General features: G+C 58.0%; 44 protein-coding genes (1 of these 44 running past the window's edge). 26 read left to right on the top strand and 18 right to left on the bottom strand.

Features of this window, described 5'->3' with window-relative positions:
- The 13 genes from VNM72_07755 to VNM72_07695 form a co-directional block, all read left to right on the top strand.
- Nucleotides 1–706 (top strand): RNA polymerase sigma-54 factor (locus VNM72_07755; protein ID HXF05295.1); only part of this gene is annotated, 706 nt, incomplete at its 5' end.
- The gene (gene raiA, locus VNM72_07750; protein ID HXF05294.1) at nucleotides 703–1,218 is read left to right on the top strand and encodes a ribosome-associated translation inhibitor RaiA; all 516 of its coding nucleotides are present in this window, start codon (nucleotides 703–705) and stop codon (nucleotides 1,216–1,218) included. The genes VNM72_07755 and raiA, both read left to right, overlap by 4 nt.
- A 23-nt stretch (nucleotides 1,219–1,241) precedes the next feature.
- Entirely contained in the window at nucleotides 1,242–2,243 is a 1,002-nt protein-coding gene (gene hprK, locus VNM72_07745; GenBank protein HXF05293.1) for an HPr(Ser) kinase/phosphatase, read from the top strand.
- Complete coding sequence (rapZ, locus tag VNM72_07740) at nucleotides 2,240–3,115, top strand: RNase adapter RapZ (GenBank protein HXF05292.1); 876 nt, start codon at nucleotides 2,240–2,242, stop codon at nucleotides 3,113–3,115. Before hprK ends, rapZ begins: the two co-directional genes overlap by 4 nt.
- 85 nt (nucleotides 3,116–3,200) lie before the next feature.
- A complete protein-coding gene (locus tag VNM72_07735) occupies nucleotides 3,201–3,614 on the top strand; it encodes a PTS sugar transporter subunit IIA (GenBank protein ID HXF05291.1) in 414 nt (137 codons plus the stop codon).
- A 5-nt stretch (nucleotides 3,615–3,619) separates the two neighbouring features.
- Nucleotides 3,620–3,892: an HPr family phosphocarrier protein gene (locus VNM72_07730; protein HXF05290.1), complete on the top strand. Its 273-nt coding sequence runs from the start codon at nucleotides 3,620–3,622 to the stop codon at nucleotides 3,890–3,892.
- Between the two features lie 209 nt (nucleotides 3,893–4,101).
- Nucleotides 4,102–5,886 carry a phosphoenolpyruvate--protein phosphotransferase gene (ptsP, locus tag VNM72_07725; GenBank protein HXF05289.1) on the top strand — a complete coding sequence of 595 codons (1,785 nt, stop codon included), beginning with the start codon at nucleotides 4,102–4,104 and terminating at the stop codon, nucleotides 5,884–5,886.
- 18 nt (nucleotides 5,887–5,904) lie between these two features.
- Nucleotides 5,905–7,107 (top strand): glycosyltransferase family 4 protein, encoded by a 1,203-nt coding sequence (locus tag VNM72_07720; protein ID HXF05288.1) that lies wholly within the window; start codon nucleotides 5,905–5,907, stop codon nucleotides 7,105–7,107.
- A 99-nt stretch (nucleotides 7,108–7,206) separates the two neighbouring features.
- Entirely contained in the window at nucleotides 7,207–7,776 is a 570-nt protein-coding gene (gene thpR, locus VNM72_07715; GenBank protein ID HXF05287.1) for an RNA 2',3'-cyclic phosphodiesterase, read from the top strand.
- Between the two features lie 262 nt (nucleotides 7,777–8,038).
- Nucleotides 8,039–9,055 carry a radical SAM protein gene (locus VNM72_07710; GenBank protein HXF05286.1) on the top strand — a complete coding sequence of 339 codons (1,017 nt, stop codon included), beginning with the start codon at nucleotides 8,039–8,041 and terminating at the stop codon, nucleotides 9,053–9,055.
- A complete protein-coding gene (locus VNM72_07705; protein ID HXF05285.1) occupies nucleotides 9,052–11,013 on the top strand; it encodes a hypothetical protein in 1,962 nt (653 codons plus the stop codon). The genes VNM72_07710 and VNM72_07705 overlap by 4 nt, the downstream gene beginning before the upstream one ends.
- Before the next feature lie 51 nt (nucleotides 11,014–11,064).
- A complete protein-coding gene (locus VNM72_07700; GenBank protein HXF05284.1) occupies nucleotides 11,065–12,156 on the top strand; it encodes a radical SAM protein in 1,092 nt (363 codons plus the stop codon).
- A 48-nt stretch (nucleotides 12,157–12,204) separates the two neighbouring features.
- Complete coding sequence (locus tag VNM72_07695) at nucleotides 12,205–13,401, top strand: glycosyltransferase family 4 protein (protein HXF05283.1); 1,197 nt, start codon at nucleotides 12,205–12,207, stop codon at nucleotides 13,399–13,401.
- Nucleotides 13,402–13,461: 60 nt separating this feature from the next.
- Here the strand turns inward: VNM72_07695 and VNM72_07690 are convergent, their stop codons facing one another.
- Nucleotides 13,462–14,211, bottom strand: coding sequence for a uracil-DNA glycosylase (locus VNM72_07690; GenBank protein ID HXF05282.1), 750 nt, complete (start codon nucleotides 14,209–14,211; stop codon nucleotides 13,462–13,464).
- A 189-nt stretch (nucleotides 14,212–14,400) separates the two neighbouring features.
- Nucleotides 14,401–15,786 (bottom strand): acetylxylan esterase, encoded by a 1,386-nt coding sequence (locus VNM72_07685; protein ID HXF05281.1) that lies wholly within the window; start codon nucleotides 15,784–15,786, stop codon nucleotides 14,401–14,403.
- Nucleotides 15,787–16,096: 310 nt separating this feature from the next.
- On the opposite strand from VNM72_07685, the gene VNM72_07680 reads away from it, so the two are divergent.
- The 9 genes from VNM72_07680 (at nucleotide 16,097) to VNM72_07640 (ending at nucleotide 24,499) form a co-directional block, all read left to right on the top strand.
- Nucleotides 16,097–17,080 carry a ketoacyl-ACP synthase III gene (locus VNM72_07680; GenBank protein HXF05280.1) on the top strand — a complete coding sequence of 328 codons (984 nt, stop codon included), beginning with the start codon at nucleotides 16,097–16,099 and terminating at the stop codon, nucleotides 17,078–17,080.
- Nucleotides 17,081–17,158: 78 nt separating this feature from the next.
- A complete protein-coding gene (locus VNM72_07675; GenBank protein HXF05279.1) occupies nucleotides 17,159–18,451 on the top strand; it encodes a nucleotide disphospho-sugar-binding domain-containing protein in 1,293 nt (430 codons plus the stop codon).
- A 55-nt stretch (nucleotides 18,452–18,506) separates the two neighbouring features.
- Nucleotides 18,507–19,835, top strand: coding sequence for a glycosyltransferase family 2 protein (locus VNM72_07670; GenBank protein HXF05278.1), 1,329 nt, complete (start codon nucleotides 18,507–18,509; stop codon nucleotides 19,833–19,835).
- 56 nt (nucleotides 19,836–19,891) lie between these two features.
- Nucleotides 19,892–20,566 carry a class I SAM-dependent methyltransferase gene (locus VNM72_07665; GenBank protein HXF05277.1) on the top strand — a complete coding sequence of 225 codons (675 nt, stop codon included), beginning with the start codon at nucleotides 19,892–19,894 and terminating at the stop codon, nucleotides 20,564–20,566.
- Nucleotides 20,567–21,400, top strand: coding sequence for a sulfotransferase (locus VNM72_07660; GenBank protein ID HXF05276.1), 834 nt, complete (start codon nucleotides 20,567–20,569; stop codon nucleotides 21,398–21,400).
- Between the two features lie 8 nt (nucleotides 21,401–21,408).
- A complete protein-coding gene (locus VNM72_07655; GenBank protein HXF05275.1) occupies nucleotides 21,409–22,326 on the top strand; it encodes a glycosyltransferase family 2 protein in 918 nt (305 codons plus the stop codon).
- Nucleotides 22,319–23,164 (top strand): hypothetical protein, encoded by an 846-nt coding sequence (locus VNM72_07650; protein ID HXF05274.1) that lies wholly within the window; start codon nucleotides 22,319–22,321, stop codon nucleotides 23,162–23,164. Before VNM72_07655 ends, VNM72_07650 begins: the two co-directional genes overlap by 8 nt.
- Complete coding sequence (locus tag VNM72_07645) at nucleotides 23,164–24,195, top strand: glycosyltransferase family 1 protein (GenBank protein HXF05273.1); 1,032 nt, start codon at nucleotides 23,164–23,166, stop codon at nucleotides 24,193–24,195. Before VNM72_07650 ends, VNM72_07645 begins: the two co-directional genes overlap by 1 nt.
- A gap of 58 nt (nucleotides 24,196–24,253) precedes the next feature.
- The gene (locus tag VNM72_07640) at nucleotides 24,254–24,499 is read left to right on the top strand and encodes a hypothetical protein (GenBank protein ID HXF05272.1); all 246 of its coding nucleotides are present in this window, start codon (nucleotides 24,254–24,256) and stop codon (nucleotides 24,497–24,499) included.
- 356 nt (nucleotides 24,500–24,855) lie between these two features.
- Here VNM72_07640 and VNM72_07635 read toward each other — a convergent pair whose 3' ends face one another.
- Together VNM72_07635 and VNM72_07630 are read right to left on the bottom strand one after the other, a co-directional pair.
- Nucleotides 24,856–25,230, bottom strand: coding sequence for a DUF5615 family PIN-like protein (locus VNM72_07635; protein HXF05271.1), 375 nt, complete (start codon nucleotides 25,228–25,230; stop codon nucleotides 24,856–24,858).
- Nucleotides 25,227–25,451, bottom strand: a complete 225-nt coding sequence (locus VNM72_07630; GenBank protein HXF05270.1) for a DUF433 domain-containing protein — start codon at nucleotides 25,449–25,451, stop codon at nucleotides 25,227–25,229. Before VNM72_07630 ends, VNM72_07635 begins: the two co-directional genes overlap by 4 nt.
- A gap of 628 nt (nucleotides 25,452–26,079) precedes the next feature.
- Here VNM72_07630 and ychF point away from each other — a divergent pair.
- Nucleotides 26,080–27,171: a redox-regulated ATPase YchF gene (ychF, locus tag VNM72_07625; protein HXF05269.1), complete on the top strand. Its 1,092-nt coding sequence runs from the start codon at nucleotides 26,080–26,082 to the stop codon at nucleotides 27,169–27,171.
- A gap of 62 nt (nucleotides 27,172–27,233) precedes the next feature.
- On the opposite strand, the gene VNM72_07620 is transcribed toward ychF, so the two are convergent.
- The 5 genes from VNM72_07620 to VNM72_07600 all read right to left on the bottom strand — a co-directional run bounded on the left by VNM72_07620 (nucleotide 27,234) and on the right by VNM72_07600 (nucleotide 32,195).
- Complete coding sequence (locus tag VNM72_07620; protein ID HXF05268.1) at nucleotides 27,234–28,025, bottom strand: SDR family oxidoreductase; 792 nt, start codon at nucleotides 28,023–28,025, stop codon at nucleotides 27,234–27,236.
- Between the two features lie 65 nt (nucleotides 28,026–28,090).
- Complete coding sequence (locus VNM72_07615; GenBank protein ID HXF05267.1) at nucleotides 28,091–29,485, bottom strand: MBL fold metallo-hydrolase; 1,395 nt, start codon at nucleotides 29,483–29,485, stop codon at nucleotides 28,091–28,093.
- The gene (locus tag VNM72_07610; GenBank protein HXF05266.1) at nucleotides 29,485–30,246 is read right to left on the bottom strand and encodes a 16S rRNA (uracil(1498)-N(3))-methyltransferase; all 762 of its coding nucleotides are present in this window, start codon (nucleotides 30,244–30,246) and stop codon (nucleotides 29,485–29,487) included. Before VNM72_07610 ends, VNM72_07615 begins: the two co-directional genes overlap by 1 nt.
- 5 nt (nucleotides 30,247–30,251) lie before the next feature.
- Nucleotides 30,252–31,391: an NAD-binding protein gene (locus VNM72_07605; GenBank protein HXF05265.1), complete on the bottom strand. Its 1,140-nt coding sequence runs from the start codon at nucleotides 31,389–31,391 to the stop codon at nucleotides 30,252–30,254.
- Nucleotides 31,392–31,640: 249 nt separating this feature from the next.
- The gene (locus VNM72_07600; GenBank protein HXF05264.1) at nucleotides 31,641–32,195 is read right to left on the bottom strand and encodes a CoA pyrophosphatase; all 555 of its coding nucleotides are present in this window, start codon (nucleotides 32,193–32,195) and stop codon (nucleotides 31,641–31,643) included.
- Between the two features lie 209 nt (nucleotides 32,196–32,404).
- Between VNM72_07600 and VNM72_07595 the strand changes: the two genes are divergently transcribed.
- Nucleotides 32,405–33,889 (top strand): methyltransferase domain-containing protein, encoded by a 1,485-nt coding sequence (locus tag VNM72_07595; GenBank protein HXF05263.1) that lies wholly within the window; start codon nucleotides 32,405–32,407, stop codon nucleotides 33,887–33,889.
- Between the two features lie 121 nt (nucleotides 33,890–34,010).
- Here VNM72_07595 and VNM72_07590 read toward each other — a convergent pair whose 3' ends face one another.
- The 9 genes from VNM72_07590 to VNM72_07550 all read right to left on the bottom strand — a co-directional run bounded on the left by VNM72_07590 (nucleotide 34,011) and on the right by VNM72_07550 (nucleotide 45,202).
- On the bottom strand, nucleotides 34,011–37,424 hold the full coding sequence (locus VNM72_07590; protein HXF05262.1) for a TonB-dependent receptor: 3,414 nt from the start codon (nucleotides 37,422–37,424) through the stop codon (nucleotides 34,011–34,013).
- Between the two features lie 378 nt (nucleotides 37,425–37,802).
- Complete coding sequence (gene asd, locus VNM72_07585) at nucleotides 37,803–38,861, bottom strand: aspartate-semialdehyde dehydrogenase (GenBank protein ID HXF05261.1); 1,059 nt, start codon at nucleotides 38,859–38,861, stop codon at nucleotides 37,803–37,805.
- Nucleotides 38,858–40,249 carry an aspartate kinase gene (locus VNM72_07580; protein ID HXF05260.1) on the bottom strand — a complete coding sequence of 464 codons (1,392 nt, stop codon included), beginning with the start codon at nucleotides 40,247–40,249 and terminating at the stop codon, nucleotides 38,858–38,860. The genes asd and VNM72_07580 overlap by 4 nt, the downstream gene beginning before the upstream one ends.
- Nucleotides 40,250–40,832: 583 nt before the next feature.
- Entirely contained in the window at nucleotides 40,833–41,423 is a 591-nt protein-coding gene (locus VNM72_07575; protein HXF05259.1) for an FmdE family protein, read from the bottom strand.
- A gap of 78 nt (nucleotides 41,424–41,501) precedes the next feature.
- Complete coding sequence (locus tag VNM72_07570; GenBank protein HXF05258.1) at nucleotides 41,502–41,666, bottom strand: hypothetical protein; 165 nt, start codon at nucleotides 41,664–41,666, stop codon at nucleotides 41,502–41,504.
- Nucleotides 41,667–42,209, bottom strand: a complete 543-nt coding sequence (locus tag VNM72_07565; protein HXF05257.1) for a DUF6677 family protein — start codon at nucleotides 42,207–42,209, stop codon at nucleotides 41,667–41,669.
- A gap of 51 nt (nucleotides 42,210–42,260) precedes the next feature.
- The gene (locus VNM72_07560; protein HXF05256.1) at nucleotides 42,261–43,223 is read right to left on the bottom strand and encodes a dihydroorotate dehydrogenase; all 963 of its coding nucleotides are present in this window, start codon (nucleotides 43,221–43,223) and stop codon (nucleotides 42,261–42,263) included.
- A gap of 13 nt (nucleotides 43,224–43,236) precedes the next feature.
- Nucleotides 43,237–44,082, bottom strand: coding sequence for a dihydroorotate dehydrogenase electron transfer subunit (locus VNM72_07555; protein HXF05255.1), 846 nt, complete (start codon nucleotides 44,080–44,082; stop codon nucleotides 43,237–43,239).
- Nucleotides 44,083–44,119: 37 nt separating this feature from the next.
- On the bottom strand, nucleotides 44,120–45,202 hold the full coding sequence (locus tag VNM72_07550) for a peptidylprolyl isomerase (GenBank protein ID HXF05254.1): 1,083 nt from the start codon (nucleotides 45,200–45,202) through the stop codon (nucleotides 44,120–44,122).
- A gap of 464 nt (nucleotides 45,203–45,666) precedes the next feature.
- On the opposite strand from VNM72_07550, the gene VNM72_07545 reads away from it, so the two are divergent.
- Complete coding sequence (locus VNM72_07545; GenBank protein ID HXF05253.1) at nucleotides 45,667–46,119, top strand: MerR family DNA-binding protein; 453 nt, start codon at nucleotides 45,667–45,669, stop codon at nucleotides 46,117–46,119.
- A gap of 188 nt (nucleotides 46,120–46,307) precedes the next feature.
- Nucleotides 46,308–46,555, top strand: the start of a protein-coding gene (locus tag VNM72_07540; protein ID HXF05252.1) for a copper ion binding protein. It continues 562 nt past the right edge of the window; the window shows 248 of its 810 coding nt (coding positions 1–248); its start codon is at nucleotides 46,308–46,310; its stop codon lies beyond the right edge, outside the window.

The raw sequence follows: 46,555 nt of genomic DNA, 5'->3' as shown, positions 1-46,555 counted from the left end.
CGAGGTGGAAATCATTCGTCAGCTTGATCCTCGACCCGGACGGCACCTTGGTGATCCCCGGCCGCAGTATATCGTGCCGGAGGTCAGGATCACCAAAGTGGGAGGCGAGTATCGCATCGAGCTGGACGACGACGGGCTGCCGCATCTGCGCATCAATCCGCTTTACCGACGCATGCTTAAAGCGGATAATGTGTCCAAAGAAACCCGCGAGTTTGTGCGCGAACGCCTACGGGCCGCCGTCGAGCTGCTCAAAAGCCTGGAACATCGCCACCGAGCCATTTATCGCGTCTGCGAGGCCATCATTCGCCGTCAGCGGGATTTCCTCGATCATGGCGTCGAGTACCTTCGTCCCATGCTGCTCAAAGACATCGCGGAAGAGCTGAAACTGTCGCTCTCAACCATCAGTCGTGTGGTCAACAACAAATACATCGAAACCCCTCAGGGGATCATCGAGCTGCGCCGATTCTTCACCGAAGGCGTGATGACCCGAAATGGTGAGGAGGTCTCCACGCGCGTGATCAAACTTCGCATTCAAAAGATGATCGAGAACGAGGATCCGGCAGCACCTTTGACCGACGATGATCTCGTTCAAATCCTGGCTCGGGACGGCATTCATCTCAGCCGGCGAACGGTCACCAAATACCGGAAGCAACTGGGTATCCCGAGTTCGCGTGATCGTCACGCCGCTGTAGGGAGGGGAGCATGACAGTCGAAGTCACCGCACGCAATATTGACGTTACGCCTCGTATCGAGAATCGAGTGACCACGGCGTTACGCAAGCTCATGCGCGTTCTTGACGATTCCGCATCCGCTCATGTGATCCTGTCGGCGGAAAAGCATCGGTACAAGACGGAGATCATTTTGACCTGGCGTGATCATCAATTCACGGGGACGGCGGAAACGACGGATCTCACCCGTTCCGTCCGTCAGGCGCTGGCTCGGCTGGAACGTCAAACGCTCAAGCAAAAGGAGAAGTTCGCCACCCGCCGGCGACTCAACAAAAAGACGGCCAAGACGATTACCGTGGAGCCGATTGCGAGTGAGCCCCGGATCATCAAGACGTCGCGCTACGAAGTCAAGCCTCTGACGCCGGAGGAAGCCGCCCAGCTCTTGATGATGAGCACAGATGACTTCCTCGTCTTTCGTGATGCCGAGAAAGGGCGCGTGGCGGTGATCTATAAACGGCAGGATGGCCACTTTGGCCTGATCGAACCCTGATGACCTCTCCCGTCAGCCCAGAAATGACCGTCTCGGAATTGATGGCCCGTGTGCCGCGTGAACTGGGCCTCCGGTTGATCGCGGGAGAGGCGGGACTGGAAAGGAAAATCACGATCCCCCGTATTCAGAAGCTGGGATTGGCCCTGGCGGGATTTGTCCATTACGTGCATCCGGGGCGCGTGCAGATCATCGGGCAGAGCGAGATTCAATTTCTTCAACAACTTGACCCGGCCCGCCGACGTCAGGCTATCGAGAACCTTCCGCTTAAGGACATCAGTTGCGTCCTGGTGACGAAGGGGTTGATCCCCCCGGCGGAGTTTCTCGACATTGCCGAGCGGGAGGGGATCCCTGTTCTGGTTTCGACGCTGGTCAGCTCTCAAGCCATCCTCAAGCTCACGGAGTTCCTGCAGCGGCAGCTCGCTCCTCGCCAGTGGGTTCACGGCGTGATGGTCGAACTCTTCGGCGTCGGTGTCATTTTGCTGGGAGAATCGGGATTGGGAAAGAGCGAGTGCGCCCTGGACCTTGTTTTGCGCGGGCATCGCCTGGTGGCCGACGACATCATCGAAGTCCGGGCCGTGGCCTCCGATCGCCTCATCGGATTTGCTCCCGAACGAGTGCGTCAGCATATCGAGATCCGGGGATTGGGAATTCTCAACCTCAGGGACATTTTCGGCATCGCGGCCATTGCCGAGGAAGCACCGGTGGACCTGGCCATCGAGTTTGAACGGTGGGATCACACCAAAGAATATGACCGCCTGGGCATGACGGATGAATCGGTGGAGTGGCTGGGCGTTCGGGTGCCTCTGCTGCGCATACCGGTCTCGGCCGGGCGCAACCTGACGACGCTGGTGGAAGTGGCTGTGCGAATGCATTTGCTCAAAACTCAGGGAGTGGATGCCCAACGAGAGTTGATACGACGGCATGACGAACTCGTTCGGCAAGCACGCCCGCCGGGCCCCGTGGAAGGGCATCCTCGGAGCGCGCCATCAGCGGAATCGGCTGCTCCATTGACCAGTCAACGATGACCGCACTGTCGCCCCAGATCATCATTATCACCGGGCTGAGCGGCTCGGGAAAGACCTCCGCCGTGAAAGCCTTCGAGGACCTGGGCTATTTTTGTGTGGATAATCTGCCCATTCAGCTCATCCCGACCTTTGTCGAACTCTGTCATCGCTCGGCGGAAACACTTCAGCGGGCGGTCATCGTCGTTGATATTCGGGAACGGGAATTTCTTCCGGAATTTCCCCGGATTTATCGGGAGTTGAAAGAGAAAGGGACGAGCTTGAAGATCGTCTTCTTCGAGGCCGGGACGGACGTGCTCATGCGACGGTTCTCCGAGACGCGGCGACCGCATCCGCTGGCCGGAAATGATGCATCGCTCGAACGGGCGATTTCCCGCGAACGCGAAGCGCTGGCGGAGATTCGCGCTCTCGCCGATCTCATCGTGGATACATCCTCTCACACCGTTCATAGTTTGCGGCGCACGCTGCTCGACCAGTTCAGCGAGATCGGCCATCCCCTGGAGATGATCGTGACGCTCATCAGCTTTGGCTTCAAGCATGGCGTTCCCGCTGGAATTGACCTCTTGTTCGATGTTCGATTCCTTCCGAATCCTCATTTCGTCCCGGAACTTCGTGCCCTCACCGGACGGGATGGCCCGGTGGTCGAATACTTGAACGCCTCCGATGAGACGAAGGAGACCATCACTCACATCGAGCGGTTGCTGGCCTTCCTGCTTCCTCGGTACCAGCGAGACGGACGCGCCTATGTGACGATCGGGATCGGGTGCACAGGGGGCCGCCATCGGTCGGTGATGGTCGTCGAAGAGATCGGCCGATCTCTCAGCCGACAGGACTACAAGGTGAGGGTCCTCCATCGGGATGTGGACAAACTCTAACGATCCCTTGCGCCATGAACGCCGGAGCCCCTACCCTGAGAGTGTGGGCTCTCATTGACAATAAGGGGCACACAAGGAGAACGCTATGGCTCTGATCGGAGGCGTCATCATCAGTCACGGACTGGTGGCCGCTGAATTGGTGAAGGCAGCGGAAATGATCGTCGGCTCGCTCGATCACATCACGGCCGTCTCTCTCGGCTGGCATGATGATGTGGAGCAGGCGCGGCGAACCATCAAGCAAGCCATAGATCGGGTGAACCAGGGGCGTGGTGTGCTCCTTCTCACCGACATGTTCGGGGGAACGCCGACCAATATCGCGGCGACGTTCCTCGGGGTGGAGCCCGTGGAGGTCGTGACCGGCGTCAATCTCCCCATGATCATCAAGCTGGCGAACCAATCTCCCGAGGATGATCTGGCGACGGTCGCCCGGAAGGTGAAGGAGCAGGGACAAAAAAACATCTACATCGCCAGCGAAATCCTCACGCCCAAAAAGAAATGACGTCCATGCGACAGGCCACCGTCACCGTCGCTAATCGTTTAGGGCTTCATGCGCGGGCTGCAGCCCGGCTCGTCGGTCTGGCCAGTCGCTATCAGAGCAAAATCACCCTGGCACGCCTGGACACGGGACATCAGGTTGATGCCAAGAGCATCTTCGGTGTCCTGCTCCTGGCAGCGACCGAGGGAACGGAACTGATGGTAACTGCTTCCGGCGTGGACGAAGATGATGCTGTGGAGGCCATCCGTTGTTTTATTCAATCGCGTCTCGGAGAAGAATGAGCGTCACTCGTGCCGGAGCGCGTCGTCCTGCCATATCCGCTGGCAGTGAAAGCGACCAGCGTGGTCACGTCATCATGATGTGGGAGAGCTTATCAGTGACTCAACTCTGGCGCTGTCGCCGTGCGGCGATCACCGTTGGGCATTTCTTCATGAAGCCAGTCACGAGGGAAGGTTGACCGATGACGAGTACACCTCAGTCAGGAGGTTCGTTGACTCTTAAAGGACTTGGGGTTTCCCCGGGGATTGCTCGAGGCACCGCCGTCCATTTTCACTGGCGAGGCCGTCATGTGTTTCGCGTGGATCTGACCGAGGGCGAGGTGGACCGAGAAATCAAGCGACTTCACCGTGCGCTGCGGGTCGCGCGACGCCAGTTGCAGACCATCAAGAGGCGAGCGGAACGGGCATTGGGGAAAGAGCACGCCTACATTCTCGATGCGCATCTCCTCATGCTGGAGGATCAAGCCGTTATCGGTGAGATCGAAGCTCTGATCCGCGCCTCTCGGGTCAATGCCGAATGGGCCGTGAAAGTGGTGACGGATCGCTTGGTGGACATCTATTCGGAGATTTCCGATGACTATTTGCGGGCGCGGGTGAGCGACATCGAGGATGTCGGTCGTCGCCTGATCAGCGTCTTGCTGGGAACGCAGAGGTCGCGCTATCACAACCTCCCTCCAGCGACCGTGCTCGTAACCGAGGAGTTGTTACCGAGCGCCCTGGTGGAACTCGATCTCCGTTCCGTCGTGGGTTTCATCACCGGGATCGGCGGCTCGACCTCACATACGGCGATCATCGCCCGCAGTCTGGGGATCCCCGCGGTCGTGGGATTACACGAAGCCATCCACAGGATCGAGAATGATGTGCCGGTCATCGTTGACGGGACAACCGGATCGGTCATCGTTTCGCCGACACCGGAGGAGATTGCTCGCTCAGAAGCTGAGCAGAAAGAGCGCGAGCGACGGTGGTCATGGTTGGGCGAGCGGCTGGCGCTTCCGGCGGAGACGCTCGACGGCGTCAGAGTCACGTTGCGGGCGAATATTGAGCTTCCGTCGGAACTGGACGACGTGGCGCGATATGGCGCCAGCGGGATTGGTCTTTTTCGGTCGGAATTCCTCTATCTGCAAGCCGCGCCGGACGTACCGTCGGAGGAGACTCAGTTTGAGATTTACAAGCGGGTGGCGGAAGCAGCGGGTCCCTCGGGTGCCGTCATCCGCACGGTGGACTGGGACGAGACTCGGCTGCCGCTCGGGACGGGCAGTGCTACCCCCGTCTCACGAATCGGCGACGTCGGTCTTGAGCGGAACCCCGCCCTGGGACTGCGGGGGATCCGTTTCTCGCTTGCGGTGCCGGACCTGTTTCGGACTCAACTGCGGGCCATCGTTCGAGCTAGTGCTTATGGCACGCTTCGCATCGTCCTTCCCCTGATCACGGGCGTGGAGGAATTCCGCCAGGCGCGTCGGATTCTGACCGATATTATTCGGGAACTGCGGAATGAGGGTCAGAGGGTGGCCGATACAGTTGCCCTCGGCGCGATGATCGAAGTTCCGGCAGCCGTCTTGCTCGCCGACCACCTGGCCAGGGAATGCGACTTTTTCAGTCTGGGAACGAACGATCTGACACAGTACCTGCTGGCGGTGGATCGGGATAACGATCGCGTCGCCCATCTGTACGATCCGTTGCATCCGGCCATCCTTCGTGCTCTCCACCATACCATCCGCGCCGCCGAGGGCACAGGCATTCCCGTCGAGGTCTGCGGGGAAATGGCCGCCGATCCGCTTCAAGCGCTCGTTCTCCTCGGTCTCGGCGTGCGCATCTTCAGCATGAGACCGAGAGCCATCCCGGTGATCAAGGAGGTCTTTCGTTCGGTCAGCATCGCTGAAGTGACCGACGCTGTCAGTTCGGCCCGCGAGTGCGCCTCGGCCGATGAGGTGCGAGCTTGCCTGCGCCAGAAATTGGCGGATGTCGTGCCCGATGCCTTTCCTTTGTCCGAACCCTGAACGCATCTTCCCGGAACTGTGAAGGGAAACGAGCGGACGACAAGATCTCATCCATCATCGCCGATTCGCATCGTGCGCATCTTCTCTCGCCTGAACATCGGCGGCCCGTCCCGGCATGTCATTCTGCTGACGGCCGGGCTCAATGACGATACATTCCAGACAACCCTGATCGTCGGGCGAGAAGGCGCCACCGAGGGCAATATGTATGCCGATGCGGTGACTCATGGAGTCCAGCCGCTGATCATCCCGGAACTCCGACGTGAAATTCATCCGCTGAACGATCTCGTGGCACTCTGGAAACTCTATCGGACGATAGATCGTCTGAAGCCCCACATCGTTCACACTCATGCGTCCAAAGCCGGCGCACTTGGCCGTGTGGCGGCTCGCGCTGCCCGCGTTCCCATCGTCGTCCATACTTTTCACGGACATACGTTCCACTCTTACTTTCATCCTCTCGCGGCGCGATTCTTTCGCTTCATCGAAGCGCAGCTCGCTCGCCGGACAACCCGAATTGTTGCTGTGAGCGAATCGGTGAAGCGCGACCTGATCGCCTATGGTATCGCCGATGAGAATCGAATCGTGGTCATTCCCCTGGGCCTGGAACTCGATCGCTTTGTGACGGCCTCCCGGTTCCGTGGGGACCTTCGGCGCGAATTGGGGCTTGGGCCGAACGCGCGGGTGATTTGCTCGGTCGGTCGTCTGGTCGCTGTCAAGAATCATCGGCTGTTGTTTCAGGCCATGAAGTATGTCGTCGAGCAGATGTCGGATGCGGTCCTGGTCGTTGTGGGGGATGGCGAGCTTCGTCGGGAACTGGAACGTGCGGCGGCCTCGCTATCGCTCGGGCAGCGAACGTATTTCCTCGGCTGGCGCGATGATCTGGAGCGGATTTATGCCGATGCCGATGTCGTCGTCAATCATTCATTGAACGAAGGGACACCTGTCGCACTCATCGAAGCGATGGCGTCAGCACGACCGGTCATAGCGACACGCGTTGGGGGCAATGGCGATGTCGTACGGCCTGGGGAAACGGGATGGCTCGTCGAGGGAAACAATCCGCGAGATCTTGCCGATGCAATCGTTCATGTCCTCACGCATGAGGAAGAAGCCCAACGCATCGCCCACCAAGCCCAACAATTCGCTCTGGGCCATTATGGCGTCAAGCGGCTCATTGAGCGGATGAAGGAATTTTACCTGTCGCTTCTCGAAACTGACGCCGGATGAGCCGGGGGGACTCTCCAGGGATGACACGCAGGGAAGCATGATCTGGCATGCGCGAGCAAGTTGAGTCGTGTGTGTCAAACTGCTCGAGGGGAGGGGATCATGGCAAAAATTCGCTCCTTCATCTGCATAGAGCTACCTGACGAAGTGAAGACGGAAATCGGTCGGTTTCAGGCGCAATTCACGAACGAGCCGGTCTCTGTGAGCTGGACAAAAGCGGAGAATATCCATCTCACCCTTAAGTTTCTTGGCGATGTGGAGGAGTCGCGGCTCGCCGACGTCCGCCGTGTCCTTACGGATGTGGCCGGTCGGTTCGGTCCCTTTGAACTTGTCGCCCGAGGTTGTGGCGTTTTCCCCAGCGAGCGCGCTCCCCGGGTTCTCTGGATTGGGGTTACTGAGGAGGGGGGACATCTCCCGCGTCTGGCCGGAGCAATCGAGGAAGCGATGGCGGGACTGGGCTTCGCGCGAGAGGGCCGCCCTTTCCAGGCGCATCTCACCATTGGCCGTATTCGGGCGGCGACGGGCGCACGCGAGCTGGCGCGAAAGTTCCTCGCCCTTCATTTTTCGACCGGGCCGTTCCGGGCCGACCGAATCACGCTCATGCGAAGCGACCTCCGGCCGAGTGGCGCCATTTACACCCCTCTTCAAATTATCCCTCTTGGTTCATCCTGATGCCGCCGATGACGCTCACCCCAAATCGAGGAACGTTCCGGACGATGGGCCCTCGGCGACCTTTCGTGGCGATGGTGTCGTTGATGAGCTTCTGGTGGGAGGAATCTCGGTCCATCGTGGGAGAAGGCGAGCTTGACAGGCTGCGGGACGTTTGTTACCGTGCTGGAGCTGAAATACGAGGACCGATCGAGCAGGGCAACGGTAGCCGTACGACGGTGATCGCAGGCCCTCGGCCCTATCTGAGACAACGAGGGGGAACGGTGTGAATTTTCCGGGACGTGCTCTCTCGCGATTCTTCCTCTGGTGGCACCGGCGCGAACTGGCCGAGTTGTTGCCGTTTCCTCGGCGCATTAACATCGAGACGACCAGCATCTGCAATCTCGACTGCATCATGTGTCCCACGCAATCGAAAGCCCGCGCCGAGGGCACGATGACCATGGAGATGTTCCGCCGGCTCGCCGATGAGATCGGCAGCCATGGTGCCGACATCGTGTGGCTTCATGCCTGGGGGGAGCCGCTCGTGGATAAGTGGTTGTTTGATCGGATCGCTTACATCAAACAGTTCTCGGCCATTCGGAGTGTCGTCATCAGCACTAACGCCACGCTCCTGCGGGGTGAGAAGGTCGTTCGATTGGCTCACTCTGCTCTGGACACGGTCGTTTTCAGCCTCGACGGCGTGAGGCCGGAGACCTATGAAGCAATTCGACGGGGGGCGCGGTTTCACCAGGTGATGGACAATGTGCGGGCGTTCCTTGAGGCGCGGCGCACGGCCAACGGGCGCGGCCCGCGCGCCGTCTTCCAGATCATCGCCATGCAAGAAACGCGGGAAGAAATCGAAGCCTTCAAGCGTCAGTGGCACCCCTTCCTTGAACCGGGCGATTACATTCACGTCAAAAGCTTCAATACCTGGGCGGGGAAAACCAAAGACCGCGGATTCCCCACACGTGGTATAGACTTTCGCGTCCCCTGCACGGCGTTCCTGTGGGACGCCCTCACCGTTTTGTGGGACGGGACGGTTGTTCCGTGTTGTTTTGATGTGGACGGTCAGATGGTTGTCGGTCGCTTTGGCGAGCAAACGCTGGAAGAGATTTGGCGGGGTGAGCCGTTGGCGGTTGTCAGAGAGCGGCATCGCGCTCTGGACTTCTCGCGCTTGCCATTATGCGCCGCCTGCCAGCACACCCACGCCCAGCTCAACCAGGAGCGCGTGTGGAACTTCCTCGTGGCGCGATTTCGATCGCGTCGGCCCGATTCCACCTCCGAAGGGAAGCCTGCCTTTTGAGAATTGCTCTTCTGGTCGCCATCGTTGTTGGTTCGATTCTTCTGGTGAATCCACTCTACAACTATCCCGTCGGCGATGACTGGACCTATGCGCTTTCCGTCAAACACCTGTACGAGACGGGTCATCTTCGACTCGCCGACGAATCGGCTGCCAGCATTATTTTCCAGGTCGTTTGGGGATACCTCTTTTGTCTTCCCTTTGGATTCTCTTTCGGCGCATTGCACCTCTCAACGCTCGCGCTCAGTCTCGGAGGGCTCATCGGGTTCTACAAGCTGTGCGAGCAGCTCACCGAGATGAATGCTCCCCAGGACCGGGTATCGCGCTGGCTTCCTCTTCTTGTGACGCTGACGCTGTGGTTCAACCCCATCTATTTCACGCTGAGCTTTACATTCTACACGGACGTTCCTTTTTACGGGTTGATGATCCTCGCGCTCGCCTCGTTCGTGCTGAGCCAGACCAACCGCCCGCGTGAGATCTTTTTCTTTGCGCTAGGCTGCCTGTTCTCGAGCTGCGCCGTACTGGTTCGTCAGTACGCCATTATATTGCCGCTGGCGGTTGCCCTCCTTCTCCTGGCTCGGGTGTGGAAGGTGCGGTCGGGAAGGATCGCAGCACTTCTGCTGATGGCTCCTGTAGCGACCCTCGCCGCCTTCTACTACTGGTTGACGGTGCACCACGGGATCCCCACGCAGTTTCGCTTCGCTCAACTGGAGATGCTGAAAACCTATCGCATCGCCCGGGATGTCTACCGTGTGCCCATCGTGGCCGTTTTCTATAGTGGACTTTTCTTCCTCCCGCTTTCGCTCGCTGTGCTCAGCCGGGAGGGCCTTGACCGGTATCGCGCGTGGGTCAAATACCGGAACACCGGGGGGAGGCAAGGTGAAACGGCTGGTGGGTATTTCACTGTGCGGCGTGGCGTTGCGGTCCTCCTCGGCGTGACGGCTGTCATCCTCTATGTCGCGTCGCATCGGCTCATGCCCTATCTCACCGATTCGCCAATTTTCCCTCAAGGAGGAAGGACACTCTCGCTCGGTCTCACGATGGGCTCCGTTGTGAGTGCGGCAGTTCTGGTCGAACTGATCGGAAGAGAATCCTGGCCCTGGCTGGGCGATACGCTTCGGCGGCGAGTCAGACTGATATTTCCGGCGACGGCCTGCATCGTCGTCGTTAGCCTTATCCTGGCATCGGGCATCCTTGATCGAACGATCGAGCAGCTTGTGGATCGTGCCCTGGTCGCCTACTATGTGCGATACTCGTCTGAGATTCCGACAAATCAGAGCCTCGAGTACTGGCGAAGTCGCGTAGGGGAATTCTCCGGGGGAGCGAAACAGATTCTTTACAGCATGGGCATCGTGGGAGTGATTCTCAGCCTCCTCGCCGGGTCCCTTCGAGGTCGCCTGGGCCAGACCGGTGACCGACAGGGAGCGACGCCATCTCCGGAAGCCACTCTGAGCCTCGCAACGATGCTTCTCCTTGCGGGGACGTTCGTTCTGATCTCTTGCCGATTTGATCGCTACATCTTCATTGTGTTCCCATTCGCTCTGGTGGCGAGTTATCGCTCGCTAATGGTCAAAAAAATCTCTCCGTGGGTGGCGGCTGGAGGAATCTTCGTGCTCGCCCTTGTTTCCGTGGCTTCGACTAAGACGATGATCAGCGGGTACGCGGCGCTGTTTCGAGCGGGAGAGGAACTTTTGCGTCGTGGCGTACCGCTTGAGCAGATCAATCTCACCTACACGTTCAATGCCTGGATGCTGTATCAGCAGGGATACCGAACGATTGAACGAGTCGGCCAGCCGAGCTACTGGGTCTATGCGGCCCGTCCGGACTTCGTCTATTTTGGCGGGAAGCCAGACGGACCCGCCCGTGTCGTCATCGAGGTCCCCTTCACGAACTACCTTCGATTACGCCGTGACCGGGTTCAGGTCTGGGAGAAGCTTTCGGCGTCGCCTGTGGTAAAATGACCCTGTGCTAACGGCTCAGGTGCTGGGGAAGGTCCTCGCCGGGAGATGAGCGTGACGACCTGGAAGACGCAGCTTGAGCGAGTAAGTCAGCGCCTGCGGGAGAGGATTCTCGCGCCCACCCCTTATGACATCCATTATGTCAATTTCGCCGTCACCTTCCTCTGTAATTCACGCTGCCGCATGTGCGACATCTGGGAGATTTATCGCGGCAGGGGAGCGGCAGCTCGAACAGAACTGAGCCTGGCGGAAATCGAAAGGGTTTTCACTTCTCCCCTGTTCGGTCGGCTTCGGTCAGTCTCGCTCACGGGCGGAGAGGTATTCCTTCGTCGGGATTTCGCGGAGATCGTCGGGTTTTTCCTGGGTCAGTTTCCCCGGGCAACGATCACGATCCCGACGGGTTCGATCAATCCTGAATTGAACGCTCAGACGCTGCGGCGGATCATGCGTGACTATCGTCCGGAAAAGGGACGTATCTTTCTGTCAGTCTCTCTCGATGGCATCGGTGCGACCCACGACCATCAGCGAGGCATCCGGGTCTTCGACAAAGCGATGCGCGTGATCGAGGATGCACTGTCTCTGGACGGGCTTCGGGTGGGAGTGAGCTTCACCATCACGCGCGATAACTGGCGGGACCTGCTCGGTGTTTATCGCTTCGCCCGGGAGAAGGGGATCGAATTCAGCGCCCAGTTTGTGCACAGCAGCGAGACCTACTATGCCATGACACACTCTCCAACGGGGTGGAGGCGCGAGGATTTGCAGATGATCGAGCACGCTCTCAAACAGATCACGGCCGACATGATGGCTCGGATGTCGCTCCGTCAGAGGGTGACCGATGTGCGCGCCTACTATTTCCATCGTATGGTGGATTACCAGTCGCATCCCCGACGGATTTTCACCTGTTATTCAGGAACGCACTCGTTCTATCTCGATCCTTACGGGAACGTCTATCCGTGCATCACGCTCAATAAGAAACTGGGCAACGTACGGGAACGCCGATTTGAAGATATCTGGCTGAGTTCCGAGGCGCAGGCGATTCGTCAGCAGATCGCCGCCCGGCGGTGCGAGTGCTGGACGCCGTGCGAAGCGTTACCGAGCCTCGGGCGGAGTCCCAAGCCGCTGCTTTTTAATCTCACGCGCCGGTGATGCGTCCCAGGGGCTCACAGCGTCGCGGGTTATCCCGTCATCGTCGGAATGAAGATCGCTCTTTACAATCCCGGCTGGCACGTCATGGGGGGAGGGGAGAAGTACTTTGCCACGATCGCGGAGATTCTCAGCGCGGATCATCAGGTGGATCTCATCATCGCTCGCCCCTTTGATTTTTCCCTGCTGGGAGATCGCCTGGGCGTTGGCTTGTCGAGCGCGGGGCGCGTCGAGATTCAGGGGAATGCCGTTGTGGAACCCGGAACTCCGTTCCAGTGGTTGAGGAATCGCGCCCGTGTCCAACGTCTGCGACGGGAAATTCGGCAGGTGACGTCGCGCTATGACCTCGCCTTCATGCTCGAATCCGATCAGCCGTTCGCTCTTTCGGCTCGACGAAACATTCTCCACATTCAAATCCCACATCGGCGATGGGCCCCCGGTGAGTTCCTGCTGGCGATTTCCGAACGGCGGTACGGGGAAGCCCGGCGGGCACTGGCGCGTCAGGTGATTTTTCGGCGGGCACTTCGCTCGTTCGATTTCATCCTCTATAACTCGCATTTCACGGCTCAGGTCGTGGACGCAAACTGGTCCCCCGGTATTCCCTCTGCTGTTCTCCACCCGCCGATTGATGTTCCCGCGACAGGCCCTCGATGGGAGGAGAAAAGCAATCTCATTCTGAGCGTTGGACGATTCTTCGTCGGCGGTCACGAGAAACGACACGCCGTTCTGATTCATGCATTTCGACGGTTTTGTGAGCGCGCGCCGGGTCATTGGGAACTTCATCTTGTCGGGGGGGCCGGGAGTGACCCGGAAACGACACGTATGATCGCCGAATTGAGGGAGAGTGCTCGGGATCTTCCCGTCGTGTTTCACATCAACGCGCCACGAGCTGAACTCATTCGTTTATACCGGGCCGCGAAAATGCTCTGGCACGCAAGCGGCTTCGGAGTGGATGAATCGAAACATCCCGACCGGGTGGAGCATTTCGGAATGGCAGTGGCCGAAGCGATGGCTTATGGTGTGATTCCGCTCGTCGTGAATCGCGGGGGACTTCGCGAGATCGTGCAGCACGGCCTGAGTGGGTATGTTTGGGAGACGGTTGATGAGTTAGTCCAGCAAGCCCATCATCTCACTCGGAATGAAACATCTGCTGCTCTCAGCCGCGCGGCCTATGAGCGCAGCCGCCATTTTTCCCGTGCGCGGTTTGCCGAAAAACTGCAAGAGATCCTGCGGTCTTTGTCGGTTTGAGAACGGCGTGGTCAGCCTCCGCACCTCCGGCGACAGAAGCGCCGTGGTCCACGTACAAGATTATTCGCTGTCGAGCAGTTCGCGCGCCCGGCGAAAAACGGCATGGAACATTGGCCGGGTTAGCTTCCCCGTGAAGGTGTTTTGCTGGCTGGGATGATAGGAGGTGAGCAGCGTGATGCGGGGGGTGAGGGCAATTTCAACTCCGTGTGCAAAACGGGGAAGCCTCATGTCGGCAGGGCGATTGGTCTTTTTTCCGGGGACGGGCGTGGACGGCACGGAGGGTCCGCTCAATCCTGGAGCGGGAGTTGAAGAAATCGAGAGAACATCCTCTTTGGTTTCAGGACGCGACGAAACGATGAGCTGTTGTCGTTCGCGGAAGGCTTTGATCACGCCCTCATAAGCGATGCCTCCAAGAGCAATCACAACCCGAAGCCGGTGGAGAAGCTCAAGCTCGCCGAGGAGAAATGGACGACATTGAAGAAGTTCCGATGGGAGAGGTTTGTTACCGGGTGGAGCGCACCGCAGGACGGCGGTGATGTAGCAGTCACGAAGGCGCAATCCATCATCTCGGTGGCGAGAAGTTGGCTGACTGGCGAAGCCGAATTCGTACAATGCGCCATAGAGCCAGTCGCCGCTACGGTCTCCGGTAAACATTCTCCCGGTGCGATTGGCTCCGTGGGCAGCCGGTGCCAGCCCGACGATGAGCAGACGGGCCTGCGGATCGCCGAAGCCGGGAACAGGCTTTGCCCAATACTCCCAGTCGCCGTATCTTCGAGGCTTCCGAAGGGCTGCTTCCTTACGCCATGACACTAACCGTGGGCAGCGCGCACACCGAATAATCTCCTGCGCCAGAGCTTCAAGGGAGGAATGAGCCATCACGGACTTTCGCCTCATGGGATTTTACGTGGGCTGAGAGTCCCCGATGAAGCGCGGGCGGCTTGCTTGGGACATGCCGAGCCATGAGGATCTCGGATAAACCGGAGTCGTCCGAGCACGGTCTTACTGAGGATAAGGGCGGAGGCGAGGAACGAACCCCGTGGGAATAACCGGCACGGACGTGAGAAAGACGGAGTTTGGGTACTGGACTTCGACGAAGTAGACAACTGTGCTCCAGTCGAGCATGCCGACGAGGGTGACCACAAAGGAGCCGTCGCGCTGACGGCTCATGGGGATTCGGCGGAAGGTGTAGGCCCGATCGGTCGAATATATCAAGAGCGCCCTGGATGCTCCGGGAGCTGTCTCTGCAGGGATGACGAAGGTTGTTCCGAATTGCGTCTGGTTCATTTGAACTTCCGGCAGGGGCGGCAAGGGTTTCCCAGTTCCCCAGTGGGCAGCGAACCATGCTGCCAGATCTCCGAACATGCGTTCAAGGGCGCGATGGGTGTTGTTATAAGTACCGAGCAAGATGGACGTCGTGGCAAAGTAGCCGTGATCCCAATCGAAGATGACCTCCAGCCGCTTGTCAGGAGCTTCGACAGCCTCGAAGGTTGATCGTGTGGTATCAATGGGGAAGAATTCATCCTGTGCGCCGTTGATGAGCATGACGGGAGCATTCTGGCGGTGGGCATATTGCAGGGGATCGAGGTAACGGGCGAAGGCCAGCGCCTGAGGGCTATCAGGTGCGACGCGAGCTTCTCCCAGAGGGAAGTGAATGAACCAGGATCCCGAAGCGAGCGCGCGTGGCCAATCTCCCGTCGCCATGATCGGGCAGGCAGCGACCAGACGATCATCCACACCATTGGCGATCCAGGTCATTAGTCCGCCGGCCGACACGCCCGTCATCGCTATTCGATTCGGATCTACCTCCGTGAGCGTGGTTAAGTAGGTCACCGCCCGCATGGCCGAGTAGGCATACTGGTAGAGCCAGCTCTGCTGAATGGGATTGGTGCGGAGCCAGTTCTCCGCCGTCGAGGGGCGACCCGTCGAGCGCCCTTGACCTGGACCGCTAAAGGAAATAACAGCGGCCGACAGAAGCGCAGCCAGTGTCCGCGTCAATTGTTCATCCGCCTGGCCTCCTGCGCCATGACCAAATACTACCGCCGGGAGCGAACGCGGCTCGGCGTTGACCGGAAGGGCAACGAAGCCATGGACGCGCACCGGAGCTTCCGGATCAGGATACGAATCGAACATGACCTGGAAGACCTTCAGACGGACACCGTTGACGGTAACATGGGAGGGAGGAGCCACCACTTCGGTATTCAGTGTTGTTGCGTCCTTGATTGCCGCAAGGTCCCAGATCGCATCAATGTCCGCGTCCGAAGGGCGGACGGTTCGCGGGGCCGGCTGGGCCACGGTGGGTGCCGGGGGTGGGACGAGAGCAATCGCCGTCCCGCCGATCAAAAGCCCCAGCAGGACTCCGGCTCGCTTTCGTCGTCCTCGATTCATGCCCCCAAGTGTATCACAATCTTCGAGTGATGCAATCAGCAACTTTTTTCTTGACAAGTTTTGGACTTGCGTATACTCTATGGCCCTTGCAGGAGCAATTTCGTGAGCGAGTGCTTGGCTCTGCGACTCCACTGCATCATTGAACCGTAAAGGCAGGCAATGGAGTGTGCCGGAACAACTCAGGGCAGACGCTTCAGGTTCGCCCCCAGAGTCAGTCTCTCTGACCATCCGCAGCTCATGGCCAACTACGGTCCTGGTTTTTCTCGTCTCACCGGTGAGACACGATACTCTTTGTTGAGGAGAAGGAAGGATGATCTATCGGTACGCCAATATTCCCGCGAGAATTGCTGCGACAGGGTCCTATTTGCCCGAGCGTGTGATAACCAACTCCGAGATTCTGGGGTTGGAGGAATCAGACGGACAAATCCGTCGCCTGCTGGGAGCCGTGGAACGCCGAGCAGCCGCTGAAGAGGAAGCCTGTTCGGACATTATCGTAAAAGCAGCCCGCCGAATTCTCGAGACGGCCCGGTTATCCCCTGAAGACATTGACCGCATCATTGTCAGCGCCACCCCGGGAGATTTCCACGAACCCTCTACGGCCAGCGTGGTGCAGTATAAACTACAAGCCCATTGTCCGGCTGTGGACATCGGAATGTCTTGCGTGGGCTGGGTCGCGGGCATGGATTACGCTCTGCGCTGTCTGGCCACGGGCGACCGACGAGTCCTGGTGCTAGCGGGAACGATTGTGTCGAGAGGCAATCCCTTCCGCAATCCGATGCATCGCGCCATCTTCGGTGATGGAGCCGGTGGAGTACTTGTCGAAGCCTGTGACCGAGGCCACATCCTCGCGGGTGGGCTCTGGACGCAGGGGCAATACTACGATGTCATCAACATGCCCCATGCCACTTCCATCCACCCCCCGCGCATTCCTCTTGAGTACAAGGGCAGCTTTTTCATGGGGCGGCGGGAGATCATGTTTGAAGTCCTGCGAAATCATCTCGGTTTGTGCATTGACGGCGCTCTCCGCGAGGCGGGCTGGACGCAGGATGATCTGGACGTGGCCTTCATCCATCAACCCAGCAAGCCGTTGTTTGAAGAAGCAGCCCGAGCTTCCCGCGTTCCCCGCGAAAAGATCATTCACGACTATGAGCGCTACGGGAACACCATCTCGGCCGAGTTGCCCATCTCGCTTGACGAAAATGTTCGCAAGGGACGAGTCAAGCGTGGGGATAAAGTTCTCATGGTCACCTTCGGCGCGGGCTTCAATGCGGGCGTTCTGGTCTTCGAATACTAACGGGCCAACCTTTCCGCTTCCCCCGAGTTGAGGGAGAGTGACGGTGCGGTTCGCAACTAAAGTGAGAGAGTGACGGGCATGGCCGTCAGGTTAAAGAAACGGATTCTCGTCACTCCGGCTTCCAACATCCTGGCCCATGCCGGCCGGTGTGTGCTGCTTGCCACCGAGTTAGCGCAGCGAGGCCACGAGATCATCCTCGCCGGGAGTCCGCGCTATTTGCAGGACCCACAGGTAACTGCTGATTCCTTCCATTACCGTCCGTTGCCGGACTTCGAGGCATCGGAAGGACTAACCCTCTTGCGAACTCTTCACCGTCGCCCAGGGCATCGCCTCCTCCAGGAGCACATTCAGGCGGAACTCGACCTCATTGACCAGATAGCACCCGATGCTGTGATCATTGACTTTCGCCTCACCATGTATCTGTCGGCGATGATTCGGGGAGTTCCGCGAATTTCACTCTTAGGAGGTCGCTGGCTCCCATCGCGTGCGGCTTATCCTTACCGAGCGTTTCGCACGTATCCTCATTACCGGCTGATCAAACGATTGGTGGGACGCGCCGGTACGGATTGGCTGGTCCCTCAGCTCCTGAAAGTGGTGCTCTGGTATAAGATGGCTCCTTATCGCACGCTGATGAAGCAGCTCGGGTTGCCAGTCAAGACGCATCTGTGGGACCTCCTTGAGGGGGAGCTTAACCTCGTTCTTGATAGCGAGCGTCTCGCTCCGTTGAACGAGCTTCCTGCTCACTTCGTGCGCGTCGGACCACTTTACTGGTCGCCGTCCGGGCCACTTCCGGAGTGGTTCGAGGACGTCGCATCGGATCGTCCTCTCGTTTACGTCACGATGGGAAGTACAGGACATCCGGCTTTGTTCCCGTTATTGATCGCACTCTTTGCGGATCGCGCTTTCAATGTCATTTTGACGACGGGCGGGCAGGTGAGCATCGAGGAAAAAGACCTGCCCACGAATATTCGGGTCGCGCGGTTTCTGCCGGGAGGAGCCGTCATGCAGCGGGCCGATGTCGTAATCTGCCACGGCGGGGCCGGGAGCGTCTACCAGGCCATTTCGGCAGGTAGGCCGGTTATCGCCATCGCTACGCATTTCGAGCAGGAGCTGCTCGGGCAACAAATTGAAGCCGCCGGAGCGGGAATCCTCCTCAGCTTGCACGAGGTCCTCGCCGAGCCGACTCTTGTCATGCAATCGGTGAAGCACATTCTCGACAACCGGGATCACTATACCAGTTGCATGAAGGTGTTGCGGGATAGTCACGCCCGCTATGATCCCGTTCGGTCCGCTGCCGATGCGATTGAATCATTTCTTGGAGTCGGGTCAGAGGAGTTGGCGCGAGTCGGAGTCCGCCTGGTCGGCGGGTGAGGGTTTTCAGGGCGTTAACGAGAATGAAGCCATCGAGGTTGATGAAAGGAAGAGGATGATGCAAACCGTACTGGTCTTAGCTCTCTGGAGCGCAGCGGTAACCTGGACTCTCCTCCTCATGGTGGTTCTGGCTTTGCGTCGTTTTCGCCATGCTCCCCGCCCGACGGATGCTGATCCGATGGAAGAGCCCGAGGATGCGCCCCTTGTCTCAATCCTCGTTCCCGCGCGCAACGAGGAACATCGCATCCTGAGGCAGTCTCTCGCTTCGATGCTGGCACAGAATTACCCGGCCATCGAGGTCATCGTCGTCAACGATCGTTCGACCGACCGGACGCTGGAAATCTTGAGAGAGGTGGCCGAATCGGACTCCCGGTTGCGCGTCATTGATGGGGAAGAACCGCCCCCCGGATGGCGAGGGAAGCCCTTCGCGCTTCAGCAAGCGTTAGCTCATGCCCGAGGCGAGTGGATCCTCTCCATTGACGCCGATATTCTTCTCGATCCGGAGACGGTGCGGAAAGCGCTCGCACTGGCAAGGAAGTATCGCTGCGATGCTCTATCGCTTTTGCCCCGGATGGATTATGTCAGTTTCTGGGATCACGTCATTGAACCGCAAGCCCTGAACTTGCTTCGGCTGGGCATGCTCATTGGATCCGTCAAAGCCCGATTACGGTGGGCTTGCGAAGGGGGGGCGACTCACGCGCCTGCCGCGCACGCAGACCACAAGAAGCAGGGAATTTCCTTCAATCCACTCTTTTTCCTCAGCGCCTATGTAGGTGATCAAGCCTTCACCATCGGGGCCTTTACACTCGTGCGACGCCGTGCGCTCGATGCTATCGGTGGCTATGCTGCTATTCGCTCAGAGGTGATGGATGAAACGATTTTAGGCATCCGATTACACCAGCAAGGATTTCGCGTCTTCGCAGTTGAGGGGACGCATTTAATTCATACACCCGCGCGGGTGGCCTTTTCCGAACTATGGGAAGCCTACAGCCGAGTGATCTGTCCGGCTGTCGGTCGAAATCCGCTCGTGCTCATGGCGAGCGTGGCGACGGCTGCCATCCTGACGCTTCTTCCCGTGGGGGTCCTTATTGCGACGTTCCTCGGGATGATCCCAACCGACAGAGATATGGCTGCGGTCATTGGTTCTGCTGCCCTGGGCTATCTGGCAATGGTCGCCGTGGGAGCAATACTGGCTGAGGAGGATCGTCAACCGGGGATTTACCATCTGGCTTCGTTTGTCGGTTTCGCTGTCTTCATCGCTATTGCCCTATCGTCGGTGTGGAGGCGTTACAAGCAGCGGGACGTGATTTGGAAGGGCCGTCCGGTCTTTCTGCAAGGTATGGCAGAGCCGGGCCAGATTGCACAGCACGAGAGGCAGGGATGATTCAGAAGCTATCTTCTTCTATGCGGGAATTCCCGTTCAGGGGGTGAAATCACCTCATGCGGCGCACCACGGAGGTAGCCAGCAAAGAATACTTCGAGTATCTGCGGGCGTCGTTCTTGCCGGAGTTCTGCATTAGATTGGGACGCCGGTGGTTCTTTCGCCCCTTGGCGCGAGTTTTTCGAGGCCGGGTGCTTGACATCGGCTGCGGCATTGGACACTTCTTGAGCGTCTATGCCCATGCGCTTGGTCTTGATGTCAATCCTCACTGCGCACGGTACTGCCGGGAGCAAGGATTCAAGGTTATCAGGGGAGATGCGTCTTTGCTCCCCTTCCTAAATGCTTCATTCGATGGAGTCCTACTCTCGCATATTCTGGAGCATCTGGAGGATCCCAGTGTGACGCTCGGTGAGGCGGTGCGTGTTCTGAAAAGTGGTGGCATCCTCTACATCAGAGTCCCAACGGCAACGGGATACCTTATTGATCGAACACATAAGACCTATCTGACCTATCCATCCCTCCGCGACATGTTGCGCCGGTTAGATTGTTCGGTCCTCAAGCACCGGTACTACCCCATTCCCTGGAAAGCTCTGGGGGAAGTCATCGTCTACAACGAGCTGCGGATCATTGCCCGAAAGAGCGATGGGAGGGAACGTGCTGATAATGTGCGAGGAGAGGGAGGCGTTCTTCCCGTCGAGGAACCAATCATTGTAGATCGAGCGAGGAATAAATAGATGATGGTGGCAGAGAATCGAAAGCAGCCAGGGCTTGTCGCCGATTGTGGACGCGATTCGCTCAACATAGCTTTTATCGTTGGAGTTGCCCGATCAGGGACGAGCATCCTGGGCGAGTTGGTGGCTGCTCACCCGGAGGTGAAATATATTTTTGAGTCTTATGTCCCCTGGCGGATTGTTGGTCGGGGAGTGAATGGGTCGGATCGGTTTACGGCGGATCAGGCGACGCCAATGGTTCGCTCGTTCATTCGGTGGTGGTTTCGCTGGCGTAAGGGGGACGCTCGAATCATTGTCGAGAAGAATCCCCGCAACATTCTCCGGATTCCCTTCCTGCGGGCTGTCTTCCCGGAGGCTAAAATCATTCACATTGTGAGGGATGGGCGAGATGTTGCCTGTTCGCTCGTTCCAGGGCTTGGTGGGCGATGGTGGGCTCATGAGCGGCCCCCACAGTGGCGTGATATTTTCGCTCGATACCAGGGAGTTATCCGCTGCGCCCACGCCTGGAATGAAATTGTTCGCACGGGTCTGGCTGATCTCGCCGGTGTTCCCCATCTTCAGGTCCGTTATGAGGACTTGGTCGCCCGGCCCCACGACGTGGCGCGACAGATTTTCGACTATCTCGGTCTGCCCCTTCATCCTGCCGTTACGGAGTTCTGCTGCAATATTCAAAATTCAACCGAGGGCTCCTATCAGGCGAAATACCAGTCGGTTTGGTTCCGCCGTAATCACCGACAGCGTGTAGGGCGCTGGCGCGAAAATCTCAGCGAAGAGCTACAACGTGAAGTGCTGCAGATCCTGGAGCCAACGCTCCGGCGGCTAGGATACGTAGTCTGACGAACGAAATGTCTGCAGTCACAATTGTGACATCTATGTATAATGCCGGCCCTGCCGTGCTGGAGGTCATAGACCGGCTCTTTTTTCCGAGTCTTGTGCGGAACGGTTCGGCGGATAAGCAGCTCATCTTACTTGATGATGCATCTCCCCTTCGGAAGGAAACCCTCATGCTGGTGGGGAAATATGAGGCGGAATTTCGACGCGTCTTTGGGGATTTCCAGTTCTTGCAGAACGATCATAACCGTGGCTTCGGAGGAAGCTACAATCGCGGGATGCGCCGAGCCGATGGGCACCATGTGATCCTTCTGAACGACGACGTCTATCTCCCGCGGGGGTCGCTGGACGGGTTGCTGGACGTTTTGCGCCACGAGAGTGGGGCCGGGCTGGTCGGCCCGGTAACCAACTGGGTATGCGGGTATCAAAACACGCGCCTCTTCCCGCGTCTGAAGGATTTCTCGCCCGCGGAACTGGAGCGCATCGAGGCGTTCGCCCGCGAGTTGAGACGGCGCGTCGGACGACGCGTGATTCCTGTCACCCGGCTCATCGGGTTCTGTCTCGCCATCTCGGGCGATCTCATTCGAGAGATCGGGTATTTGGACGAGTCCTTCGCGCACGGACTCTACGAAGATGACGATTACTGTCTCCGGGCGCGGAAGGCCGGATTCCAACTGCTCGTGGATGCTTCGACGTTCGTCGAACATGGGGGACCGCAGGGGGGTGGTATGTCCTTTCGGCAAAATCTCGTGAAGACGCTACGGGCAGCATTCGCCAACGGCATGCGTCTGGCAAAGAAACACGATCTCCCCCTCTCCGCCATCGCTCGACAGAGCCTGGAGGGCTTTTTGCAGTTCTTCCTTGATCGTCATACCGTCACAGCGTATCTGAAGCCCTTTCTGACCGATGGAATGGAAGGGCACCATGTCTGAGCGTGATATCGTCCTCACGGGCATTCCTCGATCAGGGACGACGCTTGCCTGCTGGTTACTCAACCAGCTCCCCGATGTCGTCGCGTTGGTTGAACCACCAATGGGCGTGCGATTTTGGCTCGGTCGCTGGGACCGAAGATTAGCGCGTTCGGGCCTTCGGCGATTCTTCATTAAGGTCCGCGAGCGCCTCGCTGCAGGGCGCCCGGTCCCATCCCTCCACATTGATGGAGAGATCCCCGCGAATCCGGTGGAGGAGCAGCGCGTCGGGCCATTGCGTCGCCATGTGGCTCGATACGGAAAGGTTCACGTTGCGAAACGCCTCTCCATGCGCTTCTGGCTCATCGTGAAGCATCCGGGTCCTTTCACAGTGCTCCTGAGCGAATTAATACATCACTTCTCCGTTTACGCCGTCGTTCGCAATCCCCTGGCCGTGCTCGCCTCGTGGAATTCCGTCTCCCTGTCGCTGAATAAGGGGCGTGTACCCGTGGGCGAATGGCTCTATCCGTCTCTCCGGAGGACACTCTCCCGGATCGGGGATCGGTGGGAGAGGCAGCTCTATCTTCTCGACTGGTTCTTCGAGACCTATCGGCGCGTGCTTCCGGAGACGGTGATCCTTCGCTACGAAGACATCATCGCCACTGGTGGGCGCGCGCTCAGCGTGATCGTTCCGGAGGCTGCCGAGTTGACCGTCTCCTTGCGGAGCAGAAACGCGAGTTCGCTCTACGACGCCTCGCTCATGCGCGCTCTGGGAGAGCGGTTGCTCAAGAGCGATGGAGCGTTTTGGGATTTTTACTCGCGGGAGAGTGTAGAACAACTCCTTGCCGAGGTTGGCCAGTGATGCGCCTGGGCATGCTGATGCGTTCGGTGGACGCTCCCAGTCATCGGGTGTATCGGGAAAACCTGGCGAGGATCCTTGTGGCTTCGGGAATTCACGTAATCCCGATGCGCAGGAGGGGGCGGATTCCTCCCGATTGCGACCTGGTCTGGGATCCCGGCCTGGGAATGCGCCCGATTCCCCCGATCTTACGGGAAAGCCGTGTTCCCGTCATTGTGACGTTCCACGGAGCGCGTATCTTCTCGTCTGCTTATGTCCCGAAGGCAGAATGGGTGGTCGCCCGCATTTATCACCCCTGGCTGAAGGCTCGAATCCTGCGAGATCGAAGGTGGTTTCGAGAGATCGTAACGGCAGTGATCGCACCTTCGCGATTCGCCGCGCAGGAAGCTTCGGAAGTTTTCGATGTCCCACTTGAGAGAGTTCATGTCGTCCCGCACGGCGTTGACCACGCGCTGTTCAGGCCGGACGGAGACGTCCTCGTGCGCGAGCGCCCGTATCTGGTTCATATCTTCGGGGGAAACCCGATGAAAAACACCGAGCGAGTTCTCGCAGCGTATGCCCGGCTGCCGGAATCCTCTCGCCCCGATCTCATCGTGCTCTCGCCCTGGGATTGGCGCATGCTAGCGATGTTTCGAATTCGGGGAGTGAAGGTCATCCGACGGCTTCTTCCCCAGACCGAGCTTGCCGCGTGGTATCGAGGGGCATTGGGACTCGTCGCGCCTTCGCTGCGGGAAACGTTCGGTCTCACGCTCGTGGAAGCGATGGCCTGTGGATGTCCGGTGGTCACGTCCAACCGCACGGGTTGCGCCGAAGTCGTGGGGGAAGCGGGACTGCTGGTGGACCCGTATTCGGTGGATGAGATCGCTGAAGCGATGCGACGGTTGATCACAGAGGATTCCCTGCGGCAGCAGTTGCGGGAGCAGGGGTTTAGGCGCGCCCAGGCGTTCAGTTGGAGCCGCTCAGCCGCTGAGCATGCGCGGATATTTTCGCACGTGGTAGGTGGATCCTCGTCCTATCGGTCTTCGTCGGACTGAAGTCTCGTGGCGGGTGGCCGTCTACTTTTCGGTTCGAGAAATCTCCGGCGAAGAAAATATGAAGCAGTTGTGGAGCTGGTATCGCGTCGGTTTCAGGAAGAAGAAGGGGACTATTTTCGGAGAAATCTCCCATGCGCTATCGCATGCCGCAAATATGAAAACCTGGGGGCGCATCCAGCCAGCAGCCGTGGCCATTAGTTCCACCGAGCACGCGGGAGGCACGCGGTTCCAGGAGATTTTCAAGGGAATCGCTCATGCGCTATCGCACGCCACGAAGAATGAAAATGGGTTTGCCAACGGATGAAAAGTGCCAACGGATGAGTGATCCGTGGGAACCTTTCATCCCTGGGGAGATGATTTTCAAGGGAGGCTTCTGAGGTGATCACAGTGGGGCATCGGCACACGCCCGGCGGAAGCGCGTCGGAGGTGGGTTGGCACATTGGCCTTATCTGGTTCGGATCACCCCCGTACTCATCCCTGAAACTGACCGCTCCCCACGACTCCTCGCCTCCCCGGAAATTCCCGGAATTCTCGCGTGCTCCTGTTCTACTTCCGTTCTCGGTTTTTAGATGATGGTCCCTAACGGCCTGCACGTCAGCCGCGCCGTTTTTATTGACGTCGGCCGGATGCCTGTGTTAGGCGAAGTCGTTCTCTTGCACATTAAGGGCTTGGTTCAAGCGGAAGCCGTCTCCGACGAATCCGCTCCTTCTCGATGACAATGATGGAGGTTGGCAACTCCTCGTGCGGAATGATTTCGAGAGTTCGCCTGAGACGGTCTACGGCTTCCTGCTCACTGTAATTCCCGCCACGGAAGAGGATCAGGCCCGGCCCTTCCGCTCGTGTCAACGCCAGAAGACGGGGATAGTCCAAATCGGCCGTCACGAGCACCCGTTGCTCCCTTTGAGCGCACTTCAAGATCACTTCATCCGAAGCGCGAGCTAAGCTAAGCTCGTGCGCATGTACAGCATCATGACCCTGTTGCGCGAGCCAGATAGCTAACCTTGATGATAGCGGCATATCAATGAGGAACTTCACCGAGCGAACTCCACTGTCTCTTCTTCGGCTAGAAAAGCGGCATAGCGCAAGGCTTCATCAATGTCCTCGGCTTCCAGGTAGGGATAGGCCGTGAGAATCGTTTCCTTCGTCTCTCCGGAGGCTAAGAGTCCAAGCAAGCGCGAAACCGGGAATCGAAGCCCACGGATGCATGGCTTTCCCGTGCAAACATTCGGATCTACTGTAATGCGTTCAAATTTCATGTTTTTTCACCTCCGGGTTTTCTGCCTACATGTCATAGTTTACTCTGTTTCCGTGCCCTTTTGTAGTTCCTTAAGCCGGGACAAGGCCTGTCAAATCTCGCTTCGGCTAAAATGATACTCTGCTCCCCTGGCGGGTTCGATGGGTTCCCTCGTCGGTTGCACTGTTAAACCGCCCCTTTTTGCCGTCAATTGATCTCCCTGTCGATCCTCACTCTCATCTTAACGGAAAGTACTGACTGAGGGTTGGCCCTTTGGAACCATTCATCCGTTGGGAGGTGGTGTTCAGGTGGATCCTCCAGGTGTAACAGCACACTACGAAGAATGAAGATGGGTTTGCCACCGGATGAAAAGTGCCAGCGGATGAGTGATCCGTGGGGATTAACTCTCAAAGGCGGCTTATAAAACGATACCAACAGGGGTGCGGTACACGCCCACGGGAAGCGCGGTCCGAGGTGGATTGGTACAGTGGGCTTGCCTGGTTCGACTCTCACTCTACCTGCCCCTGAAGCTGACCGCTCACCAGGATTCCTCGCCCTGACCGGGAATTCTTGATGTCGGTTCCTTTTCCTTTGGTTGCGAGGTAGAATGTTGGGGCCCGGGATTTCCGGGGAAAGGAGCCGGGGCTTTGCTGCGAGTAGGCATCATCGGACTACCCAATGTGGGGAAGTCCACGCTCTTTAATGCTCTGCTCCATGCGCAGAAGGCTGAGGTGGCCAGCTATCCCTTCTGCACGATTGACCGGAATGTGGGAATCATCGCGGTACCTGACGAACGCCTTCTTCTTTTGGCCAAGATCTATCGTACGAACGTAACGGTCCCCACGACGATTGAGTACGTTGACATCGCCGGACTCGTCCGGGGAGCGCATCGAGGCGAAGGCTTGGGGAACCAGTTCCTCGCTCATATCCGGGAGGTGGATGCCCTTGTCGAAGTCGTTCGTTGCTTTACCGCCGAAGGTGTGGCCCACGTGGAGGGAACTCTCGATCCGATTCGTGACATCGAGACGGTGGCAACAGAACTCGCTCTGGCCGATCTCGCTACCGTTACCCGACGGCGGGAAAAGACGGCGAAACTCGCAAAGGCAGGGGACAAGTCGGCTTTGGCTGAGCTTGAGATTCTCGACCGGCTTCAGACGGCATTGAACGAGGGGACTCCGGTTCGACGGCTGACTCTGACCGAGGCTGAACGTGCGGTCGTGCGCGAACTCTTCCTGCTGACAGCCAAGCCGAAGATTTACGTGGCTAACGTGGCCGAGGCCGATCTGACCAAGGAGAATGATCTCGTCGGTGCTGTCCGCCGGTATGCCCAAGCCGAAGGGACAGAAGTTGTTGTCCTCTGTGCCGAGTTGGAAGCCGGCTTAGTTGAGCTTACGGAGGATGAGGCTGCTCAGTATCTGTCGAGTCTTGGTTTGACGGAACCGGGTGTGATGGAGCTGGTACGAAAAACATTTCAGCTTCTCGGGCTGATTACCTTTTTCACCGGCAATGAGAAGGAAGTTCATGCGTGGGCCATCCGGCGCGGAACCAGAGCGCCTCAGGCTGCCGGGCTCATCCATTCGGACATGGAGCGCGGGTTCATCGCTGCCGAAGTTATCCCCTATAAGGAGCTGGTTGCAGCAGGGTCGCTCGCGCGGGCGCGTGAACACGGCTTGATTCGCCTGGAGGGGAAGGACTACATCGTTCAGGAAGGCGACGTCATCTATTTCCGCTTCCATGTCTAACGATTTTGCCCCTCGTTCAGGCCGATAGAGCCACCGGCTGCGCCAATCGGAGCCGAGCGTCGTCAGAAGATCCCAGCGATGAACCCACCATCTACCTGAATGGACGCGCCCGTGATATAGCTGGCTCGCTCGGAAGCGAGGAACACAACCAGATCGCTGAATTCCCGGGGCTCAGCCAGGCGCTTCATGGGGATAAGGCTTTCCCATCGGCGGTAGATGTCTTCCACGGAAATCCCCTCACTGGCGGCCATCTTCTGGGCCAGTTCGACAACCCGTTCGGTTCGCGTGTAACCGGGACAGACGCAATTGACCGTGATGTTGTACGGAGCGAGTTCTCTGGCCAAACTCTTGGCGAACCCGTGAACGCCGGGACGAACGGCATTGGAGAGAATCAGTCCGTCAATGGGTTGCTTGGCCGCCACCGACGTGATGTTGATAATGCGCCCCCATCGGTGTTCTTTCATCCGGGGCACAACAGCGCGACAGAGCATGATCGTGCTGAGCAGATTCAGTTCGATGGCCCGCCTCCAGTCATCGGTGGAAAAATTCAGAAAGGGGCCGCTCGGGGGACCACCGGCATTGCAGACGAGAATATCTACCCTTTGAAACCGATCGAGCGCGAGCGTGACCAGGCGCGAGATGTCTTGCTCGCGCGTGACATCGGCCTGGACGGCGAGAACCGGGGTTCCCGTGATGTGATGAATCTCCTGGGCGGCGCGCTCTATAGCCTCTTGAGAACGGGAGCACATAACGATGGCTGCTCCTTCCCGGGCTAATCCTTCAGCGACCGCTCGACCTAATCCCCTGCTTGCTGCCGTAACGAGTGCGACCCGATCTTTCAATCCCAGATCCATTTTCCGACTCCCTCCAAAAAATGTGGTGTATCGGTTTGTAGCCTAGCGTCAACTATCATCCGCACTTATCCGTCAAGCCTCACTGTTTCGCCGAGAGAAGGGATGGTTACTTTCCATCCCATCTCGCCTTCAATCTTCCCGGCGAGCGACCGGCTGGCCTGAGGTTCGCCGTGAACGATGAAGGTCTGTCGTGGCGGCCTGCGCAGTGTGCTCAGCCAGCGCAAAATTTCGCCCTGGTCGGCGTGAGCCGAGAGGCTATCAATCCGCTCGATGCGGGCGCGAACGGGGACCATCTCACCATGGATCTTGATCTCCGACTCTCCCTCCAGCAGACGGCGTCCGCGCGTCCCCTCCGCTTGAAATCCGACAAAGATAACGGTCGTCCGCTCATCGGGCAATCGCGCGCGAAGATGATGAAGAATCCGTCCGCCGGTGGCCATACCGCTGGCGGAGATAATGATCATCGGACGGTGATCCCGAAGAAGTGCCTGTGATGCTCGCTGCGACCGACACAGTTGAAAGTCGTGGGTGCGGAAGGGATTCTTGCCTTGAGCCAGAAGGGCCTTCATATCGAGATCATGATCTTCGGTATGCGCCAGATATTTTTCCGTGGCATCAACGGCCATAGGACTATCCACACGGACGGGGAGAATGGGAATCCGCCCTTCTGCCTCTAACTCCCGCAACAAATAGAGCAGATGTTGAGTTCGCCCTATGGCAAAAGCCGGAATGATCACCTGTCCGCCCCGACCGGCGGTGGCGGTGATGATCTCTTCCAGGCGAGCCTTTGGATCCTCGTTGCTGTGGAGCCGATCGCCGTAGGTGGATTCGATGATGAGGTAATCGGCATCGGGCGCTGGGGTCGGATCGTTCAACACCGGCTCGTTGTATCGCCCCAGGTCCCCCGTGAACAGGATGCGATGCTCGGTGCGGCGATTCACACGACAGGTGACGCTCACAAAGCTGGAACCGAGAATGTGACCGGCGGGGATGAACTGGAATTCCAGCGAGGATGACAGGCGAACCGGAGTACCGTAGGGCACACTCTTCATTAAACGGAGAGCAGCTTTCGCATCCTTCACCGTGTAGAGGGGTAGAGCGGGACTGTGCTTGCTGTAGCCCTGACGGTTTGCGTGGCGGGCATCTTCCTCCTGGAGCATGGCTGAGTCGGGCAGAAGCAGCCGACACAGATCAACCGTGGCCCGACTGCCGAAAATGAGGCCCTCATAGCCCTGGCGAACGAGGCGAGGAACGTATCCCGTGTGATCAATGTGAGCATGCGTGAGGATGACGGCATCCAGGTCGTCAGGTGAGAGCGGAAGGGGCTCCCAGTTGCGTTGCCGCAACTCCTTCAAGCCCTGAAACAGTCCGCAGTCCACAAGGACGCAGCAATCCTCCGTGCGGAGAACGAATTTCGAACCAGTGACCGTTTGGGTAGCGCCGAGAAATTGAAGCTCAATCACGCGGCAGCCCCCCGTTTTGCAAGATCGCCCCACAGATACTGAACAATGCCGGTGAGAACGATTCCGGCGGTTTCCGTCCGAAGAATGCGTGGGCCGAGTGTCACCTGTCGCGCCCCGACTTCCTCGGCCAGTTCGCGTTCCCGCGATGACCATCCTCCCTCCGGCCCGATGAGAATGTTGACTTCGCGAGGAGGATCGTAGCGAAAAGCTTCCTCCAGGCTGGTCAATGGTTTCCCGCCGCGTTCCACCGCCATAACGGTAACGCCCGGGCGGCGGATCAAAAACTCGGCGACGGGAATGGGATCGCTCACCGGAGGGATGCGAGTTCGACCGCACTGTTTGCAGGCTTCGATGGCAATTCGCCGCCATCGGAGCAGTTTGTCAGATCGCTCCCATCGGTGGACCCAGGGATCACAATGGTCTGTGATAAGAGGGACGATCTCCGTCGCCCCCAATTCTGTCGCCTTCTGAACGACCAAGTCGAACTTCTCGCCTTTAATGACAGCCTGCGCGAGACGAATGAGGAGGGGCGATTCAACGGGTGGCGCGTCTTCTTTGAGAATGCGAAGAAGGACGCGATCATCCACCACGCGCTCAACCCGGCAGAGGTATTCTCGTCCCGTGCCGTCGAAGGCTACCACGCGGTCGCCTTCTCTCAGCCGAAGCACGCGACGAAGATGGTGGGATTCCTCCTGACCGAGGACCAGATCTGTTCCGTGAATGGATTCGGGAGAGACATAAAAACGATGCACAGCCATAGGACTCAGCTCCCGAGGAGACGACGGAGTTCAGGCTCAGCGGCCGACGTCACCAGGGCAATCACCATGTCTCCAGCCTCAAGGCGCGTGTCGCCACGCGGGATGATCACCGAACCATTCCGCTCGATGGCGATAATGTTGCAATCTGGTGGGAAGGAGATGTCTTTAAGGGCCTGACCGGCGACCGGACACGTTTCTTCCAGAAGGTATTCGTTGATTTGAGCCTGTGCTCCTCGAAGGTTCAAGAGGGTTTTGATCTTGATCGTGGGCAGCTCGCGCTCAATCATCTGTTCAATGATTGCTGTTGAGCTGACGGTTGCATCAACCCCAAGCCGGAGCATGATCTCCTGGTTCTTCGGATTGCTCACACGGGCGATGGTTTTCGGAACGCGAAAGACGTGCTTGGCGAGCTGACAGGCGATGAGATTGTCCTGATCCTTGCCCGTCACTGCTACGAAGACGCGCGCCCGAGCCGCTCCGGCATTTTCCAGAATTGGTCCCAGAGTGCCATCGCCGACGATGACCGTGCAATCCAAACTGGTTGACAGGTAAGCGGCGTGGGCGGGGTCAACCTCGATGAGCGCCACTTCGTGACCGCTCTGGGTAAGGGAACGCACGAGATTGACGCCAACCTTCCCTCCACCGATGACGAGAATGTAGCGCGATTCATCGGTCACGCGCGTGGGTCGGGGCCGAACGGCAACGCGCGGGGATGGTGAGGTCTCCTTCCGGGGGGGTGCACCGGGAAGACTCTCGACCTGCTTGAGAATCGCTTCCACAGCATAGTCGGTCGGACACACGGTCAACAGATGGGGATCATCGGTGGCCTGGCGATGACTCGGTTCGTAAACGCGGGCGATGGCATGAGGAACATGGAACAGCGTCCGGGCCACCTGAGCGGCCATGAGGTTTACATTATCCTCACGCGTGACGGCCAGAAACACATCGGCTTGCTCAACGCCCGCCTGCCTCTGTACATCTGCGTCAATTCCGTTGCCCTGAACCAGTTTGACATCCGGCATCTCAATGGCCTTTTCCAGTCGGATCGCCTGTTGATCAATAAGCGTCACCTCATGACCACGCTCGACGAGATCGGCGACAACCCGTCGGCCGACGCGACCATAACCAACAACGACGATTTTCATGCTCAATTTCTCCTCCCAAAAGTAATCACAGATGGACACCAACCAAAACGGATCGTCCCGGCTATCCATCTGTGGTGGGGTGCCATTCCTGGGACCCATCCGTTCCAGCCTGCGTCGGGATCGCGGACTGGAAAGTCTGGGCTACCCCTTCCCAGGGCTGCAAAGTGTGCGCTATGCGTAACACCTGCTTTCAAGCTTATCTCCACTTGTGAGCCGGAGGTCCTTCGCCCTTTTCCCTTCATTGATCGGCTACTCCTCCAGTAACGAGAGAAGCTGAGTGAGGATTCTCTCGGTCATTCCCCAGATCGGACCGTAGGGCGATGGGTAGGCGGGCCAGCTCAACGAGTGCTCCCCGATGACCTTCACGACCGTTTCGGATCTCCCGTTACGTTTCAACTCGTCAAGGGGCATCCAGAACGCTTGTTCAACTTCCTGTCCGATGTGAAGAGTCACGTCGGACCGCACGATGGCGACAAGCGGAGTGACAGAAATTTTCGGCACGAAAGGGGAGAGGGGAGAGACGGGTTCGAGTTGTCCGAGGATCGTTCCGCTGTGGGTCAGATCAATTCCCACCTCTTCGACGGTTTCCCGGATGGCCGTATCCACCAGGGTGGCATCATCGCGCTCGACGCGGCCTCCGGGCAAGGCAAGATGGCCTGACCAGGGATCGTCGGGAGCTTCTGCCCGCTTGATGAGCAGGACTTCGGGCACGCCCTGATTCAGACGCACTATGACGACCACAGCAGCCTGCGTCCCGTGAGCCTCCAGGGGAGATGGCCCCACCGGCTCGATCTTGAGCTTCATTCTTTCAACCCAGTCGCAATCGCTCGTCATGCTGCACTCGCTGGTTGCTATCACGTCCGGCTTTACCGGCGATCGTGAAGGGCACTAATCATACCATTCTACGGGGGGATTCCCTATAGCGACAGGGCGTTCTCTCTGTCTTGACCGCCGAGGAGGCGATCTTCTAAACTGCCTCCTCTGACAGGGGATTCGGCATAAGGAGAGGTTACTTGTCGGCGTCAGAACCGGGCGTCCGCTTCCCGATGAAGAATCGTCAGGGATGGGTGGTTGTTTGCTTCCTCATGCTAGCCCTTTTGGCCGCGGATGGAGATATTTCCGTCGGCTCGACCGGTCAACGGCGGTACCTGTCGTATGAGGAAGCGCGACCTGTGCTTGCGCAACTGGCTGACCTGCTACCTGACGACCTGAAGAAAGGGCCGGTTGAGACGTTGCCCGTCCGATGGCAGCAGTGGATCAAAAAACATGATGCTGAGATTCGCGCCCGGCTGATTCGGGGCGACGAGGATTCCCTCGTCAACTTTCTCCTTTTCGGGACGTCCTTTACCCGGCAGCCGCGCGTGACCGCCCGAATGTTGGAATCAGGCGTCACAGGGCAGGTCGCTCAGGCACGAGATTTATCGGTGATCGTCGGGAAGGTAATTGAGGAACGGATTGACGATCTGATTCGGGGGCTGGCGTCGCCGGGGCGGAATGAACGGCTGATCTTTCTCCGTCACTTTGTGCGAGAGCGAGGGTACACTCCCGATACGCCGGCGGGCCGGCGGCAGTTGCGGGATTACCTGCTCGTGAACCTCCGGCGGGTTTTAGACGAGCAGCAAAGTTATGAGAACGCCCTTCGTGCTGCCCGCGCGCTGGGAAATCCAACCGAAGAATTTGCCGCACGGTCGAGGCTCTATCGCGAGCGGGGTCTCTCCCTCGACACATCATTGCGTCCGAACCTGGCTATTGAAGAATCACTTCGCGCTCTCCGCGACCAAAAGTTTTTGGCCTCCGGAAGCGTCCGACGCGTCGCGATCATTGGTCCGGGTCTGGATTTCACCGACAAACAGGAGGGATACGATTTCTATCCCCAGCAGAGCCTTCAACCTTTTGCCCTGATAGATAGCTTGATCCGATTAGGCCTGGCCGATCTCGATCGCTTGCAAGTGGTCACCTTTGACATCAGTCCCCGCGTTACAGCCCATCTGGCAAAGGCACGTGAGCGGGCTCGACGTGGCCTCGGCTACACGCTTCAGCTTCCTCGCGATCCTCGCCTGAAGTGGACGCCCGAGCTGATTGCTTACTGGCAGAGATTTGGTGAGACCATCGGGCGGTCAGTCTCGCCCTTGCCCGTGCCGGGGGGAATCGGGCCGCTGGAGCTTCGCGCGGTTCACGTACGACCGAAGGTCGTTCGCCAAATTACACCCTACGATCTCAACGTCATCGTCGAGCACTACACTTTGCCGTCCTCAGAAAGATTCGATCTCATCATCGCCACTAATGTCTTCGTTTACTACGATGTACTGGACCAGTCCCTGGCTCTGGCCAATATTGAGCGGATGCTTCGCCCCGGTGGCTTTCTCCTATCCAATAATGCTGTGCTGGAACTTCCGGGTACCAGGATGAGATCGGTGGGATATAAGACGGTCATCTATTCGGATCGTCCCGATGACGGGGATCACATCGTGTGGTACCGGCGCCAGCCGGATCAATGACAGCCCTCACAAACGGGCAGTTCTTGCTCCTCAAGAGGACCTGTATTGCTCTGGCGAGATCCCCTGGGGAACGTTTCTGTTCCCCAGGGGAAGATAAATCAGAAGACCGACGCCTCGGCCCTTAAAAGATGAGTTTCAGCGCGAACTGCACATTGCGTCGTCCGTCCTTTTGCGTGCGGATAACGTCCTGGAATGAAACGTCCGCCTCGCTGCCGAGGACGAACGCATTGGCGTGATTGAAGGCATTGTAGAGTTCGGCGCGGAACTGCAAGCTGAAGCGCTCGGTAATATTGGTCGTCTTGTAGAGGCCAAGATCGAGGATCCAAGAACCCGGTCCACGGAAGAGATTACGGCCAGTCATATTCCGTGGGAAGGGCGGAAGCTCCGAGTTCCCGGTGATGGGATTCACCCAGGAGGAGTCGAATTTCCCCCTGAGATTGAGATAGGTGAATGTCCCGGGTGTCGTCGGATCGGCTGGAGGATTATCCGCTCCCTTTCGCTCAACGGGACCGGTGACGAACATCCTCGGGCAAACGGCGAACTGGGCATTGGTGCAGTCGAAGACCGTAAACGGTGCACCTGTGCTGGCAGAGAAGATCGGAGCCACCGTCCAGCCATGAAGTACGCGCCGCACAACACCGCTTGTATTGCGGGCAAAGGGAACATCCCAGATCGCTCCCAAGACGAACCGGTGGCGGATGTCGAAGTCCGAATTCCCGCGATCGAGCCGAGGATTAAAGGGGTCGAGCAGTCCGAGGTTGAAGTTATTGGCTGATTCACTGAAGGTTGAACTCAGGTTGTCAATCGTGTGCGCCCACGTGTAGTTGGCCGAGAAGGTGAGTCCCGTATTGGCGAGATTATTGGCGGTGACTCGGAGGTTGAACGCGTTGTGGTTGGAGAAAGCGCGATTACCTCGCCGATTGATATTCGTATACTGGGTTGTCCGCAACCGCACGCTGCAGTTGCCCGGCGTACACGGATCGCCCAGGTAGACGGCTCCTGCTCCTGGCCGATTGGGATCCTCCAGCGAATAGAGGTTGACGCCCTTTGAGCCGTTATAATCCAGCCCCACGACTAGGGTGCGCGAGACCTGATGTTCCAGGCTAAGGCTCCACAGGTGCGCGTACGCCGTAACGATATTGGCATCCACGTTCCGGAGGCTCACCACCGGAAGGGCTTTCTGACCGGTTCGCCCTGACAGCGGACCTGCCACATCGGTCGTGATCGGGATCGTGGGAACATCCACACCAGCTATGATGGAGATCACTGCATAATTCGGCGGGTTCTGAATGACGTTAAACGTCACGTTCCCGAAATTCCGCTCATAGCCGATGCCGTAGCCTCCGCGCAGGCTCGTCTTCCCAGTGCCGAAGAGGTCCCAGGCGAACCCGATACGGGGGGCGAAGTTGTTCCAATCTTTCTTCCAGAGGCCCTTGATGGGGCTGTTGGGGACGATGGCCACATCGCCATTGCGAATCTGCTGGAAGATGTTTCCGCCACCACCATCATAGTAGTTGGAATCCAGGCGCGGATCCTTATGGTGCTGGACGCCAAAATACTCCCACCGCAAACCAAGGTTCAGGGTGAACCGAGGCGTCATACGCCAGGAATCCTGCGCGTAGAAGGCGAATTCATGGTACCGGTTGCTGCGGCTGAAGTTTGGCTGCCCGACCGGTAGGGTTACGATACAGGTCGGATCAGGCGCGGCCGGATTCCGGCAGGGGAACTTCCCCTGAGGATCAATCGCCGACTGGAACTGGAACAGCTCTCCTCGGAGGAAATTATCCATCGCCTGCTGGATCGTTCGGCCCAGCGTCGCCGAGGGATCCTGATACGCGCCAAAGGTCCGGTTGTCCTGGATGTAGACATAGGATCCGCCGAACCGGAACTGGTGCGAGCCTCTGATGTAATTGATGTCGTGATAGGTCTGCCCGAAGTTTTGCGGTCCTCCAAAGGGGATTCCCGATCCCGGACTAAAGGGCAAATATCCAGGCAGAGCGGCAAGGTCTCCCAGGAACCGCGTCGTCGTAGCACGGAAAAAGAGCGTTGGGCTCGACGGTTGTTCCGCATGTGGCTGCAAGGTATTCAACCGGTTGTAAACCACTTTATGCTGGGTCACGAGATTGGTGTTCCAGGTGTGAGTGAGTGACAGCAGCAGGTTGTTGTTGAAGGTGGTCTGTCCGGTATCGAATCCCCGGTAGGGACTGTCGCTGATGGTCCCCGGTTGCAGCTCGCCGTCTTCCAGAGCGTAGCGGAAGTAAAGCTGTGTCTTGTCGCTGATCGTCCAATCCACCCGACCGACCAGGTCCATCGTGTTCTGCGGGTTCCCACCACCGGAGTTTGCCGGCCGATTGTAGGCGATTCGGGTGAACAGCGGGAAATTGGCTCCGAGCGTCCGATCACAGAGCGATCCCGGCGCACAAGGATCCGACCCGGCATTGATCAAGTCCTGCCGGGTGATCGTCCGCAGCGAGATAACTCCGGGTTTGAGCGTCCCGTACGTGCGGAAGAAATTTTGCGTTGCGGGGGCCGCAGCCGCGATTAACTGGGGCGTCGGCACAACCACAAACCGCGTCGCCGTGCTTCGCACGCGAATCCACTCCGTGCTCTGGAAGAAGAATATTTTGTCCCTCAGAATGGGACCACCGATGGAGTATCCAAACTGATTGCGGGTGAAGACCGGTTTAGGAACCCCGTTGGCGTTGTTAAGGAAGCTGTTGGATGTGGTCGCCGACACGCGGTTGAACTCATACACGGTCCCGTGAAATTCGTTGGTTCCCGATTTGGTCACAACGTTCACGATTCCCGCGGAAGCTCGGCCGTATTCGGCCGTGAAGTTATTGGTCAAAACGCTGAATTCCTGGACGGAATCGAGGGGGACTGCCTGACCAACGGCGGCAACGAATTCATCGTTGTTGGCAGCGCCGTCCAGAAGAATGTTAGTTCCAGCCGCCCTCAGGCCATTGATCGCAAACCCGGCGCCCCTTCCCGTCGGGTCCGCTTGCGAAACGTTACCTGAAAGGGTGACCAGGTCATAAGGATTCCTCGTCAGCGTCGGTAGCTCGACAACTTTCCGGGAATCTATGACCTGACTGATCGTCTGGGTCTCGGTGTTAACCAGAACTCCGGCTTCGCCGAGCACCTCGACCACTTCCACGGGAGCGCCGACGGTGAGCTGGAAATCGAGTGTGACTTTCGATCCGACAATCACCTGGATTCTCTTGGTCGCTTTAGCGAATCCGGGAGCCTCCACGGTGACTTCGTAAACCGAGGGAAGCAAATTGGCCACGATGTAAGTCCCATCGGCCAGTGTCTTGGTGCGTCGTTCCGCCGATGTCGTCAAAGACTTCACCGTCACCGTGGCATCGGCAATGACGGCCCCGTTGGGGTCGGTCACCGTACCAACGATCTGTCCCGTCTCAGTCTGCGCCCATAGAGTGGTCGCGCTTGTCATCAGGCAGAGAGCAAACGCGACTCCCATAAAGACCAAAAGACGCAACAAGTGCCGGTTCCTATAAATGGTTCCGGTAATCATCTTTAAGCCTCCTCAATGAGTTTCGCTCCGGGGCGACATCGAAAGACGCTCCACGGAGAAAAGAAAAATGAGGGGGAATTCGTTGCCCTGCATCTTGTGACAGAGCAACATGATGGATCGGAATTCAACGCATTGTCTGGCGATATTCCCGCTGCCATACCACCATTCCTCTATGCAAATCTTGTGCCATGTGTATCCCTCAATCCGGAAATTCAGGGGTAAGAGCTTGCCGCTCTCGGAGATGGGGGAATTTCTCAGGATTTCGGCGGGGTCGTAAAATTTCCAGAATTTCGGAAACGGCTTCCAGAAAAATGGAAGCCGCTAGTCCTCCCGGATTGGATACAATCTTTGCTACATCGGATCCGTCTGCCCGGGCACCTATCCCACCATCCCTTGCGCGACGAGCAGTTCCGCATTGAGCAGGGCGCTTCCGGCTGCGCCGCGGAGCGTATTATGTCCGAGGATGACCATCTTGAAATCTAGCAATGAACACGGTCGAATTCGCCCTACGACCGAAGCCATCCCCCGTTCGCTCTCACGATCAAGCCGGGGCTGAGGACGGTCCGGTTCTGACCTCACGATAATTGGGTGCGAGGGAGCTGTCGGCAATTTCAGTTCCTGAGGGAGTCCCCGGAATGTCGCCAGGGTCGAGATAACCTCCTCCATTGAAGGTTTCGTCTCCAGCTTGATGGAAACGCATTCCAGATGGCCGTCGAGCGTCGCCACGCGATTACACTGGGCGCTCACGGTGAGCGGTGCAGGGAAGACTTCTTTTCCGTCACAACGCCCCAGAAGTTTCAACGCCTCACGCTCGAGTTTGTCTTCCTCCTGGGGGATGTAGGGGATGACGTTATCAATGATGTCCAATGATGCCACGCCGGGGTATCCGGCCCCTGACACGGCTTGAAGAGTCGTGACCATGACCTGTCGCACGCCGAACCGTTCCATAAGGGGTTTGAGCACGAGCACGAGGCTGATGGTCGAACAATTGGGATTGGTAATGAGGAAGCCTCGGTCAAATCCTCGTCGCTGCTTTTGCCGCGGGATCAATTGAAGGTGATCGGGATTTACTTCGGGGATCACCAAAGGAACATCCGGCTCGAGCCGAAAGGCACTCGCATTACTGGAGACAACATATCCGGCGCGAGCGAATTCCATCTCGACCGACCGGGCGACATCAGCAGGAAGCGCGGAGATGACGAGCTGGCAGTTCAAGGTGGGAAGACATTCCTTGATTTTCAGGGTCTTGATTTTTTCGGGAATCGGTGAGGGCAACAACCAGTGAACGGCTTCCCCATAGGAGTGACCGGCCGTCCGATCCGAGGCGGCCACCTCGGTAAGCTCGAACCACGGGTGATTTTCCAGCAGCGCCACCAATCGCTGACCGACGGCTCCGGTGGCTCCGAGAATTCCGACCGCAATCTTCTCCTTCCTCATCCGATGAACTCCTTGTGAATGCTCCGCACGGCGTGGGCTCTTTCCCTGTCGCTCACAACAAGGGAGATATTGCGCTCGGATGATCCCTGGGCGATGGCAATGATGTTGATGCCATCGCGTCCGAGCGCCGAACAGAGTCGTCCGGCGACGCCCGGCGTTCCTCTCATTCCTTCGCCGACGACGGCGATGATCGCCACGCCATCCTGAACGCCAATGCGTTGAAGGTCACCCCGACGAAGTTCCCGCGCAAACTCTTCTCGCAACGCTTTCTGAACGACGGGCGCATCACTCTGCCGCACGACGAAACAGATGCTCTGCTGAGACGATGCCTGGGTGATGAGTAATACGTTGATCTTTTCTCGCGCTATGGTATCGAAAACCCGGGCCGTCATCTCCGGCACACCGAGCATTCCCGCTCCTTCGACGGTCACCAGGCTCAGATGGCCGATGGCGGAAATCGCTTTGACGATATGATTCATCGGCGATGTGCGACGAACGATTCGGGTGCCGGGGAAGTCCGGATTGAATGTGTTCTTGATGCGCAAGGGGATCTGGTGTTCGATGGCGGGAAAGACTGTCTTCGGGTGAACGACCTTAGCCCCGAAGTAAGCCAACTCGGCGACCTCGTGATAGGAGAGTTCTTCGAGCGGGCGACTGTTGGGTACGACCTTGGGATCGGAACTCATCACGCCGTCTACATCCGTGTAGATCCAGATCTCATGTGCCCGCAATGCGGCACCGATGAGCGCGGCCGAATAATCCGAACCTCCACGTCCGAGGGTCGTGGGAACACCTTCCCTGGTGGCCCCGATGAAGCCGGTGATGACCGGGACAATTCCTTTCCGAACCAGCGGGAGAATGATTCGCCGGCAACGCCTGGTCGTCGGTTCCATCAGCGGAGAGGCCGCTCCGAAATGATCATCCGTGACGATGAGCTTGTGCGCATTGATGGCGCGGGAGACAAGCCCCTGCCGATTCATGTATGCCGCGAGAATTTCTGCCAGCAGCCTCTCCCCGAAGGAAACGATGGCATCGAGAGCCCGGGGCGGAGCATCGCCGAGGTAACTCATGCCGATAAGAATCCGGTGTAATTCCTCTTTGAACCGATCAACCAGGTTTAACAGCCGGGTGCGTTCCTTCTCTTCGGGGAAGAGGGATCGGATCGCCGTCGCATGCCTTTCTTCAAATTGGATGAGGCGCGTCTTCAATTCCTGCTCCTGTCCCATGGCCGCCGCCTGCGCGGCTGACAGGATGAGATCCGTGATCCCGTTCATCGCCGAGACGACCACAACGGGCCGCTGCTTCACATGATTACGAATGATGTCCGTGACGCGGCGGAGGTTCTGAGCGCTCCCGACCGACGTGCCGCCAAATTTCATCACGATCATATCCGGCGTCCCTACTCACTCACAGGCTGTTTGAATTCATTGCCCCCACCCGTTCCGAATCAGTGGAAGCCCTCAGCTCTACTGCTTGACGGAAAAGGTGGATTTTACACGCATGCGAGATGCTCTTGCAATGCGCCGACCATCTGAGCGCGATCACCTCCATGATTGTGATATCCGGCCCCAAGACGAGAACGGACGCGCCGTGTGACTTGGGGCGCTTCACCGATGGTTTCTCAATCAAGGGTTTCATGAGAGCGAGCCCTGCCGGCCCAACACCGGAAATGAGCGGCGCAGATTTGGGCCTGCGAACGAGCCCCCAGACAACAGCTTGCTCAACCTGTTGAGAGAAGTCGCTCGTTCTCGGCGGCCGGACGAGCGCTGAAAACTTGGTAGCGTGCGCTTTGCGCATACGTGGTACTGAGTTCCAGCGTACACACAAGACGTGTCCGTTCTTCCAGGTTTCCCAGGAGATGACCCAAAAGGGTTAGGTGAAGAGATCAGCCTTATGAGATCCAGAGGCACGTCATCATTCCTTAGGGCGAGCGGATGGTTGACCCCTGACGATCACGTCCCCACCAATAGGTCAATCCACCGAAGGGGGGATTTTCTCGTAGTAGGCGTTACCGGCACAAGCGCGACAAAGAGGCTGGCCATTCACCACTACTTCACGGTGGTCATTGACTCCCTCGCCGCACCGGGCGCAGAAAACACGCGATCGAGGGCGACCGGGGAGATCCTCCGGTGACAGGGCGATGCGAACCCGTTCGTAGGTGAAAAGTTCGTCATCCGGCAGCGTTCGATAGGCGGCCATCTGTCTGTCCTTCTTTGTCGGCAAGTGGGAGAAAAGCTCATCGGCCAGAACCCGACTGCTGTCGCGCGCCACAACGCGATAGGCGCAGCCGGTCCTCGTGTTGATGAATGTTGCCGCAACTTTCCCATAATCGAAAAATTTCAACGTTCTCTTTCCCAGACGGCAGCCGGTCACAACGCTCAGGGCGTCGGTAGCACACCGATCAATTTCCACACACACAATGAGGCTTTTCTCTTTCTTTGGATCCTCGACGCCAACGAGGCGGCAGCCGAGAATGCCCATGCGGAGGCCCAGGATTTGGCCGGGGCAGAGGTGCCCGTGAGCCTTTGCCGCTTGCTCGATCAACTCGTCAAGTGACTCCATCGGAAACAGGGGTCCAGTTTCCAAAAAATCTCGGTCAGTGGCTCAATGATGCGGCCAGGGGGCGTCTCCCGATAAATGCTAGGTGAACGGGTACATGATCCACCCAAGCAGCAGCGCGATCCCAAGGAAAGCCCCAAAGACCTTGGCTCCGTAAGTGACCCGGTCTTTCAGCTCGTCCTTGGTCGTCACGGCGAAGACGACCGAAACAAAGAGTGCGAAAAGAACCATTGCTGCCAGATGCATCTACTTCTTCCTCCCGATAGCGAGATCGTAGGCATCGAGAATGACCAGAAAGTTCAACAGTCCAGCCACAAGAACGAACGTATTGCCGTACTCGTAAGTAGGCGCATCGGCGTTGACCGTCAGTCCCACACGGAGAAGGAGGCAAAGGACATAGAGCCCACCAAGCCCCACATTGGCCAGGAAAGGGAAAAACGAAAGCCACTCGCCTTTTTCGGGAACGTAGAGATGTCCCGCCATCCAGAAGAGTCCGCACACGAACATCCCGACGACGCTCAATCCCAGTGCCAGTCCCCGCCCCCAGCGACCCTGAATGAAATGACCGCCGCCGGGAAAAACAAATCCGGCGACCACGGCGGCAATGGCTTTGAGCGCCTGCGTCAGTGATCGGGCTTGGGAGTCCAACCGGCTCGCCGCCGGAGAACAGGGTGACGGACTCAGCTCTTGTACGAGGGGGACTTCCGGGGGATCATCCTCCAGCAATGTTGACTCCGTTGTTGAATCCAGATGTTCCTTGTTCGGCGACAAAGCTTTTTCCTCGTTCATGAGGGAGTTTTCATGAAAGGTAGGCATTTTACGTGTCAGCTTTCGAAAGTGTCAAGATGCGACGTCTGGTTGCTGACATCCTTCCGCATTGCGTAAGTTGGTTGGAAGTTCGATCGAGCCGATGAGCGGGAGTATCGAATCGAGCGAGCGCTGCTTACAGTATCGGTTCAACCCGTCAATGATCTTGATGGAGGCCAGTGGATCATAGTAATTCGCCGTCCCCACCTGGATGGCAGTCGCTCCCGCGATGAGAAATTCGAGGGCATCTTCTGCCGTGGCGATGCCCCCGATGCCAATTACCGGGATTGCTACGCGGCGGGCAACCTGAAAGACCATACGCAGGGCAATGGGTTTAATGGCCGGTCCTGACACGCCACCCATGACTGTAGCCAGCCGGGGTCGTCGCGTGTAAATATCCACGGACATGCCGAGGATCGTATTGGTTACCGAGACGGCATCAGCTCCGGCCTTCTCCACTGCCACTGCGACATCTCCAATATCGGGGGCATTGGGCGACAGTTTGACGAAGACCGGACGGTGGGCCAGGCGTTTGCAGGCTTCCGTCAGTCGTGCCGCCTCACCGGGATCATTTCCGAACTCCATTCCGCCCGACGAGACATTGGGGCAGGAAATATTCAGTTCGTAGGCGTCCACACCGTCAGCATCGTTGAGAACACGGATGACGTCGAGATATTCGTCTCGATTGAAGCCGAAGACATTGGCGATAATCCGGGTATCGTATTGCCGCAACTGAGGCAACACATCGCGCACAAACGCCTCCACACCGATGTTCTGCAGACCGATGGAGTTGATCATCCCGCCGTGTGTCTCAACGATTCGGGGAGGAGGATTACCCTCCAGTGGGCGGTAGGAGAGACCCTTGGTACAAATCCCGCCCAGGGCGTTGAGATCAAGAAGGGGAGCGAATTCCACTCCGTATCCGAAGGTTCCACTGGCCGTGAGCACCGGATTCTTGAAACGAATGCCGGCAATTGTCACCGAGAGGTCAACCATGCCTCAGCCCATTTTATGATGCGCTGGCCGGGAGGTCCTCCCATGCCAGCTCGTCGGCAGAGAAAACGGGCCCTTCAATACAGACCCGTTTGAACGTGACTCGATGTGTCGTGCAGTCTCTCACCGGGACGACGCAGCCCAGGCATACGCCGAACCCGCAGCCCATCGCCGCCTCGACCGAGATCTCCGCCGGAACCCGGAACTCCCGTGATAAGCGGGTGATCTCCCGAAGCATCGCTGAGGGGCCGCAGGCAAAAATCCGAGCCGGACACGTTGCGCCCTGGCGAAGCTCTTCTTCGAGTGGTTCGGTCACAAGTCCTCGGCGACCAAACGAGCCATCTTCAGTCGTGCAGACAATGGCCTCTCTCCCCAGAAGGAGAGTGAAATCACTCAGCCCCGCCGGTTCCATCTCCGGTCGAGCAGTGGCTTCGCCGTGAAACAGTTTCACGTGGATGCCCCGCAGGGAGAGTTCTTCAGCCAGCATGTAGAGGGCCGGTAACCCCACGCCACCGGAGACGAGGTACACTTCTCCCGTCGAAGGAGTGAGCGTCTCAAAATGAAAGCCCCGGCCGAGGGGGCCGAGGAAATCAATCGTGTCGCCCGGTCGTGCGCGCCGGAGTTGTTGTGTCCCCCGGCCCACGATCTTATAGATGAACTCGCAGTCGGTTCCCGTGTCGCGCTCCTTTACGCGATAGAAGACAAACGCGCGACGAAGAATGGGCTCGATCTGGTCGCTGGGGCGAAGCATGGCAAATTGACCGGGCTGAGGCCGAAGGGGAATCTTCAGCGAGAGACGCAGCCGCCAATAATTCTGTCCTTCGGGGTCATTGCTGACGACCGTGGCGCGAGTCTCGATCATTGCGGTGACAGATGGTGGAGTGGGAATGGCCGTTCTTTCACTTCTTCTGCGGTTTTGAGTCCTTGGACGATTTGCCCTCTTTGGTCTCGGTTGCGGCGAGTGCAGTCACCTGGTCGCGGTAATCTGGCGCAACCCAGATATAGGCATCCTTCCGGAGATTCTCGATGTAAGCAGTCACCGCGGGTTCGGCCCGCTCCTGAACGATCCGCATCTGGATCCGTCGTTTCAATTCTGCATCGAGCGGCTTCAACGTGCGCTCCCGGCGATCGGTCACCTTGAGGATTTGAAACCCGTCGGAAAGTTCGATGGGATCGGTTACGTCGCCAACCTTCTTCCCCTCGATGGCCTTAGCTTGGGCATCGCCCAGCGTCCGCCGGGGCCCCAGGGCGAAGGTCCCGATGTCTCCTTTCATTTTGGCCGAGGGCCGGGACGAATATCGCTCGGCTAACTCACCAAAATCCGCACCCTCGCGCAACCTCTGTATGATCTCCCGGACCGTCTGCTCGGCCTGGGCTCTCGTTCGTTCGGTAAAGGGCACGAATATTTCGCTGAGGCGAACTGTCTCGGGTTCGGCGAACTCATCGAGATGGTTCTTGTAGTATTCTTCGATGTCCCGGTCAAAGATATTTTGAAAGATCCGCGAGTAAACCTCCCGGCTGAGGACGGCTTCGCGCTGGAAGCGCATGCGCAGGGTCTGTCGCACCTGATCCGGATCAAGCCCCGCTTCAGACAGTCGCCTCTCACAGTCCGCCGGAGGGATGTTCTGCTGCTTGCACCAGTTGAGAATGAATTCGTTGATCTGCGACTCGACGTTGATCCCCAGCTCATTAGCCTTTTGTACGAGGAGCTGATTATCAACCAACTGCTGGAGGAGGTTCTTCGTCGCCTGCTGGTATGCCTGTTCGAGCTGTTGGCCGGTGAGCCCGGATTGCTGTAGCTCCTGCCGAATTTCCATTTGTGCCCGCCGATAGGTCGAGAGCGTAATGATGTCGCTGTTGACCCGGGCGATGACTTCGTCAATTAACACGCGCTCTTCCTGGCCGAGAGGTGATCCAGGTGAGGGGAGAGATGCCATCATCCAGCCGATAAATACGACGCACAGGTGACCGGTCATCTTCATGATCGTTCCTTCGAGAGCGACATTCTACGCTGCCTCGTGTGGCGATTCAAGGGCAGGACACCAACGATTCGGCGAGTCCACGGGACCGACTTCCATCCGAAAGGGACCGCCTCAAAGTTCTGTCAGGACATTTGCTCACGGAGGAGGTAAAGAGCCGACCATTGCTGCCCAGTGGATGAGGTTTAGCCGGAAGGATTCATGAAACATGTTCGGAACCAGCGCCGATTAAAGGCTCCTGCAATCGTGACCTTCTCCATGAGGGCGATTACTGACCATTGGTTGCGTCTGGAATAGGGCGTTCGTGAGAAATTCTTGCCCCCTGACTGCACCCGTGATTTCTCGTGTGGAGACATTTTGGGGATCACATAACATCCCGGGATATTTACTCCCGGGGAGCTTTGATGGTGGACTTGAAAACTTCTTTATTGACTTTGGAGCAGGCTCGAGGGTTTATACTACTGCTGATGAAGGTGAACCGGGAAGAAGGCAACCGGCTCAGGATCGGCGAAGTCGCGGCGCGAAGCGGCCTGAGCCGGGATACGATCCGCTATTACGAGCGGCTGGGCCTTTTGCCGAGACCCATGCGGACCCTGAGCGGGTATCGCCTCTACGAGACACGCGTGGTGGAACGGCTCGGTTTCATCAAGCGGGCGCAGAGCTTCGGCTTCACGCTCGATCAGGTCAAGCAACTGCTGAGCTTGGACAGGGCCGATCCCCAGACCTGTTCTCAGGTCATTAAGATGATCGAGGGAAAACTCGAAGAACTCGGTCGTCGCTACCAGGAAATTCAACGGCTTCGGCGCGAACTGTCGGTTTACAAAACCGAATGTGAACGTGCCATCGCTAACGTAAATCCTGCCCCCTCATTGAGGATTTTATTCGCCCTCGGAGGCGCCTCCATAACGAAGGTAAAATGAAAAGCCAGACAGAATCAATGAGGAGAGATCACGAAAAACCCTGAAGCGAACGGGGATTGTCATGAATCTTTCGCGCACTCTGTGCCTGAAGAAGACAGACATGCCAGCGGATGAAAAGTGCTGGCGGATAAGCAATCCGCAGGAGCCTTTCCTCCGGCGGGGGATGAGGTCATTTTCGGGGAGGAATAATGATGAGAGAAAAGTTGACACTGGGCGCATCCATCATAGCTGCGGTCACGGCGTCACTTTGTTGCATCGGGTCGTTGGCGACCGCACTCCTTGGTATTGGCAGCCTTGGTCTGGCCACTGTGTTTGAAGCGTGGCGACCGTATTTACTGGGCATTGCCTTCGTGCTGCTGGCCGCCGCTTTCTTTTTCTCCTATCGGAAGCGGGAGATCGCATGTGGGGAGGGCGCGTGTACAATCGGAAGCGCTTC

It is taken from the genome of Blastocatellia bacterium (assembly GCA_035573895.1).
Classification (GTDB): Bacteria; Acidobacteriota; Blastocatellia; order HR10; family HR10; genus DATLZR01.
The sequence above is the reverse complement of the archived record's forward strand: the minus strand, read 5'-3'. Positions and strand labels throughout refer to the sequence as shown.

Excerpts from the sequence above, each read along its gene's own strand:
- raiA (HXF05294.1), top strand. The coding sequence starts at position 703 with ATGACAGTCGAAGTCACCGCACGCAATATTGACGTTACGCCTCGTATC.
- hprK (HXF05293.1), top strand. The coding sequence starts at position 1,242 with ATGACCGTCTCGGAATTGATGGCCCGTGTGCCGCGTGAACTGGGCCTC.
- rapZ (HXF05292.1), top strand. The coding sequence starts at position 2,240 with ATGACCGCACTGTCGCCCCAGATCATCATTATCACCGGGCTGAGCGGC.
- VNM72_07735 (HXF05291.1), top strand. The coding sequence starts at position 3,201 with ATGGCTCTGATCGGAGGCGTCATCATCAGTCACGGACTGGTGGCCGCT.
- VNM72_07730 (HXF05290.1), top strand. The coding sequence starts at position 3,620 with ATGCGACAGGCCACCGTCACCGTCGCTAATCGTTTAGGGCTTCATGCG.
- thpR (HXF05287.1), top strand. The coding sequence starts at position 7,207 with ATGGCAAAAATTCGCTCCTTCATCTGCATAGAGCTACCTGACGAAGTG.
- VNM72_07695 (HXF05283.1), top strand. The coding sequence starts at position 12,205 with ATGAAGATCGCTCTTTACAATCCCGGCTGGCACGTCATGGGGGGAGGG.
- VNM72_07685 (HXF05281.1), bottom strand. The coding sequence starts at position 15,786 with ATGAATCGAGGACGACGAAAGCGAGCCGGAGTCCTGCTGGGGCTTTTG.
- VNM72_07680 (HXF05280.1), top strand. The coding sequence starts at position 16,097 with ATGATCTATCGGTACGCCAATATTCCCGCGAGAATTGCTGCGACAGGG.
- VNM72_07675 (HXF05279.1), top strand. The coding sequence starts at position 17,159 with ATGGCCGTCAGGTTAAAGAAACGGATTCTCGTCACTCCGGCTTCCAAC.
- VNM72_07670 (HXF05278.1), top strand. The coding sequence starts at position 18,507 with ATGATGCAAACCGTACTGGTCTTAGCTCTCTGGAGCGCAGCGGTAACC.
- VNM72_07665 (HXF05277.1), top strand. The coding sequence starts at position 19,892 with ATGCGGCGCACCACGGAGGTAGCCAGCAAAGAATACTTCGAGTATCTG.
- VNM72_07660 (HXF05276.1), top strand. The coding sequence starts at position 20,567 with ATGATGGTGGCAGAGAATCGAAAGCAGCCAGGGCTTGTCGCCGATTGT.
- VNM72_07655 (HXF05275.1), top strand. The coding sequence starts at position 21,409 with ATGTCTGCAGTCACAATTGTGACATCTATGTATAATGCCGGCCCTGCC.
- VNM72_07650 (HXF05274.1), top strand. The coding sequence starts at position 22,319 with ATGTCTGAGCGTGATATCGTCCTCACGGGCATTCCTCGATCAGGGACG.
- VNM72_07645 (HXF05273.1), top strand. The coding sequence starts at position 23,164 with ATGCGCCTGGGCATGCTGATGCGTTCGGTGGACGCTCCCAGTCATCGG.
- VNM72_07640 (HXF05272.1), top strand. The coding sequence starts at position 24,254 with ATGAAGCAGTTGTGGAGCTGGTATCGCGTCGGTTTCAGGAAGAAGAAG.
- VNM72_07630 (HXF05270.1), bottom strand. The coding sequence starts at position 25,451 with ATGAAATTTGAACGCATTACAGTAGATCCGAATGTTTGCACGGGAAAG.
- VNM72_07620 (HXF05268.1), bottom strand. The coding sequence starts at position 28,025 with ATGGATCTGGGATTGAAAGATCGGGTCGCACTCGTTACGGCAGCAAGC.
- VNM72_07610 (HXF05266.1), bottom strand. The coding sequence starts at position 30,246 with ATGGCTGTGCATCGTTTTTATGTCTCTCCCGAATCCATTCACGGAACA.
- VNM72_07605 (HXF05265.1), bottom strand. The coding sequence starts at position 31,391 with ATGAAAATCGTCGTTGTTGGTTATGGTCGCGTCGGCCGACGGGTTGTC.
- VNM72_07600 (HXF05264.1), bottom strand. The coding sequence starts at position 32,195 with ATGAAGCTCAAGATCGAGCCGGTGGGGCCATCTCCCCTGGAGGCTCAC.
- VNM72_07590 (HXF05262.1), bottom strand. The coding sequence starts at position 37,424 with ATGATTACCGGAACCATTTATAGGAACCGGCACTTGTTGCGTCTTTTG.
- asd (HXF05261.1), bottom strand. The coding sequence starts at position 38,861 with ATGAGGAAGGAGAAGATTGCGGTCGGAATTCTCGGAGCCACCGGAGCC.
- VNM72_07580 (HXF05260.1), bottom strand. The coding sequence starts at position 40,249 with ATGATCGTGATGAAATTTGGCGGCACGTCGGTCGGGAGCGCTCAGAAC.
- VNM72_07575 (HXF05259.1), bottom strand. The coding sequence starts at position 41,423 with ATGGAGTCACTTGACGAGTTGATCGAGCAAGCGGCAAAGGCTCACGGG.
- VNM72_07570 (HXF05258.1), bottom strand. The coding sequence starts at position 41,666 with ATGCATCTGGCAGCAATGGTTCTTTTCGCACTCTTTGTTTCGGTCGTC.
- VNM72_07565 (HXF05257.1), bottom strand. The coding sequence starts at position 42,209 with ATGAACGAGGAAAAAGCTTTGTCGCCGAACAAGGAACATCTGGATTCA.
- VNM72_07560 (HXF05256.1), bottom strand. The coding sequence starts at position 43,223 with ATGGTTGACCTCTCGGTGACAATTGCCGGCATTCGTTTCAAGAATCCG.
- VNM72_07555 (HXF05255.1), bottom strand. The coding sequence starts at position 44,082 with ATGATCGAGACTCGCGCCACGGTCGTCAGCAATGACCCCGAAGGACAG.
- VNM72_07550 (HXF05254.1), bottom strand. The coding sequence starts at position 45,202 with ATGAAGATGACCGGTCACCTGTGCGTCGTATTTATCGGCTGGATGATG.
- VNM72_07545 (HXF05253.1), top strand. The coding sequence starts at position 45,667 with ATGAAGGTGAACCGGGAAGAAGGCAACCGGCTCAGGATCGGCGAAGTC.